The organism is Desulfosporosinus sp. OT, assembly GCF_000224515.1.
GTDB lineage: Bacteria > Bacillota > Desulfitobacteriia > Desulfitobacteriales > Desulfitobacteriaceae > Desulfosporosinus.
The window spans coordinates 1-57,671 of sequence record NZ_AGAF01000232.1 but is presented as its reverse complement, the minus strand read 5'-3'; the positions used below and the strand labels follow the sequence as shown (position 1 = coordinate 57,671).

Below are 57,671 nucleotides of genomic sequence, written 5' to 3'. Positions count from 1 at the left end.
ATCTTCAACGACCTGGCTTGTGGGATGATCCTGATCTAGCTCAGAAAATCATGCAAGAATTAGCATATCATCAGAATAAAGTAAAAACCTATGACGAACTAGAGGGGAAACTTGAGGAAACAGAGACCCTCTGGCTGTTAGCGATCGAGGAAGATGACCTGAGTTTAGAGTCTGAGATTGAGCAAGAAGTCAGGTCCCTTCGAGGACGGTTTGAGGCTTTAGAGTTAGAAATACTACTCAGTGGGCAGTATGACCGGAACAATGCTATCTTAACACTGCATGCAGGAGCCGGGGGCACGGAAGCACAAGATTGGGTACAAATGCTCTATCGGCTATATATACGTTGGGGAGAGCGGCACGGATATAAAGTGGAGACACTGGATTTTTTACCGGGAGAGGAAGCAGGCATCAAAAGTGCAACCCTGTCCTTCAGTGGAGAAAATGCGTATGGATACGCCAAGTCTGAAAAGGGTGTGCACCGGTTAGTTCGAATTTCGCCGTTTGATTCATCAGGACGTCGTCATACCTCGTTTGCTTCCGTGGATGTAATTCCGGAAGTGACGGAAGATAACGAGATAACAATTGATACCGAAGACTTGAGGGTTGATACCTACCGATCTGGCGGGGCTGGTGGGCAACATGTTAACAAGACAGATTCGGCTATCCGGATAACCCATTTGCCGTCAGGGGTCGTAGTTCAGTGTCAGAGCGAACGCTCGCAGATCCAGAATAAAGCTGCAGCCATGCGAGTTTTGCAGGCGAAGTTGCTGGAACTTAAACGCAAGGAGCAAGAAAGCGAAATTTCCGAAATTCGCGGCGAGCAACAAGAGATTGCTTGGGGAAGTCAGATCCGTTCTTATGTGTTTCATCCATACAGCCTGGTCAAGGACCACCGCACCAACGTAGAAACAGGGAATGTGTCGGCGGTTATGGATGGGGAAATCGATGCCTTCATTGCTGCATTTCTTCAGAAGACTAAGTCGGTGTAGTAGGAAATAGGCTAAGCTAATATCAATTGAAAAATAAAAAATCTAATTTAAACGAGGTAAAGGAGGGGATCACTTGACAACTATTGAACTAAAGCGAGTAGCCAATGTTCTTCGTCAAGACATAATTTCCATGCTGGTAACTTCAAAATCCGGGCACCCCGGTGGAAGTTTATCTGCCGCTGAAATTGTGACCACATTATTCTTTCGCGAAATGCGAATAAATCCGCAAGAACCACGGTGGGCAGACCGCGACCGCTTTGTCCTTTCTAAAGGGCATGCGGCCCCAGTACTTTATGCGGCTCTCGCCGAGAAGGGCTACTTCCCTAAGCAGGAGTTGCAAGGGTTACGCCAAGCCGGTCATATGCTTCAGGGACATCCCGATATGAAGAAGACTCCAGGCGTAGATATGTCCACAGGTTCCTTGGGACAAGGTCTTTCGGCCGCCAATGGTATGGCTCTAGCTGGTAAGTTGGATGGCAAAGATTATCGGGTTTTTGCGTTGCTGGGTGATGGCGAAATGGCGGAAGGACAGGTTTGGGAAGCTGCGATGGCGGCTGCCCACTACAAATTAGATAATGTAACAGCTATCTTAGATCTAAATGGATTGCAAATTGATGGAACGACAGATAGTGTCATGTGTTCTACTCCATTAACCGATAAGTGGCGCTCCTTCTGCTGGCAGGTAATCGAAGTCGATGGGCATGATGTGGATGCTTTGCTTGCGGCGTTTGCTGAGGCAAAACAGGTCAAAGGGAAGCCATCCATCATTATTGCGAAGACGGTGAAGGGCAAAGGTGTTTCCTTCATGGAAAATCAAGCAGGATGGCACGGCAATGCTCCTAGCGTTGAACAAGGGGAGCAGGCACTGAAAGAATTAAGGGAGGAGGCGTTAAACCTTGGCTGATAAAATAGCGACACGTGATGCTTATGGCAAGGCCCTTGTGAATTTAGGGTCTGAAAACCCTAATGTGGTTGTATTAGATGCAGATCTGTCGAAGTCGACCAAGACTGCCGACTTCGGTAAAAAGTATCCCGAACGGTTCTTCAATATGGGAATTGCTGAGTCAAATCTCTTAGGGACAGCAGCTGGGCTGGCTGCAGCAGGTAAAATTCCCTTTGCGAGTACCTTTGCAATTTTTGCTGTGGGACGTGCTTTTGAGCAAATCCGCAACTCGATTGCCTATCCAAAACTAAATGTTAAAATTGCAGCCACACACGCTGGAATTACTGTAGGGGAGGATGGCGGCTCACATCAGGCTATCGAAGACGTGGCCATCATGCGTGCTGTCCCAAACATGGTCGTTTTGGTCCCTGCAGATGGGGAAGAAACTCGTCAAGTGATTTTGGCTGCTGCTAAATACAACGGCCCTGTTTATATTCGGATGGGACGATTAGCCGTGCCACTTCTTTTTGGAGAAGATTACCGCTTTGAGATAGGGAAGGCGAATGTTCTTAAAGAGGGGAATGACGTGGCCATCATGGCTAATGGTGTTATGGTATCTATGGCTTTAGAAGCAGCTGCGGAGCTTGCTGCTGAGGGGATTAGTGTAAGCGTTGTTAATGTTGCTTCAGTGAAGCCACTAGATGAAGAAACTATTGTTCGGGTCGCCCAGCAGACAAAAGCCGTTGTGACTGCGGAAGAGCATAATATCATTGGTGGGTTGGGCAGCGCGGTTGCTGAGGTTCTGAGCGAGAAAATGCCTACACCGATGGTGCGTATTGGGCTCAAAGATACCTTTGGAGAATCGGGAGCTCCTCAGGAGCTTCTTGAAAAATATGGGTTGACGAAAGTGGACTTAGTCAAAGCAGTCCATGAGGTGCTTACCAAAAAGCAATGATAATTCTATTCAGAAACGATTAGCTTGGATGTAAAGAGTACGGAAGGGACAAGTATTCATTGAGAGTGCTTGTCTTTTCTTTCGTATACTAGTCAGAAAAGCATAACTTAACATACTTTATCTGCCAATCCAGTATAGCTAGAAGTGTTTGATTTAAAATTATTTAACCGTGTCCTTCATATTTCTAGGAGAGTAGGTAAACAAACATAGGATTGCTTAGATTTACAAACAGGATATCCGCGATGAGTGTCGAATGAATTAAGGGTTATGGGGAAAAAAGGGCTGGCGTGCGAAATCAAGGAGGACAGTATGATTCAGTTGAGAAATGTATCCAAGATTTATCAGAACGGTGCCAGAGCCCTAGTCGATGTCAATCTTAAAATTGGCAAAGGGGAATTTGTTTTTCTGGTGGGGCCAAGCGGGGCTGGTAAATCGACTCTAATTAAATTATTTTACAGGGATGAAACTCCGACGCGAGGGCAGGTTCAAATCAATAGTAAAAACCTGGTGCGTATGAAAGATTGGGAAGTGCCTTATTTGCGCCGGGGCATCGGGGTAATCTTTCAGGATTTTAAATTGTTGCCTAATAAAACGGTTTTTGAAAATGTAGCTTTTGCGCTTGAAGTAATCGGGGTATCTAAACGCGAGGTTATGACTCGTACGCGCGTGACGTTAGAACTTGTCGGACTTGCGAGCAAAGAAAAATCTTTTCCACATGAATTATCTGGAGGGGAACAACAGCGTGTTTGTGTGGCGCGGGCAATTATTAATAATCCAGCACTGTTGGTGGCCGATGAACCAACGGGCAACCTAGATCCAGAAACTGCATGGGGGATTATGGATTTACTTTACAATATCAACAAGCGAGGAACGACGATTGTCATGGCTACCCATGCTAGAAACATTGTAAATAAGATGCAGAAACGGGTAATTGCTATAGAAAATGGCCGGGTTGCGCGGGATGAAGAAGAGGGGGGATACGGCTATGACGCTTAATTCCACTCGCTACGTTCTGCGGGAGACGGCTAACTCTATGAAACGCAATCCTTGGCTTAGCATCGCCTCGGTATTAACCGTTATGGTCTCTCTGGTGATCTTAGGTTTCTCAGTGTTTTTTTTGGCCAATGCTTCCAACATGGCTAAATCCTTTGAATCCCAGTTGGAAATTGCCACATTTTTACAGAGCAGTGTAACCCCCGATCAGTTACAGACTTTGCAAAGCCAAATTCAAGGGATGCCAGGCGTTGCGTCTGTGACCGTCGTGACCAAGGACCAAGCCCTTATTGATTTCGGTAAAACGATGGGTGGTGCGCAAAGTAACCTCGTGACTGATCTGGGGGGAACCAATCCTTTCCCAGATAAGCTGACGGTTAAAGCAACCGATCCGCAAAATGTTAAGGCCCTTGCGGATGAAGTTTCCGCTTTAACGGGCGTAGACAAAGTGCGTTATGGACAGGGATATGTGGACAAGCTTCTGAAATTCACGCAGTGGTTAAGGTGGATTGGCCTTGGAGTAGTCGCCGCATTTGCAATAGCAGCTATTGTGTTGATCTCCATTAATGTAAAAATGAATGTCTTTTCCCGGCGTCGCGAAATTCAGATTATGAAGTTAGTTGGCGCAAGTAACAGCTTTATCCGTTGGCCCTTTCTTATCGAGGGGTTGGCACTAGGCCTTGTAGGAGGCGCCTTAGCTGCTAGTATTGTCGGTGTAGGATATAATTGGATAATCAACTATGTTCAATCGACATTAACCTTTCTGCCAGTCGTTCAAAATATTGTTCTCTTTCGCCAAGTGACTGGGGGTCTTTTGCTTGCAGGCATGGCAATGGGTGCCGTAGGAAGTGGGTTATCTTTGCAGAAGTTTCTCCGAGGTTAGAGAGAGGAGGAAGTTTCTTAGCATCCTACGGCGCGATAGTATTCGTTAAGGGCCGTGCGCTTTCGGCGATAGTCTCCACTGGAGACTATCGTCACTGGAGACTATCGTATTCGACACGCTGCATTGCTATTCGCTTGACGCAATTCCGCTAAAGTGCTCATTAAGCTAAGAAACTTCTTCTGGGCTTGAGGTCCACGGGAGTTAGGACGAAGCTGGGTAATCATGTGGAGCTGTTTGAGCACGCAAGCAGGGACGGTTCTTGACTTGCATGAAAACGCAGAACCGTCCTTACATAGAGATTTACAGTCCGTGTAAAACAGTCTTTTCTAACTATGAAGGTTGTCGCCATCCCGGTGAGCTCTAACTCAAACTTCCTGTTGGAGTCAAAGACAAGTCATTCCGGGAGTTGCGGAAAGAGTGACATTGGTTTACGTTCATCTTGTTCTACATCTGTACTACTCTATATGAGTTGCATAATAAATCTGCAGCTGAATCAAGGAACGATTGCGAGATTTTTAATTAAGGAGGAGAGGGCGTTTGTTCCGGAAAAAAGGTATGCTGACTGTGGTACTTAGTTTTCTTTTGCTTGGAACTTCGGCTTTGCCTTCTTGGGCCGATGAACTTGGAGATGCTGTTCAGCATAAGCAAAGTGTTAATGATCAAAAGAATCAAGCTCAGGGGAAGTTGAACCAACTAACTTTCACAGCCGATAAAATGAAGGCTCAATTGGCCGACCTAGAAACTCAAATCGCTACTGCTCAGACGCTTCTAAGTCAAAAGCAGGCTGCTTATACTCAAGCCCAAGCACAAGTCCTCTCCGCCCAAAAAGAATTGGATCAAAAGCAAAAAGAACTAGAAGACCGTCAAAGCGCCCTAGGGAAAAGAGCACGGGCAATTTATGAAAGTGGGCAGGTTAGCTATTTGGAACTGCTCTTTCAGGCTTCAGATCTCAGCGATTTCGTTACTCGGATGGAGTATTTTAACAAATTAGTGGACAATGATCGCCAAATATTGACCGATATCAAATCCCAAAAGGAACAAATTGCTCAAAAAACACTTGAATTGCAAAGTCGACGGGACCAAGCTGCCAAGCTCCAAGCCCAGGCTGCCTCTGTCCGCACCGGTCTTGACAAGACAAAGAATCAACAACGTATTGCCTTGGATCAGACTCTGAAAGCCCAACAAGTGGCAGCTGACAATATTGAGCGCTTGGAATCCGAGGCGAATGCCATGGCGGATAAGATCCGAAAACTTCAAGCCGCGCGCAAAGGAGGAGTAAGTGGATCAATCTCTACCTGGCCACTGCCGGGTTTTTACGAAATTAGTGACCCTTTTGGTTGGAGGACTCACCCGATTACACATAAACAAAGTTTGCACACCGGAACCGATATTATTGCTCCGTCTGGAACGAAGATTCATGCAGCTGGAGCAGGGGTCGTCATAATGGCTGGCTGGAATACAGCATATGGGAATATGATTATTATTGATCATGGTGGAGGGGTATCCTCGCTTTATGGTCATCAGTCGAGCTTGAATGTGACCGAAGGTCAATCGGTACAAGCTAACCAAGTCATTGGATATGTAGGTTCAACTGGGTGGAGTACAGGATCACATCTGCATTTCGAAGTCCGGGAAGGCGGGAACCCCACGGACCCTTTACGTTTTTCCCTAACTGATGGATAAGCAGTATTTCTACACTTGGATAAGCATATAATAGAGCTAGACTAGAGGGAAGGGGTTTGACTTGATTGCAGGAGTGGAACTGGAAGAGAATAGCTAAACACGTCGGAGTCGTCCTTCTGATTTTTTCGGTACTCGTAACCACAATGGTTGGAGGAATTATTCTTACCAACATAGATAATGTGGGGCGCTTAGTTCGCGTTGTGCAGTTGATTCACAGCGACTACTTAGAAAAAGTAACGACAGATCAGCTTGTTGAAGGTGCGACAAAAGGCATCGTGGAGGAGTTGGGAGATCCCTACTCGACGTATCTGAATGCCAAAGAGAACCAAGAACTTTTCCAAATGCTTGAAGGGAAGTTCGGTGGAGTAGGAATTGTCCTTAGTCTAAAGGATCCTAAAAAACTCGTGGTACTGCGCCCTATTAAGAATTCGCCAGCCAGTAAGGCAGGTATTCAGCCGGGAGATGTTGTCAGCAAGATTAATGATGCAGAAACTGCCGGCATGGATCAAGACAAAGCTGTGGGCCTGATGCGTGGAGATCCTGGAACAAAAGTAGTTTTGGCCCTTTATCGAGAAAGCGTGAATAAGACCTTCACTGTGAGTTTAACGAGGGAAAATATCACCGTTCCAACGGTCGATGGGGAAGCATTGCCAGGGCACTCGGATATCGCCTATATCAGTATTTCTCAGTTTGCTTCAGATACTGGCGATGAACTTAAGGATACCTTGACCAATATGAACATCACAAAATTCAAAGGACTTATTTTGGATATGAGGTATAACCACGGTGGAGAGCTCAATGCCGCTGTTCAGGTTGCAAGTTATTTTATCCCAGAAGGCCCCGTTGTTTATATTGTGGATAAGCAAGGCAATGTCGATACAAAAATGTCAACAGGAACGTATTTAGGAATGCCTTTGGTTGTGCTTGTTAACGAAGAAAGCGCTTCAGCGGCAGAAATTGTGGCGGGAGCAATCAAGGACAAAGGAACGGCAACCCTTGTCGGAGTAAAAACATTCGGCAAAGGGATTGTGCAAACGATTTTCCCCTTGGATGGGGGAACCAGTGTCAAATTAACAACGGCCAAATACCTAACTCCAAATAAGGTGGATATCCACAAAAAAGGAATTGAACCGGATGTGAAGATAGAGCTAGAAAAAGGGCAGCAAGCTACTATTTCTCCGACAGATACTAACTTTGATCCACAGCTTCAAAAAGCCCTACAGACGCTCCAAGGGAAACTTAAATAAGAATTTCGAAAGGCACGCTTTTAATCTAAAGCGTGCCTTTTCAATAATTAGGTAGTAGAAGTTTTGGGGTGCCGAAGGTACCCCAAAACTTATGAATTAATAATCATGGTATGAGTTTGAAGCACGAATCTCGAATCTCGAACAACGATTAGTGACCGTCGTTCATGTTGTTGCATAAACTACGCTGACATAAAAAACGACGGAGGTAACAAGCATGGGTAATAAGACGGGGGTGCGACATTACTTTGCCGAAGGTATGACTACTAGAGGCTACATATCTCTGTTGCCGAACATGATGCCGAGTTGGCAGCGGGCTTATGTCTTATTAGGAGGACCAGGGACAGGAAAGTCGACCTTGATAAAAGTCATTGGCTTGGAATTATTGGATCGGGGTTATGACATTGATTTCTTGCGTTCGGCCAGGGATCCAGATTCGATGGCGGGCTTTATTATGCCGCGTATGGGGTTGGCTATGTTGGACGCTATGGAGGTTTCTCCACTGCGTTGGCGGGCGCCAGGTGTTATCGAAAAGTTTATTGACTTTAGAATGTTCTGCGACGAACACATTTTAGAGAAGCAACGGGCCCAAATTTTGAAGATTGAGAATCGGCTTCAAGGGCTTCAAATGACCTTGGAGGAAGAGCTGGCTGCAAAACTTAGTTCGCTGATCGAGAATAGAGGACACAAACCACATATAGAAAAAGAAGATATTTCCTGGATATTAGGCAATTCTGCCCGTCTAAAAATTAAAAAAGAACACACTGGGCCTTGGCCACTCGCTGAAAATGCCATCAAGCTTTTGCAAAAAAGTGTCATTAATCCATATTTCCTACACGGCTTAACTGCGGAAGGATGGCTTAATCTTGCGCCTCATTTCCTCACCGATTTCGATCAAATCCGGCTTGAAGGAGATGAAACGTTGGATGCCTTAGATTGGGTCTTGCGCGAAGCACAGCAATTAGGCCAAATGATTGAGATTGTCTTGCACCCTCTCAATCCTGATGAAGTGATTGGAATTGTTTTCCCGGAAAGGCATTTAGCAATTTGGCAAGGTAATCCGGAAAATTTGGCTGACCAAGGGCTGGAAAGACCTTTCAACGAAAAATTAATTGAGACCCTTGCGTCTTGGCAAACACACAGGTCTCAACTAAAGGCACTGTATATGGAGGCTGTGAATTTTGAACAATTGGATGCTTATCGGGAAACCGTGCTCAACCAGATTTTGTGCGATTTGAAATAGGGGCACAACGCAGCGTTCCCTATGAACCGAATATAGCAGGATCCACAAGGAATTCCCCCAGGTCTGCCATAAGAGTTTCGAGATCGGACTCTTTAAGCTTTAGCAGGTCGAGAGCTGTTTGTTGTATGGGGTTTAAAAAACTATCAACGCCGCCGCCAATTCCTAGTAGGCTGGCAAGTCCATTAGCAACGTGAACGACACAGGCTAATTCTGTGTAAATTTGGGCGCTTAAAGGAATATGGTGGTAGGAAATAGCCTGAACGAGATCATCCGGCAAATTCCAGGTTTTTGCCAGATATCCACCAACAGTTGCATGGTTGTATCCTATGACCTTCTCTTCAAGCTCGACATAAGAAAATTTTGCCTCATTTACTTTATTTAACAGATAATCACCCACTTCTTGAACGTAAATGGAGATAATCAGTTTTCCGATGTCATGAAGTAAACCAGCGGTAAAAGCAATATCTCCGTAAGTGAGTTTTTGGTGTCGACATAAACGTTTTGCTGCCATGGCAGTCAGCAGAGAATGTTTCCAGAGTCCCTCTTGTTCAATCTCGTAACCGACAAGCTGCTCCTTAAGTAAGGGCGCTATCGCGGCGGACATCGCTAGCCCTTGTATCACCTGGAAGCCAAGCATGACGATAGCTTCTTGAAGGGAAGAGATTCGTCTCGCGTAGCCATAATAAGCGGAATTAGCTTGTCGAAGTATACCTGCAGTTAGAGCTGGGTCTTGTGCGATAACGGTTTCAAGTTCTTTAACAGAAGTCGCGGGATTTTTGGTTAAGGCGATCACGCGCATGGCGGACGTAGGTAAGGGGGGGAGAGCTTGTACTCGCTTTAAGATGTGTTCCAATTTGATGGCCAATTAAACCCCTCCTTCGCTTATTTAAAGATATGAGTCAGAATTAAACTTATAATGCTGAGTACCAGTGCACCGACTAACGCACTGGAAAAGCCTCGAATGAAAAATCCTGGGACAAGCTTGGCGGTCAAAGCGAGCATCGCGCCATTAATAACTAAAGTGAATAAGCCCAATGTCAAAAGTTGCAAAGGAAAGGTAAAAAATGAAAAGATTGGACGGACAAGGGTATTAACCAGACCCCAAACAAGTGCCGCCCAAATTGCGGTCGAGAAGCCAGCTAATCGAAAGCCCGGAACTATAAGGGTCATTAAAACTAGAGCAAATGCATTAATAAACAAACGAACAATTAGTCCAATCATAAAACTGATCTCCATTTCTACTGCATTTTTTTAGAGGACAAGGGAAAACTAACGAAAGAATTAAAGGATCAAGCTTCGAAAGGAGCGTGTCCCATGTCAAAAAGAAGACAATCCCTTTTAGTTATCCTTTCCTTAAGTCTTAGTTTAACAATAACTGGCTGTGGTCTACAAGCCCTTTTAGGAAACAAGAACAAAACTTCTTCGACCAAGGGAGGAACTGAGGCTTTTATCGCAGTTTCCTTAAATGAGGAAGATCCCAATAAATTGCTCATTACCAAAGGGATCGATGATCTAGCGAAGAAGGAAAACGTTCAAGTAAAGTATATGGACCAAAGTACAGCCGCCAAAGAGACACCCTTGAAAGGGGCAAAAGTCCTGATATATCAAGGGGGAAATGAGAGCCTTCTTAAGAGTGCGGAAACAGACAAAATTCCAGTGTTAGCCTTAAGTCAGCTTCCAGAAAACGTGAAGCTCGTGGGAATAATCACGCCGGATCAGGAGAAATCTGGAGAAATTATGGCGCAGACCATAGTAAGTAAGGTTGCTGAGGGTCAGGTCGTAATTTTGGGGGACCCAAATGAAACCGGATACCAGGAACGCTTAGCAGGAACTAAAGTAGTACTTAGCAAATATCCCAAAATCACAGTTCATAATATTGTAAGTTCTCCAGATTCTGAGTCGGGCGTCAAGCAGGGGTTAGTGGATTTTCTTCAGAAAAATCCCGGCAAGGTCCAGGGTATCTTAGCTTATACCGAGAAACTAGCAGCTATAGCAAACGAAGTTTTAAAGCAAGCGCAGCTAGATAAGAAGGTTATCTTAGTTGGGGGACAAGCCAGTGTTCCTTCTTTAGAACGAATGTCAAGCGGAGCGCAGGTTGGCGATGTTGATACTTCTCCTTATTTGCAGGGTGTTAATGCATATCAGTGGGCTCAAAAGATTGTAAAGAAAGAGTCCCTAGATGTCAATGACTCAATCACAAGTGATCAGGGAGAAATTCCGGCCAAGGTTATCCAGGTTAAAGCTGTAACGCCAGATAATCTCGCGGTAATTCAGAAGAGTTATACTAAAACGACAGAAAGTGCAGAACAAGACCAAAAGAAAAAACGGAGCCAGCAGGTCAAGATGCTAAATCAAAAGATCAATCAAAAGATCAATCACAAGATCAAGGGCAAGGGCAAGACAAGAAAGAGGATCAGAGTGGTGATAAGTCGGGAGCAAGCGGCGAAGGAGAGCAAGCTAAATCAAGTGCCATTCCTCCTGGAGTTCAAAAGGTTACGGAACGGATAAAGACTGAAACAACGCGCGAGTATCTTGATGCCCAAGGTAAGGTTATTGGCACTGAGAAAACTACCAATGAACAGGTAAAAACTGTGCCTCCCGAAATGTTAAAGCAACAGTCCGAACAACCCAAAGACGCATCGGAAGATAAGGGAGGTCAGTCATCAGAGGACAAACAATCAACAAAAGAATAAGAGGACAGAGAAATCTTGCATAAGCCGAAGGGAGTTCGGCTTTTTTCTTTTACCTAGAAACTCTATTGTCAGAAGCCCTGAGTAGAGTCTGCCTTATGTAATTGTATGACCAGTGGTATAATTATAGTTATGGGACTAATTTTTAATTGAATAAGTTGTTAATTAGATGTAAAATAAAATAGAAATAATTATAAATAACAATTGCGCATTCAGCTCGTGCGCGTTAATTATTTTATTATAGAAAAGGAGACCAGTGCATGGAATTCCATTTACGTGCCCCCTATAAAGCGTCGGGAGATCAGCCACAGGCGATAGACGCTCTGGTCGCTGGAGTGAATGAAGGTCGGCGGCACCAGACGTTACTGGGGGTAACAGGGTCTGGAAAGACCTTTACAATGGCTAATATAATTACAAAGGTACAGAGACCGACTCTCATACTCGCGCATAACAAAACATTGGCAGCTCAACTTTACAGCGAGTTTAAGGAGTACTTTCCTGAAAATGCAGTGGAGTACTTCGTGAGTTACTATGATTATTACCAACCTGAGGCTTATGTACCCTCGAGTGATACGTTCATTGAAAAAGACGCTTCTATTAACGATGAAATCGAGAAATTGCGTCACTCAGCGACCGCTTCACTGCTTGAGCGGCGCGATGTGATCGTGGTGGCTAGTGTTTCCTGCATTTACGGTTTAGGTTCACCGGAAGATTATCGTGAGCTTGTTCTTTCGTTACGGCAGGGACAAGTTATTGATCGTAACGAGATTTTGCGGAAGCTGATTTCGATACAATATGACCGTAATGATATAGCGTTTGCCCGAGGAACGTTTCGTGTTCGAGGAGATGTCGTAGAGATCTATCCCGCTGCGTCCAGTGAGCGGGTAGTTCGAGTGGAGATGTTCGGGGATGAAATCGAACACATTTATGAGATCGATGTTTTGACGGGAGAGATCTTAGGAGAACGGTATCATGTTTCAATTTTCCCGAACTCTCACTATGTAACGGCTCGTGAGAAAGTCATAGAGGCTGCGGATAATATTGAAAAGGAATTGGATGAACGGCTAAAGGTCTTAGAAACCGAAAATAAGCTGCTGGAAGCACAGCGACTTGAGCAGCGGACACGCTATGATTTGGAAATGCTTAGGGAAATGGGTTTCTGTAACGGAATTGAAAATTATTCGCGCCATTTGACGTTCCGAGAACCGGGAGAGACTCCGTACACCCTCTTGCATTACTTCCCTGAGGATTTTCTCCTTTTTGTGGATGAATCCCACGTTTCGCTACCTCAGGTACGAGGGATGTATGAAGGAGACCGTTCGCGTAAAACTACTCTAGTGAACTATGGCTTTCGTCTCCCGTCTGCCTTGGATAATCGACCTCTGACATTTACCGAGTTTGAACGGACAATAAAGCAAAGCGTCTTTGTAAGTGCTACGCCCGGCCCGTATGAAATTGCTCATTGCCCGACAGTTGTTGAGCAGATCATTCGTCCCACTGGGTTACTAGATCCGGAAGTTATTGTGCGCCAGACGAAAGGGCAGGTGGATGATTTACTTGGGGAGATTAGAGCGCGGATCAGTCACGATGAACGAGTCCTTGTTACGACGCTAACTAAGAAAATGGCTGAGGACCTTACAGATTACTTCAAAAACCTAGAAATTAAAGTGAAGTACCTCCATTCGGATATTAAGACACTTGAGCGTGTGGAAATCCTGCGGGAGCTTCGCTTAGGCGCGATCGACGTAGTGGTTGGGATTAACCTTTTGAGAGAGGGGCTGGACTTACCTGAAGTTTCCCTTGTTGCAATTCTTGACGCCGACAAAGAAGGATTTCTGAGGTCGGATCGTTCCCTTATTCAGACCATCGGCCGTGCAGCGCGCAACGCCCAAGGTAAGGTCATCATGTATGGTGATAAGATCACCCGATCAATGCAGCTAGCCCTGGATGAAACAAGTCGACGTCGAGCAATACAGCTGGCTTATAACGAAAAAATGGGGATTACTCCTCAAACGATTCATAAGGCTGTTCATGACGCGCCAGAGGCAACCAAAGTCGCTGAACTAAAGAAAACCTATGGAGCAAAACTACCACCCGAAGAGCTCGCCAATCTCATTAAGAATCTGGAACAAGAAATGCGCCTAGCAGCCCGAGACCTAGACTTCGAACGAGCTGCCGAAATCCGGGATGCGATGATTGAGTTAAGAGGGGAAGAAAACAGATATAAAGTGTCGAGCCAGAAACGGGTCACTACTCGGTATAAGAAAGAAAGCAAGAAAGAGACCAAGAAAGTAAGGAAGAAGTAAGCACCGCGGCATCAGTCCGTCTATGGACTATTCCCGTGGCGGGTCTTAGCGTAACCAACTATTACCTACGCTCCGCTAGCGGATTCTAATTAGCAATATAATTTTCTTCTTTCGCGTTATGTCGAGATAGGGTACAATGAATATAAAGCGAACACCAGTAAGGATAAACCCCAACTTGTGTTCTGGTGCGAGCAAGATAGTCTCCAGTGGAGAGTATCGCCAAAGCCGTGATCCCTAAAGGAATACCTACCGGCGTAGGATGCTAAGACACTACCGCCCCAAACAGCAACTTAGGAGGCAAATCATGACCCAAGACTACTTGCGCGTGCGTGGAGCACGTGCTCATAACTTAAAGAATATCGACATTGACATCCCAAGAGACAAACTGGTGGTAATCACCGGATTATCTGGCTCGGGAAAATCATCACTTGCGTTCGATACAATTTATGCTGAAGGACAGCGGCGTTATGTCGAGTCCCTATCAGCCTATGCCCGACAATTTTTAGGTCAAATGGACAAGCCCGATGTGGATTCCATCGAAGGACTTTCACCTGCGATTTCCATTGATCAAAAGACGACCAACCGCAACCCTCGCTCGACTGTGGGTACGGCGACAGAGGTTTCCGATTACTTGCGACTGCTTTATGCGCGGATCGGTCATCCTCATTGTCCGCAATGTGGTAGAGGGATTTCTCAGCAAACCGTTCAGCAGATGGTTGATCATGTGATGCGTTATCCTGAGCGGACTAAACTACAGATTTTAGCCCCGCTCGTTAAAGGGAAAAAAGGAGAACATCAAAAGGTCTTTGAGGATGCTCGTAAGGCTGGGTATGTTCGGGTGCGTGTGGATGGAGAGACAAGGGATCTTAGTGAAGAGATAGATTTGGTGAAGAACAAAAAACACTCAGTTGAGGTCGTAATTGACCGTATATCTCTAAAACCTGAGAGTGCTGAGCGTTTGGCAGATTCTTTAGAAACAGCCCTCAAACTCGGTGAAGGAAATGTCATTGTGGACATCACCGATGGAGAGGAGTTGCTTTTTAGCGAGAATTTCGCCTGCCCCGATTGTGGGATTGCTCTCGAAGAAATTTCGCCACGTCTATTTTCCTTTAACAGTCCCTATGGTGCTTGCCCTACGTGTACAGGACTAGGAGCAAATCTTGAAGTGGACATTGATCTGCTCCTCCCTGACCGTTCCCTGTCTTTGGCAACAGGGGCAATTGCGCCCTGGGCCAAATCAACCTCGAACTATTATCCCAAGATGATGGAGGCCGTCGCTATAAACCTAGGATTTGAGATGGATACTCCGTTGAAGGAACTCGATGAGAACCAATGGAAAGGGTTAGTGTATGGCACAGAGACCCCCATTCATTTTAAATACCAAAATATTTTTGATCAGCTAAAAATATTTAATGCCAAATTTGAAGGGTTAGTGCCTTTTTTTGGACGTCGTTATCGAGAGTCAACCTCCGATATGGTGCGCCTCGAAATCGAAGGGTATATGAGTGAACATCCTTGTCCTGCCTGTCAGGGAAAACGTCTGAAACCGGAAGCGTTAGCAGTGAAGGTGGGTGGGATCTCTATTGACGATTTGACTCGCCTTTCGATTACTGAAACCATTAGCTTCTTAAATAAATTAACGCTTACGCCGAAAGAAGAAACGATCGCCCATCAAATCTTAAAGGAAATTAGGGAAAGACTGGGTTTTTTGGTGAATGTAGGGTTGGATTACCTGACGCTGGCACGTTCCGCAGGTTCGCTTTCGGGGGGAGAAGCACAACGGATCCGCTTGGCGACACAGATTGGGTCAAGCCTGATGGGTGTCCTTTATGTTTTGGATGAACCGAGCATTGGGCTCCACCAGCGGGATAATGCTCGCCTTCTTTCAACACTTAAGCGTTTACGGGACCTTGGGAATACCCTAATTGTGGTCGAGCATGATGAAGATACGATGGTTGCTGCAGACCATATTATTGATATTGGTCCAGGCGCCGGGGCCCATGGCGGGCGAGTAGTAGCCGCGGGCACAATTGAGGAAATCAAAACTATCGAGGAATCGATCACGGGGCAATACCTATGTGGCCAAAAACAGATTTTGGTGCCCGAGAACCGCCGGCAACCTAACGGAAAGTGGCTTGAAGTTTTTGGAGCTCGAGAAAATAACTTAAAGGATATTCATGTGCGTATCCCCTTGGGTCTGTTTACCTGTGTAACAGGGGTCTCGGGGTCGGGTAAAAGTACCTTGGTCAATGAAATTATCTACAAAGGTTTAGCAACTAAGCTAGGCAGCGCGCGGCATCGTGCTGGAGCACACGAGCGCTTGGAGGGATTGGAGCATTTAGATAAGATCATTGATATTGATCAGTCTCCGATCGGACGGACTCCCCGTTCAAACCCCGCTACGTATACAGGTGTCTTTGATTTTATCCGAGAACTCTTTTCCATTACACCGGAAGCAAAGATGCGGGGATACAAACCAGGTAGGTTTAGCTTCAACGTCAAAGGTGGTCGTTGTGAGGCATGCCGTGGAGACGGAATTATTAAGATTGAAATGCATTTCCTTCCAGATGTCTACGTTCCCTGTGAAGTTTGCGAGGGAAAACGCTACAATAGGGAAACCTTGGAAGTTCGCTATAAAGGTAAAAGTATTGCTCAAGTCCTCGACATGACCGTGGATGAAGCAGTGGAGTTCTTCAAAGCGGTGCCGAAAATTTCCCGGAAATTTCAGACGATGCAAGATGTGGGCTTAGGGTACATTCGCTTAGGTCAACCGGCAACCACATTATCTGGGGGAGAAGCCCAACGGATTAAGCTGGCCACAGAATTGAGCCGACGCAGTACGGGAAAAACAATTTATATTCTCGATGAACCGACGACCGGTTTGCACACAGCGGATATCGACAAACTCCTCCAAGTGCTCCATCGTTTGGTCGATGCAGGGGATACAGTGCTCGTCATTGAGCATAATCTTGATGTTATTAAAACGGCAGACTGGCTCATTGATCTAGGACCTGAAGGGGGAAACCGCGGTGGAGAGGTGCTGATAGCAGGGAAGCCAGAGGATGTTGCCGCTTTGCCAGCATCATATACAGGACAGTATCTAAAGCGTTACCTAGGGCATATTAGATATTAGATATCAGAAATCGTAGTTCGTGGTTCGAACCACGAACTACAAATTTGTCACAAGGGGAAAGGAATGGCCTTTTCTATGTCGAATAATATAGAATAATGCTTAGAGACACAATGTGACATGGGATATTCGTAGTTCGAACCACGAACTACGAACTACGAACTAAGGAGTGGTAAGATCGTGGCGATTCGGTTAATAGCTATGGATCTGGATGATACGTTGCTTAGGGATGATTGGACAATTTCCCCTCGAGTTGTGAAGGCGATTCAAAGGGCTCAGGCCCAAGGCGTTAAAGTAACAATTGCTACCGGGCGTATGCCTATTTCTACCCGTCCTTATGCAAAACAACTAAAGCTGGACGTCCCGGTGATTACGTATCATGGGGCGATGGTCCAACAGGCTTTAAGCGGCGATATTCTTTTTCGACGAGTTATTCCCAGTGCTGTGGCAGCTGAAATTGTTCGGTATGTTTTAGAACAGGGGGTCTATACCCAGATTTATCTTAAAGACCGTGTCATTACGACAAAACGGAATGGATTTTCACGCGATTATGCGCAAATTTCCAGTGTCCGTATCGAGGAAGCAGATCTCTTAATCATCCTTTCCCAAGAACCCGAAGGAATCGAAAAAATTCTTCTGATGGGAGAGGAAGCGGAGCTAGACCAATTGGCTCCTTTGTTGAGACAACGTTATGGGGAAAAGGTGCATATTACTAAGTCCAAGCCTTGTTTTCTAGAAATGACGGATTGTACTGTCAACAAAGGGGTCGCTCTGGCCGCTTTAGCCGAACGTCTAGGAATTGTCCAAGAAGACGTGATGGCGATTGGAGACAGTTTCAATGATTTAGAAATGATTAAGTACGCGGGTCTAGGTGTGGCAATGGGAAATGCTCAATCGGCAATTAAGGAACAAGCGGATATTGTGACAGTAACGAATCAGGAAGATGGGGTGGCGGAAGCCATTGAACGCTATGTTCTGGATAGAACTCTTTGAGAAACAAATAATAGTAACAGTGCTCTTGATTAATAAGGTCGCTATAGGCACGATGCATCGTACCTATACAGAAGAATGGAGGAGTATGTAATGGATATGAAAACAGTTCGCCAAACTGCACGTGAAAAGCTTAAGGGATTTTGTAGGGTTTGTCCCGAGTGTAATGGCAAAGTCTGTGCAGGTGAAGTTCCAGGTATGGGAGGACTAGGAACTGGTGCATCTTTTAAAAGTAATGTGGAAATGCTGGCCGCATTTCGTCTTAATATGAGGACACTTCATGGTGCTAAAAATCCGGACACAACCTACAAACTTTTCGGACAAGATCTGGCTACGCCAATTCTGGGCGCACCGATTACCGGTAATGTTTATAACATGGGTGGGGCTTTGAACGAAGAAGAATGGGCAGAGGCAATAATTCAGGGTTGTCTAACTGCAGGGACTTTAGCGTGTACTGGGGATGGAGCGGACCCGGCAATGTATAATTCTGGGGTGGATGCTATAGTCAAGGTCCAAGGTCGAGGTATTCCGTTCATTAAACCTAGGGAGCAGGAAGAGGTCCTCAAATATCTGCGGCGCGCTGAGGAAGCGGGGGTCTTGGCGGTAGGTATGGACATAGACGGAGCAGGTCTAGTTACTATGGCTTTAAAGGGACAACCCGTTGGTCCTAAAACAAAAGAAGAAATGAAAGAAATCATTTCCGGCACATCTTTACCATTTATTATTAAAGGCATTATGACGGTGGACGAGGCGGAAGTGGCGATTGAAGTGGGGGCCGCAGCAATTGTCGTATCGAACCACGGCGGACGAGTGCTCGATCATACGCCCGGCACGGCTGAGATTCTGTCGGAAATTGCTGCCGCCGTTCATGGACGAATCCCAGTAATCGTTGATGGTGGAATTCGATCCGGTACAGATGTATTAAAAATGTTGGCACTCGGTGCGGATGCAGTCCTGATTGGAAGACCGCTTATTATCGCCGCTTACGGTGGAGGCGCCGAGGGGATCTCTTTAGCGCTTAAAACGATGACCAATGAATTAAAACAGGCTATGATTTTGACGGGTTGTGCAACACTTGAAGAGATCAACATGGATGTGTTGTTGTAAATATAGCTGAAGAAAATGAAGACAGGCAGTTATAAATAATAAGGGAATACAATTAAAGAAACTTACTAATGGAGTTTTGAATTCTATTATTCCTGTTCTAGTTAAACAAAGCTAAGAGTTTGTTCGTGGTCTGATATTCCAAGTACAATAAAATATTATATATCGAACTACGAACATCTAGATTGGGGGTGGGCATCATGGGGATAAAACATTGGCAGAGATGGCGCGTAACCGTTGTGATGTTGATGCTTCTGACAAGCGTATATCTAGGTGGATGTGTACCGGTGACGATTTCTACAGCAGATACTACAACTGGGCCTCTTCAGACTCCTACTTCTCCGGGGTCAGAAAGCCCGCAGGTTCCTACCCCAGAACCGATACCTGAACAAAGAACAGAACCTATACCCGAACAAAAGGCTGAACCGATACCTGAACAAGAAACTGAACCAACACCTGAAGCCACTGAAACGATACCCGAACAAGAGACAGAACTAACACCCGAACAACAGACTGATCCAATACCTGAACAAAAAGATGATATCCTTCCTCCGGTTCATGCGGACGAAAGTGATGATAATCCTGCGCCCACGCCCCCAGCGGCTCTGCCTCAGACCCCGATTCATCCCTATTATCTCTTAAGTGGTACTCCACCGAGTGCGCCGGGGCTGGCCATGCGGGTAAGAGCGTTTAATGTCGAACCGAAAAAAATTGCCTATTTGACATTTGATGATGGTCCCTACCCTCAAACTACGCCTCGTATCCTTAAGATCCTTCAGGATGAAGGTGTAAAAGCAACGTTTTTCGTATTGGGAAGGCAAGTGGAAAAGTATCCTGACCTCTTAAAAGCCGAATATGAGCAAGGGGAAGGGATAGGAAATCACAGTTATTCCCATGACTATAATTTGCTTTATCGCAGTCCAGAGACTTTTTTAGCGGAAATTAAACAGACAGAAGAACTTATTTTTAAAACCATTAAAGTCCGTCCCAAAATTGTTCGGGCACCAGGTGGAACTCAGGGCCATTTTCATGTCAACTATTATAATGCACTCGATGCTGCAGATTACTTGATCTATGATTGGAATGTCAGTAGCGGAGACGCTGACGCTTCTCTTGTTCCGGCAGAGCAACTCGTTCAAAACGTGGAAAATCAAGTACCAGGTAAAGCGAGGACCATTATTTTGATGCATGACGCTGGGGCTAAGGTCACAACGATTGATGCGCTCCCCCAGATTATTCAGTACCTCAAGCAACAAGGATATTCCTTCGGTGTAATTACGCCGAAAGTTGCTCCGATCCTTTTCCCGGGGGGGTTCCAGGGCTGAAATTCAGTGTCCATGACCAAAGGAGTCCAATGCCTGTTCAGGCATTGGACTCCTTTGGGGTGTCTCGTTTCCGTTATTTTGTTTGCCCTCGTGCATTCTGGCACAAGAATTGCAATAAGGGGCCTAAACCGCTATACTTAAAGCGAAGGGAAGTGGCAGAATTGCGTGTTCTTTTGGTTGCCCTCAATGCAAAATATGTACATACGAATCTAGCCCTTCGCTATTTGCGAGAAGAGGTTCGCGCAGTTTATCCGGATGTTTTGCTTCGGGAATTTAGCATTAACGAACACCTTGATCAAATTGCCGGAGAAATCTATGAAGCCAAGGCCGATGTCATTGGCTTTTCCTGTTATATTTGGAATATGAAAGAGATAGCAGCGCTGATCAGGCGTCTTCACCCAGTTTGTCCAGATACACGGTTCGTCATCGGAGGCCCAGAGGTATCGTTTGAGGCTGAGGAGTTCCTTCGCGAGCATCGAGAAGTAGATGCCCTTGTTATCGGTGAAGGGGAAAAAACATTTTTAGAGCTACTTACCGAATGGCAAAACGGTCGTGACCTTTCTCACGTAGCAGGTATAGCTTGGTCAGAAAACGGTAAAATCACGGTCAATCCTCCTAGACCAGCATCGCCTGATTTGAACGATCTCCCGCTTCCGTATACAGAGATTGAAGACTTCACAGGCCGTCTTGTCTATGTTGAAACAACTAGGGGATGTCCATTTAACTGTCAGTATTGCTTGTCCTCGACGTTTAAGGGTGTTCGATTTTTAGAGCCAGAGCGGTTTCGGAGAATGTTTCGTCACTTACTGGAAAGCGGTGTGGGAACGATAAAGTTTGTGGATCGCACATTTAATGCTAATAAGCGTCATGCGATGGAGATTTTGAATATAGTGCAGGAAGAGAGCGAGAAGCTCCCCGATGCCTACCGAATTCGTGTTCATTGTGAAATTGCAGGAGACCTATTAGATGATGAATGGATGGATTATTTTAGAAATTATCCACGTGGTTTAATCCAATTGGAAATTGGGGTACAATCGACTCATTTACCGACACTTAAGATTGTTGCGCGCCCGCAAAATTTTGAGGACTGGAAAAAATTCATACCAGAAATGCAAAGCTTCGAAATACCGCTGCACCTTGATCTGATTGCTGGATTACCGGAGGAAAACTGGTCTACTTTTCGGATCTCTTTTAACGATGTCTACCTAATAAAACCAGATATGCTCCAGCTCGGGTTTTTAAAAGTACTTAAAGGGTCGGGGCTTCGTCTGCAAAGCAAACGTTATGGTCTGCTATTCACCCCAGATCCGCCTTATACGATTTTAGAAACCCCGTTCTTGTCACATAGTGAAATACTTCAATTGCAACGCATGGAAGACTTAATCGATAAATACTATAATTCAAGGAAGTTTGCCCATGCCTTGCGTGAAATTCTTAAATTCTTTGTGACACCGTTTGATTTTTACGATCAATTTGCAGAGTTTTGGCAGCAAGAAGGTTGGTTTCACCGACAATGGTCAGGTAAAGCCCTGTTTGACAAACTCTGGGAATTCTTGGCGAGTACAGTACCTTATGACGCTGTTTTGTGGGATAAACTCCGCGATGCCTTGCGTTTTGATTATTACATGTGGGAACGTCCACGCAACGTTCCTGATTGGCTCGAGGTTGGCTCGGAGGCTGAGGAGGAAGCAGAGGAGTGGAGAACTAAGCAGGAGACTATTCGGCGAGCCAGTTATTGGGCAAATGTGATTCCAGAGTCAGTTGAAATGGACCGACGTCAGTGGAATCGCAACACGGCAGTGGCCCAGTTCACTTCTGATGTGTTAAAGGTTGGGGAATCCAACGGGTCATGCTGGTATCTTTTTCACTATCAACAGGGGAGCGTGAAGGCCTACAGGTATGACGAATGAATGGAGTGCAGTAACATGAATTCCCGAAATTTTCTGTGTAAAACCACATTGAGCTGGTTTTGCATACTTATATTGATATTCGTTTCCGGGTGTACGAAAACACCCCAGACAGGACAACCAGGAGGACCGGCCCCCGCTGTAGTCGAAGTCTGGCATACCCTACAAGGGGCTGAGGTAGCTGCTTTACAAGGACAGATTCAAACAATCATGAAGACCCATCCTGAGGTGATCATTAAGCTCAAATATGTGCCGGAACAAAACTTTGTAGCTTTTTCTTACCAAGCCGAAGCGGGAGGGAAAGGTCCGGAAATATTTATTGCTTCGAGAGAGATCCTTCGCCAACTTTACGGGCAGGGGGCATTAGCGCCTACAGCATATCTGGATCGGGATGCTTTTCCTGCAACGTTGGCTGGTTTCCGATTTGGGGGAGTGGAGTATGCTCTCCCTTGGTTGACAGATGTTCCTTTGCTTTATTTTAGAACGGATACAGCTACTGTCCCTGCCAATTTGGCTGACCTTTTTTCAACTAAAGGAGGGGTTTCCGTTACAGCTGCGGATACCGCCACACTTTCAGCATGGTGGAGGGGGCAAGGTGGGAAGTTGATGAATACGGGAAAGCCGGTTATCAACGATCCCAGCAACGTGGCGTTTCTTCAACAACTTTTGACTTGGCAGAGTAGTAAAGTCCTGCGTATTGATCCAAACACTTTAGCGGCCTTTGCGGGTGGGCAAACACCCTACATGATAGCGGGAGCGAGTCAAGCGAAACTCTTAAATGGGCAAAATGTGCCTTGGGGAAGTATGCCGTTGGTGGAATTGGTGAGTGGGCCAGGACAACCGCTTTTGGGATCGACACTGGGAATTGCAAATTCTGTGGTTGGGACAAATGAAGCAATGATGCCAGCGATTCAAACCGTGGAAAGCGCACTGCTTGCTGTGGGAGTTGAAGGAGCTCTGATGCAAGCTGGACGTCTTCTCCCAGCCAATATGGGATATTATCGTCTTCCCGAAGTCCAGAAAGGTGTCTTTCCCCAGGCAAATAGTGCTTTGACTAAGGCCTGGGCTTTGGAAGGAGATGCCCCTGAGTGGAAGTTGATTCCCCTTCAAGATGAAGCCTGGAGAAATTCGCTGGCTGGAAACGTCTCGCCGGAGGATGCACTGGCCAGTGCTCAGGGGAAAGCTGGAAAGGCTTTATCAGCTAAGTGACTAGCCGTAATTTAAAATCAGAGCAGGGGGTGAAAGTAGTGGATAAAAAAGGATTAGAGCTAGTGGTCATCACGGGTTTATCTGGTGCTGGAAGAACTCAGGCAATGCAAAGTCTTGAAGATCAAGGGTTTTTCTGTGTTGACAATTTGCCACCCACCTTTCTTGTGAAATTTGCGGAGCTTTGTGCCCAGTCCCGAGGCAAGGTTTCTAAAGCGGCGATTGTTTGTGATTTGCGCGGAGGAGAATTTTTTTCCTCACTGAGTGAAGCCTTAAGCAATTTGGAAAAGGAGGGCTTTCATCTGCGAGTCCTCTTTCTGGATTCATCGGATGAAACGTTGATCCGCCGTTACAAAGAATCGCGGCGTCGGCATCCTCTTTCTCCTCGTGGTCGAGTTCTAGATGGCATTCAGGCTGAACGTCTACAACTGGAGGAGCTAAGAATCCGGGCCGACAATATTATTGACACGTCCAAGTTAAGCTCTCAACAACTCCGTAGTCAAGTGGCTGAGTTATTTGGTAAAGCGCAAGGCCTGGAACAAATGGCTGTTTCCGTGATATCCTTCGGCTTTAAATATGGAATTCCTATGGACGGTGATCTTGTCATGGATGTGCGTTTTTTGCCGAATCCATTTTATGTTGAGACTTTACGTCCGCTGACTGGGGAGCATAACTTGGTCCAGGAATATGTCTTTGGCAATCCCATGGCTCAAGAGTTCATGGAGAAGTACCTATCCTTACTTGAATACATCCTCCCTAATTATGTTAAAGAGGGTAAAACACACTTGGTTATTGGGATCGGGTGTACCGGTGGACAACACCGCTCCGTAGCCATTGCGGAACGGGTTGGACAATTTTTAAAGGAACGTCATTACGCCATCAGTGTTAAACATCGGGACGCCTTGAAAAATCAGAAACATGGAACGGCGCGATGAAACCAAAGATGAGTGAGGGACTTTCACGCTATCTGAAGTGGCTTTACCCCAATCTGAAAGTGAAACGGTGGTTTCTCCTGGCCGTTCTCGGGATTTTCCTGTTCGCAACTGGGTTTTCAGTCATGAATGACGGAGTTGCACTTGGCTATGCTGAGTTACAGTTCAGAGAGGTTATCTATCGAGTGACGGGCAGTACACCGCTCACAGCTGTGCCGGCCGGTGTGGTCATCAGTGCTTTAGGGATCTTTGCTATCATTCTAGGTTTTAAACGCATGCTCTACTCTATTATTTCATCAGTACTCCCAGATAACGAAGGAAGAATCGTGGATGTGATTTACGCCCGTCATCATTTGCGCAGAGGGCCTAAGATTGTCGTTGTCGGTGGGGGGACCGGACTTTCTGCTCTCCTGCGCGGACTTAAACAGTACAGTTGTAATCTTACGGCGATTGTTACGGTTGCGGATGATGGTGGAAGCTCGGGGAAATTACGACTTGAAATGGGTATCCAACCCCCAGGGGATGTGCGAAATTGCTTAGTCGCTTTGGCAGATACAGAGGAGATTATGGACACGCTCTTCTCATATCGTTTTGAAAGCGGAACAATGGAAGGACATAGTTTAGGAAACCTGCTTCTGGCAGGGCTAACCGATACGTTTGGTGATTTTCAAAAAGGAATTGAAAAAATTAGTAAAGTGTTTGCTATCCGCGGCAAGGTATTCCCTTCCACTTTGGAACAAATTGTGCTTAAGGCGGAATTTGAAGATGGCTCCCAGGTTGAAGGGGAAACAGCGGTCCGTGACACCGAAGGAAAGATTCACCGGGTTTGCCTGGAACCAAGTGATTGTCACCCTTTGCCTGAAGCCTTGCAGGCCCTTGAGGAGGCAGATCTTATTGTTCTGGGTCCAGGGAGTCTATATACAAGTGTATTACCCAATTTATTGGTAGGAGGCCTCAGAGATAAAATCCGGGAAGTAAAGGCACCTTGTGTCTATGTATGTAATGTTATGACGGAAAAAGGGGAGACAGACGGTTACCGTGTGTCCGACCACCTTAGGGCCATTCTGGACCATTGCGGTCCAAACTTTGTTGATGCGGTACTGGCCAATAAGGGGGAAGTAACAGCGACGAGTTTAATGAGGTATGTCAAGGAAGAAGCCGTACCTGTCGTTACTGATCCTAAAGACGTCGAAAATCTTGGTGCCAAGTATTTCGAGGCGCATTTAGTGCAAGAAGGGGACGTCATTCGTCATGATTCAGATCGGTTGGCAAAGGAACTAGTGCGGTTACTTTTTCGTTTAAAACCTATGGGAGAGAGAATTGCTTTAGTTGATGCGTATTTGCTCTCTCAGAAGCTCCGGGAATAGCGAAGCACGAAGTACGATGCACGACGCACGAATGGAGATGTTCGATAGCGAACCTTCAACGTTCCCAGTCGAACCTCGTGCCTCGATATAAGGGGGGTTGGAAAATTGTCCTTTAGTGCTGTCACCAAAGAAGAGCTTGCACGTTTAGGCGGTCAGAAATCTTGTTGCGAGTTAGCAGAACTAGCGGCTTTGGTCCGCATGGACGGAACATTCCAAATTAGTGCAAATCAACAGTATGCCTTGAATGTGATTACAGAGAGTGCTCCAGTTGCACGTAAGATCTTTCGCTTGGCTAAGGATGTGTTAAAGCGTCCGGTGGATATCGTAGTTCGCCGTAAACTTAGGCTTCGCAAAAATAATTCATATTTAGTCAAAATCTATCTTCGGGGCTTAGAAGACTTACAAAACTTGGGCCTGGTTGATGAAGCAGGACAAATTTATCCTGGAATCTCTCCTAACCTTATAAAAAAGCGCTGTGATCAAAAAGCTTATTTGCGAGGAGCTTTTTTGGCGGGAGGTTCGATCAATAACCCTGAAGGCGAATATCACCTGGAAATTGTCAGTAATGATGCGCAACATGCTAAAGCATTATGTCAGTTGGTTAACCGATTTAAATTAGGGGCCAAAGTTAGCATGCGCAAGCATTGGTATGTAGTATATATCAAAGAGAGTGAACACATTGTAGAGTTTATTGGCTTTATAGGAGCTCACCGTGCCCTTTTGGAATTTGAAAACGTTCGAGTGCTTAAAGGGGTCCGGAATCAAGTGAATCGTTTAGTGAATTGTGAGACTGCTAATTTGGATAAAATTGTCGACGCCGCAGTGCGCCAGCTGGAAAATATTCAACTTATTGTGGATACGATTGGATTACAGTCTTTGCCGCCCGCACTTAGGGACATGGCGGAGCTTCGGTTGGAATATCCAGATGCCAGTTTAAAAGAACTTGGAGAAATGCTGCGGCCAAAAGTCGGTAAATCAGGAGTCAATCACCGGATGAGGAAGATTGATGAATTGGCGGAACGAGTCAGGAACAAAAAATAGAACCCTAAAGTTAGGCACATGGGAAGATAACCTAAAATCAGAGATGGTGGGGGGAAATAAGGTGCGGCTAGGGTATGGACTAAGTATAGAGCAAACTCAAAAACTTATTATGACTCCGGAATTGCGTCAGGCAATTACTATTTTACAGTTGTCCGCTCTTGACCTTGCCACGTATGTTGAGGATCAGCTATTGGAAAATCCTTTGCTGGAAACTCAAGAAGAAATTATGAACAGTAAAGAGGATGCAGAGCCCCCTGTGGCTGAAGAAAGTATCGCCGATGAGAAATGGGATGTAGACTGGCAGGATTATTTTCAGGATCAGGACGAAAATCGTGTTCGTCAGGAACGGGTGGTGGTGGAGGACAAACAACGATTTGATCCCTTTATAGCTTCAGCGCCAACTTTATTGGAGCACTTGCTCGAACAACTACATGTTCAGAAAGTCTCTGCTTCTTTATCCGTAGCGGAGTACATTGTTGGGAATTTGGATGACAATGGGTGTCTAACTCTGTCATTAGAAGATATTGCTCGTGAAACAAATGTCTCACTCGAAACAGCCGAAGAAGCGCTAGCCTTGGTGCAAACCCTGGACCCGTTAGGGGTGGGAGCACGAAATCTAGAGGAATGTCTTCGGTTACAATTACCGCTCCTGGGCAACTATCCGCCGGAGTTCCCGGAGTTTTTAAAGCATCTTGAAGATTTGGCGGCAGGACGTTTGCAAAGAATTGCTCATGCTTTGAAAATTTCGCTGTGCCAAGTCCAGGAAATGGCCGATCTGGTCCGCAAACTGGACCCTAAACCAGGTCTCAGATTTTCCACTCCCGGAGAGGTGCGCTATGTCGTCCCGGATGTCGTGATTGAAGAAATAGGTGGAGAGTTTATTATCCTGGTTAATGACATCACAGTACCCCGCTTAGGGATAAACAAGGCCTACCGTGATGTCTTAAGCCATGAGGAGGGTACAGACACCCGCAAATTTGTAGAACAGAAATTGAACGCGGCGGCCTGGCTTATTCGCAGCATTGAGCAACGACGTCTAACCCTTTATAAAGTAGCAAATGCCATCGTGAAGTGGCAAACAGAATTTCTTCGGTATGGGACCCGTCATTTGAGACCGCTTACGTTAAGAGATATTGCAGAGGAAATTGGAGTTCATGAATCGACCGTTAGTCGAGCCACATCCCATAAATATGTACAAACACCCCGGGGTATTTACGAATTTAAATTCTTTTTTGCAAATAGCATGGGGCGAGGTCATAATAACGATTCTAGTATAACGACCGAGGAAATCAAACTGGCCTTGCGTGATATCATTACGTCAGAAAATCCTAAAAACCCTTACTCTGATCAAAAGATAGCTGAACTTCTAAAGGCTAAAGATATGGGGATCTCCAGGCGCACGGTTGCTAAGTACCGTGATGAGTTGGGGATTGGGGCGACAACGGTTAGGAAACGATATTAATTGGGTGAGCAGTCGCGAAACACTCGGTCAGCCACTACGGTCGTGGGCCAAATCACGGCTCAAGTGCTTGATGAGAGCGGGCGAGGTTCCCGCCAGATGCGGCGTCCGACGGCCATGACTCAAACAGGACGTTTGAGATTAGAGCACCGCCCGAAGACACTGTCTTCGCAAGTATTAGCCCTTCTTGCAGGATGGCAAGGTGCCGTGATGGCCTAGTATCCCTGTAGCCCACGAAAACACTGTTTTCGCACGGATTACCCCTCTAACAGACACTGTCTTTGCACGTATTAACCTTCATGCAGGATGGCGGGAGGGGGACCGTGCCGCACTGGCGGCTGAGAACGGTGAAAGATGAGTATATTGGGGTTAGGAAGTATGAAGCTTAGGATAGAGAGATGAGAAGTCACTGGAGAAAGCGTTGTTTGCGGTTTCTCCAGTGACTTTTATGTTTTAGAACAAGTCATATCATTTTATGAGCTTTCTGGTGAATAGAAGTGAGTCATAAATTTAATAAAGCACGCTGTCTTGAATATGAATTATCAGAATATTTGATCGATACCTTGGGATGGCGTTACGAAACTTCAGGTTCCACAATATAATAAGTTAACTTTATTCGATGGCTAATCGCAGTTCAAGTAGCACTATCAAGGATCGAATATAGAGTATCAAATTTGCCCTCTGGAATTTGCACGCAGATAATTTTGCTTTATTCATTGAATCTAAAGGAAAGAGGTGTGATGTATGGGAATGTTTCGTACATCAGGTTATGACCGGGTCTTGTTAAATTTGCGTGTGATGACGGTGGAGCTGGCGGAAGCTGTGCGGAGTCAAATAAGTGCGGTGCTGGAAGCGTTTGAGCATGGTAAAGCAGTTCAAGATTGTGAACAACGTGACGATGTGATCGATCAAATACGAGACAGCATCGTCAATCGTAGTTTCGATATTATGAGTTTACAACAACTGCGGAGTCAGGATTTGCGTTGGATTCTCGGATTTCAAAGAATGGCCCAAGAGCTCGAACGGGTCGCCGATTACGCATGCGATATTGCTGAGCTGAGTGAGCTCAAGCCGGAGGGGAATTGGCCGCCAGATATTCAACGGATGGCCAAACAATTGCTCGTAATGACGAATTACACCCTGGCCATATTGAAAGAGGAGGCAGAGATCACCATAGATTTGGCAGACCAGGATGATCTCTTGGACCATGTGTATGCCAATTTAAAAGTAGCTTTGCTAGAAGGCAGTCAAACTAAAAGCAATAACGGCCAATTAGGGTTAGGACTGGTGGTGGCTAGGACGCTGGAGCGTATGGGGGACCATATCGTTAATGTAGCGGAGACACTTTTATTTATTCGAACAGGAAATAGACGATTGGCGAACGAGTTTCCTGTTACAACTCCAGACGGAGCAAACATTCGGTAGGTTGTAGGAAAAAAGGGGAGATTCAAGAAGCCTGTAGAGGAGTTGATGAACTATCAGCATGCTGGGGCCTGTTTTTATATTTCTGGGTGGTTTGGGGCTTTTTATGTATGGAGTTCACACAACATCAGACGGCTTGCAAAAGTTTGCTGCCAACCGTCTGAAACAAATTCTCAACTCCTTGACGGAAAATACCTTTCTTGCAGTTTTGCTGGGTATGGTTGTGACTGTGGCTCTTCAAAGCTCTGCTGCAACAACTGTTTTAGTCGTTGAGTTTGTCAATGCAGGTATGATGAGTCTAGCCCAGGCTTTGGGAATCGTCTTGGGATCTGCAGTAGGAACCTCTATTGTAATTCAGCTGATTGCCTTTAAGATGCTCAACATTGCCCTAGGTGCAATCTTTTTAGGATTTATATTGCATGTTTTCGGTTGTGGTCAGTGGAAACATCTGGGTCAGGCCTTGATTGGGTTTGGGATTATCTTCGTTGGGATGGCCAATATGTCGGAGGCTTCAGCGCCCCTTAAAAGTATTCCGGAGGTTTACACATTCCTTACCCGGATAGGGGCTCAACCACTCTTGGCCCTTTTGGTTGGGGTTCTCTTAACGACGGTAATTCAGAGCAGCACAGCGTTATTTGCGATTATGATGTCTCTAGCCGGCCAACAACTATTGCATTTGAATGTCATGGTTCCTTTAGTGCTTGGCGCGCACATTGGGGGGACAATGACTACCTTGCTCTCTAGTTTTACAGCTCAGCAAAGGGATGCTCGACGGGCGGCGCTGGCTAATACAGGTTATAAAGTTGTAGCCGCTATCGTAGTATTCCCCTTTCTCTCTGAATTCGCTCGACTGATCACTTGGACAACTAGCGACTTGCAGCGCCAAGTAGCCAATGCCCATTTGCTGTTTGCCCTCTTTATGGTTTTCATCTTTCTCCCTTTCAACACGTGGATCGCCAAGGCCTTAAAGTGGGGCATACCAGATAATTCGGAGCAAGACCTTAACCCGAAGTTCAAAGTGCTCGATAAATCCTCGCTAGAAGTACCGACTGTTGCTCTAAATCAAGTGGAGGTTGAAATTATCGCTCTTGGGGACCTTATTCTAGAAAAAATGATGCAAGAAGTTCCAACTGTAGTCCTGGCGCTGGATGAGGAGCGTGCAGTTGTATTAGCAGCTACTGAAGAAAAAGTCGCTTGGTATTACAAGCATATAACACGGTTTCTTACAGCTTTATCTCATAAAGGGTTAACGGAGGAGCAGGCGGAAGAATGTCTAAATGCTCAATTTATCCTGAAGGAAATGGACTACATCGAGGATATCTTTATCTCCATTAGGCAGCTGATTCAAAAACTGCATCGAGATAAAATAACTCTTCCATTCGAAGAATGGGAACAGTTGCAGGAGCTTCATAATTCGATCACAAAAAACTTCGCCAGGATGATTCAAGCACTCCATAGATGGGATGTCGACTTGGCTGCCGAGGTAATCCGTGAGCATCCGGAAATCATGCGTCTTCAACGTAGTCTGCAGTTTAGTGCCTTAGCTCAAACTCCGCACTGTGATCTGGACGAAGATAATTGTCTTATCCAGGAAAAATTATGTTACGCGGTGGTAGATTTAATTAATCTTTTATATACGATTGATGATCATGTAGTCAATATTGCACAGGTAGTTATGGGAATTGCTTAATGCCTTGAATTTAATCAAAATATTGGGAGAATATATAGGAAATTTTCTTGAAATAGGGTATTGATTATACTGCAAAAAGAGAATATACTGATAATAGATCAAGTCGAGCAGATAAATGTCGACATATGTATAATAATTGAATAAATAAGGCTAGAGTAATAGAGAAGCCGAAGTAAGCTGATATTCTAAGTTGAATATTAGCCAACTTCGGCTTCTTTTTTTGACCAAATTAATATTTAGAAAATTTTTAACATTTGATTTTAGGGGGGTGAGGCTTGTTATGTTGATATTAAATACCCCGGAGAGAGAGGAGGTACTAAAGAACTTAAAAGTTATTGTGAATACAGAGGTCTGAAAAATACATTCTAAAAGAAGAAATATCAGTTTTTAAATTAATTGTAGGAGGTTTTGGCATGCAAGCTTTTCTAGGTGAAGTACTAGGTACAATGATAATTCTTTTATTTGGAACGGGCGTCGTAGCTAACGTTCTCTTGGGTAAAACGAAGGGGAATAACGGCGGTCTTATTGTTATAGCTTCAGGTTGGGCATTTGGTGTTGCTTTAGCAATTTATGCGACGGGTCCATTAAGTGGGGCACACTTAAATCCTGCAGTAACGATTGCCTTAGCAGCCACAGGGCAATTTCCCTGGGACAAGGTGCCAATGTATATTGCTGCTCAATTTTTGGGAGCCTTTCTTGGTGCAGTGATTACTTATTTAGCTTATCTTCCGCACTGGGGGGCCACTGAAGATCCGGAACTCAAATTAGCTGTTTTCAGTACTGGTCCTGCAATCCGTAATTATCCTGCTAACTTATTGACGGAAATCATTGGAACCTTTATCTTAGTTTTTGTAGGCCTTTCCATTGGAATCACAAAATCAGCAACGACAACAGGACTTAATCCGCTTTTATGGGGTTTCTTGGTTTGGGGGCTCGGTGTATCTTTCGGTGGACCTACTGGCTATGCGATCAACCCAGCTCGTGATTTAGGACCTAGAATTGCACACTTTCTGCTGCCTATTCCGGGGAAAGGATCGTCAGATTGGGGATACTCATGGGTACCTGTCCTAGGTCCAATTATTGGCGGTCTTTTAGGAGCTTTCCTTTACAAAATAGTCTATATGGGATAGTCAATGGCTGATTCTGCTGCAATAACCTCGAATTGAGGATCAGGCACTTGGCAATAGTGCATTTCGCAGTGAAATCATGGATTATACAAGAATAAATTATAAGGTGGAGTGATTTATGAAAAAATACGTTATGGCTCTTGATCAAGGCACGACAAGTTGCCGCGCAATCCTATTTGATCAAGAAAGTAAGATTGTTGGAGTTACCCAAAAAGAATTTGCCCAAATCTATCCAAAGGCGGGTTGGGTTGAGCATGATGCCGAAGAAATTTGGAGTACCCAATATGGTGTGATTGCAGAGCTCATAGCTAAGACCGGAATTAAAGTCGATGAAATCGCAGCCATCGGGATTACCAATCAGCGGGAGACGACGGTAGTTTGGGATAAAAACACTGGTAAACCTGTGTACAATGCCATTGTCTGGCAGTGTCGGAGAACAACGGCTATTTGCGACGACCTCAAGGCCCAGGGTTATGAAGAAATGGTTCGAGAAAAAACGGGTCTCGTGGTTGACGCTTATTTTTCGGGAACGAAAGTAAAATGGATTTTAGATAATGTCGAAGGAGCCCGTGCCAAAGCTGAAAAGGGTGAATTGCTGTTTGGAACGACGGATACCTGGCTTATCTGGAAGCTCACTGGCGGAAAAGTACATGTCACGGATTATTCCAATGCTTCCCGAACAATGATGTTTAATATTCGTGAATTGCATTGGGATAATGAATTGTTAAAAATGCTGGACGTACCACAAGGAATGCTGCCTGAGGTCCACAATTCCAGTGAAGTCTATGGTAATACCGATGCAGGAGTATTCTTAGGCTATGAGATTCCTATTGCCGGCGTTGCTGGTGACCAGCAAGCAGCTTTGTTTGGCCAAGCATGCTACGAGCCTGGGGATGCCAAAAACACCTACGGTACAGGTTGTTTTATGCTGATGAATACAGGAAGCAAAATACACGCTTCGAAACATGGCTTGTTGACAACCATTGCGTGGGGTATCGATGGTAAGGTAGAATATGCTTTAGAAGGCAGCATCTTTATTGCGGGGGCAGCAATTCAGTGGTTGCGAGACGGTTTAAAAATGATTGATGTAGCCCCAGATTCCGAGTATTTTGCTAAAAAAGTCAAAGATACCGATGGCGTTTACTTTGTGCCCGCTTTTGTCGGCTTGGGCGCTCCGTATTGGGATATGCGCGCTAGGGGAGGAATTTTTGGTCTGACTCGAGGAACAACAAAATCCCATATTATTCGGGCGGCTTTGGACTCCTTGGCTTATCAAACTAAAGATGTTTTAGGTTCTATGGAGGCCGATTCGGGAATCGCGTTAAAGTCCCTGAAAGTTGATGGCGGTGCGGTAGCGAATAATTTACTGATGCAGTTCCAAGCAGATATTTTGGGAACTCAGGTTGATCGACCCGAAATCATTGAGACGACAGCCTTAGGCGCTGCTTATTTAGCAGGTCTAGCAGTCGGCTTCTGGGCCAGCAAAGAAGAATTGGCAAGTCGTTGGTTGCTTGATCGGCGTTTTGAGCCTGATATGGCCGAAGAGAAGAGAGCAAAACTCTATAAGGGTTGGTTGAAAGCAGTCGAGCGGAGCAAAGATTGGGAAGAAGATTAAGAGTCAAGACGCTGCTTGAGATATTTAGAAAGTGTTCAAGCGATGATGAGATTGTATAGCAGGGTAAAAGCATATAAGGCGGCTTGAGAATAAGTGAAGCCACCAAAGAGGCCATTGTGAAACAACGGTTTCTTTGGTGGTTCTTAATTTCAGGCAAGGAGGTAATACGGATGCGTGAAATCGATACCCAGGTTGTAGTAATTGGAGGAGGAGCAACAGGGGTTGGCATATTGAGAGACCTTAGTCTGCGTGGAATACCAGCGCTCTTGTTAGAACAAGGAGATTTAGCACATGGGACAAGTTCACGCTTTCATGGCCTTTTGCATAGTGGCGGTCGTTATGTGGTCAAAGATGATAAAGCTGCGCAGGAGTGTATCGAGGAAAACAGAATTTTGAAACGCATTGCTGCGCATTGCATTGAAGATACTTCAGGGTGGTTTGTATATCTAAATGGGGATGATCCAAACTATCTGGAGTTGTGGATCAAAGGGTGTGCACAAGCAGGAATACCGGTTAAAGAGGTTCCACTGGAAGAGGCTTTCCGGCTCGAGCCCTTATTGACACGCAAGGCGGCAAGGGTCTTTGAAGTTCCTGATGCTACCGTCGATGGTTTTAAATTGCTTTGGGCGAACGTGAAGTCCGCAGAAAAATACGGAGGAAATTATCAAACGTATTGTAAAGTCCAGTCGCTTTGGCTAGAACAGGGACAAGTAGTAGGAGCCTATGCCGAAGACCTGATCACAGGTGAGACGATCCAAGTGCGAAGTAAGATTGTCGTGAATGCTGCAGGGCCTTGGTCTTCTGAGATTGCGGCAATGTCTGGCTTTGACGTGCACATCCAAAAAGACAAGGGGGCTCTCCTTGTATTCAACCAACGGATGTTTAAGCGAGTAATAAATCGTTTGCGGACACCGGGTGATGGCGATATTTTTGTACCGCATGAGACCGTAACTATTTTTGGGACCACATCCCAAACAGTGGACTTGCCCGACGATCATCAGGTTAATGAACAAGATGTAACGGATTTAATAGAGATCGGTCACAACTTGGCAGAAGAGATTGAACAGCAGAGAGTTGTCCGAGCGTTTGCTGGAATTCGCCCTTTGTATGAAAGCGTTGATGCCTCAGATCATGAAGGGCGTGGAGTTAGCCGGAATTTCTCGCTTATCGATCATGAAAAGAAGGACGGAGTTCGTGGGCTTGTTAGTATTGTAGGTGGCAAGTTAACGACTTACCGCTTGATGGCCGAGAAAGTAACCGATTGGGTTGCTGCGAAATTAGGGGTGCAAACGGTATGCCGTACTGCGGAAGAACCCTTGCAAAATGAACTAGCAACAGAAGTTTGGGATAAGGCTCGCCAGTTATTAGGTGTCGCGGCTGCAGACAAGATGATGGAACGATTAAACGAACAAGCCGAATCCGTCGTTGAGGCTATAGCTTGTCAACCGCTGCTGGGACAGTATGTTTGCGAATGTGAAATGGTCACGCAAGCAGAAGTGCTGCATGCTCTGCAAGATCCCTCGATTCACTCGCTTGATGATCTCCGTCGGCAGACTCGACTGGGAATGGGGACTTGTCAAGGTACCTATTGTACCTATCGGGCGACCCCTATGATTCAAGAGAGGTTTGGTGGTTGGGAGAGAACTGTCCAAGAATATCAAATCCTCTTAAGCGAACGTTGGCGAGGGATAACGCCAGTTCTTTGGGGTGAGCAACTTCGGGAAAGTGAATTAGCACGGGCTTTGTTTTTGAACGTTCTAAATTTCAAAGTCGAAGAAAGTGAGGGATGAACGAGATGTGGGATGCCATAGTGGTGGGGGGAGGTCTAGCTGGTTGGATAGCAGGAATTCGAGCCGCCCAACGAGGCAAAAAAGTCCTTTTAGTCACGGAAGGGGTCGGAACACTCTTTTATTTCTCCGGGATTTTTGATTATGGAGACGTTGAGGGTCTGCGCCATTTGCCGAAACACCCCTATACTTTATTCGATTCACAGGCCATACTTCAAGGCCAACACTTTGTTCAGGAGATCTGTCCGGAGTATGTTGTGAGTGATCAGCCACAGACTGCTTTTACTGTCTTAGGTTCTGTGCGTCAAGGCGACCTCATGCCGCGCAGCATGGTTCTTCCCAATCGTCAGGCGCAGGGAAGGTTCGTTCTTTTAGTGCCTGAAGGATTGAAAGATTTTTTTCCAGAGATCGTGGCAGCTAACATGACACGCGAATTTCCAGGTTGGCAGGTGAGCGTCAAAAAGATGCAGGTGGAGGCTCTTGCAGAATGGACCAGACTGGGTAAAAGTGTGTCGAGTATTGATTATGCAGCCATCTGGAGGAGTGAAGCTGGGCAAAGAGCTCTCGCTCAGGAGATCGAAGGGATCAAAAGACAGTACCAGGAGGCGGGTAAGTCCTCAAGCCAGGTTGTCGTAGTTCTGCCCAGTTTGGTCAGGGGATACTTTGACTCTTCGCGCACGAAGCCCTTTAGGAACGAATTCTCTCTGCCTGTAATGGAAATGAGTTCTTTTGTACCCAGCCCACATGGTCGTTATTTTGCAGAATATCTCAAGCATACCTTTACCGATCTAGGCGGTGAGCTGATGATCGGGGCTCGTGCGGTATCTATAAACGGCGAAGCGACGGTTGAAGGTCAGGCTAAAACCTGTCAAGAACTAATAGTCCACAGTATGGGCAAGTCGTTGCGGTTGAAAGGTAAGAAGTTCATCTTAGCGACAGGCGGACTGTTGGGTGGGGGAATCAAAGTGAGTATGGCGAGAAAATCAATTACTGAAGGCGTTTTTGATCTACCTCTCTATGTGCCAAATGAGTGGAGTGGGCCCAAGTTTTTTGCTCCTCAACCGTTTACTCAGGCCGGCGTAGAAACCGATGAATTCCAGCGGCCCCTCGATCCTACAAGTGGACAAGTAGTTTGGGATAACGTCCATGTTGTGGGAAGAATGCTTGCTCACTGGGATCCTTGGACTCAAAGGTGTGGGGGAGGGGTTTCGCTTACATCTGGTTATGTTGCAGCTGAATTGATTTAGTGAGCGGAGCATTTTAGAAAGGAAGGGGGATCCTTGACTGTGGATTCAAGAGATGAATTGGCAGCTCGATTGGATGCTTGTCAAAAATGTAGTGTGTGTACAGCTCAGTGCCCGGTGGCTAAAGTTAACCCGCATTTTATTGGTCCAAAAGGGTTAGGACCAGATATGGAGCGGTTTCGTATGGGCCAGATCATTCAAGGTGAAACAACCTTAGATGATTGCTCTAATTGCAAGACCTGTGAACTGACTTGCCCATCCGGCGTTAAAATAACGGAGATGATTCTTAATGCCCGGAGAGCCGCTCGTCAAGCGCCGAACAGTAACCCATTGAGTCTAAAATTACGTTTGAGGGGTTATGTTTTGGGTCGGGCAGAATATCTGGGCAAGCTCGGGGTCATATGGCCGTCTCTGACAAATCAAGTCTTAAAGATTAAACTTGTCCGCGTGGCCCTTGATAGAGCACTGTCAATTAGCGAGAGTGGCCCCTTGCCAGCCTATGCCAAACCTTTGAAACTGCAGGGTGACAAAGGTGAAAAGCTTGGAGCAAGTGCTCGTAAACAGGTTGTTTATTTCCCAGGTTGTTATACACGCTATAACGAAGCTGATACAGGTCGGATTATGATTAAAGTCTTAGAGCATCTGGGTTATAAGACCATAGTACCTAATTTCCATTGCTGCGGCTTACCATTAGAGGCGAACGGTCAGTTTGAGCAGGCTCATAAGAACGGCCTTTATAATTTGGAATTAATGCGACCTTATCTGGAAGCGGGGCTGCCGATTATTACATCTTGTACGAGCTGCGGTTTGACAATGAAAGAAGATTATCCAAAATTGCAGACGACATCGGCTCAGCTCATCGGAACCCAGACGTATGATTTGTTCGAGTTTCTATGGCAACTATATGAAAAAGGAGAATTACCCCTTGATTTTCAGGAAGTTAAGGCATCCTACGGTTATCATCCTCCCTGCCACTTAAAGGCCCAAGGAATTGGAACGCCGGCTCTGCGTATCTTGGGATTAATTCCCGGAGTAAAAATCCGCAATCTTGATGCTGGTTGTTGTGGCTTATCGGGTAGTTATGGCTTTAAGGCTGAGAAATATGATAAAGCAATGAAAATTGGCAGTACACTTTTTGAAGCCATTAATGTGGGGGCAGGTCGCGGTGATTTTCAAGGTATGACGACTGAATGTGGAGTGTGTAAAGTGCAAATTCAGCACGGCACGGGCCTGCTGACGGAGCATCCTGTGTGCATCCTGGCCAAAGCATATGGTCTGATAAACTAAATCAGGCAATATTTCTAAACCTCAAAACTCTAATGTTGTATCCAACCGATGACTGCTCTAGCCTCAACCCGAGGTATACTTCGGAAAATATTTAAAGTAGGAACTTGCTGAATTGATTTTCCGCTAAGATCTGATAAACTAACAAGCAAACCATGGTAGGTGTAGTTATAAGGAAGTTTCCTTCTCAGCCCAGAGTAACGCGCAAGACGAGATAGGATACTAGAGAAACTTGGCGCTTAAAAGAGGAGGTCAGAAGGGCATGTTAAAGTATTTGGCATTACTTTGTGCTTATTTCCTAGGGGCCATACCATTTGCTTATTTAGCTGGGCGTATCAGACACGTGGATATTCGCTCACAAGGAAGTGGCAACATTGGCTCAACGAATGCTTTTCGATTGTTAGGTGCGAAGTATGGCTTAGCTGTGTTTGCGGGGGACGCTTTGAAGGGTGTCTTAGCAACAGCGCTTTGTCTTAATTTGTGGGGTCCTTGGGGTGGTGTAGGCGGTGGGATCCTGGCAATAATAGGACACAGTTGGAATCCCTTTTTTAAATTTAAGCCGACGGGCAAAGGTGTTGCAACAGGATTTGGCGTTATTACGGTACTAGTACCTGGGATATCCCTGATTGCTATAGGTGTTTTTATTTTAGTTACGTTGATTACTCGTTATGTTTCGCTGGGGTCTACCCTAGGTGCTGCAACAGCTGTTTTATTGACCCTTTTTTCACCAGCTCCTCTCGCTTATAAAGCGTTCGTTTTCGTGGCAGGCATGTTGGTTTTCGTACGTCATCGCGCTAATTATCAGCGCTTATTGAAAGGGACAGAATCTAAGCTTAAGTATTAAGGCCCACTCCTAAACAGGAAAGACGTGAATATATTTGAAAAGAGAAATTAAGGTACTCTGTCTTATTGATCATAATTTTGAAGATCTAGAACTTTGGTATCCCATTCTACGGTTGATGGAGGAAGAGATAGTTACTCACTTAGCCGGAGAAAAAGCAAATGAAACGTATACCGGCAAATATGGCATTCCGGCTAAATCTGAGTATTCTTTTATGGATATAAATTATAAGGACTATGATGCGTTGCTTGTTCCGGGGGGATGGGCGCCAGATAAATTGAGACGATTTCCGGAAGTCATTGAGATTGTAAGATACATGAATGAGAAGGGTAGACCGATCGGTCATATCTGTCATGCAGGTTGGGTGCTGGCTTCGGCGGGTATCTTAAAGGACAAACAGGTAACGAGTACGCCAGGAATAAAGGATGATATGATCAATGCTGGTGGAATATGGCGTGATGAACCAGTTGTTGTGGATGGGAATATCGTATCCAGCAGAAAACCGTTAGATTTACCTTTTTACATGAAGGAATTTATCAGGGTTTTGCGGAACAGCTAACTTATTTGGGGAAATATATTTATTGAGTACTTGAGAAAGTCACCATAATAATTAAGGTTAAAATTTGAAAGTGGGTTAGGAGTAAAGGAGATAACCTCTGATAAGTGGTTCCAATCGGAAGTACTTTATTAGAGGTTGTATTTTTCATAGGAAATGGTCGAAGGCGGTAATTGAGGAACAATTTCTCTTGAAAAGTGGAAACATTGTTATTATTGATACGATTTTATTCTATATAAGTTAGTGATCACAGACTATATCCAGATAAATAAGAGGAGGTTATTTTAATGAGTATTCGTGTAGCAATTAATGGTTTTGGTAGAATTGGTCGGCTTACCTTACGAGCCGCTCTGAAGCAATCCCTTCCGTTTGAAGTGGTAGCCATCAATGATCTAGGAAGCCCAGATCTATTAGCACATTTGTTCAAGTATGATTCGGTTCATGGAATTCTTTCTAATTCAGTTGAGATTGATGGGAAAACGATGGTCGTTGATGGCAAACCCATTGAAATTTTGGCCGAGAGAAGTCCATCGGATTTGCCTTGGAGTAAAATGGGTGTAGATATTGTCATCGAGTCCACTGGACGCTTCACAAAGCGTGATGCCGCCGCTCAACACCTAACGGCTGGGGCCAAAAAAGTCGTCATTTCTGCACCGGCCAAGAACGAAGATATTACGATCGTCATGGGAGTTAATGATGATAAATATGATCCGTTGCAGCACCATGTTATTTCGAACGCTTCTTGTACAACCAACTGTCTTGCTCCCGTAGCCAAAGTTTTATTGGATGCTTTTGGGATTGAGCAAGGGATGATGACTACGACTCATTCGGTTACGAATGATCAACGTATTTTAGATCTGGAGCATTCGGATTGGCGGAGATCTCGAGCAGCCTATCAATCGATGATTCCGACGACCACGGGTGCAGCCAAAGCAGTTACCTTGGTCATACCTGAATTAGCAGGTAGAATGAATGGATTGGCCGTTAGGGTCCCGACACCGAATGTTTCTTTGGTTGATTTTGTAGCTAATCTAAGCAAGCCAACTAGTAAGGAAGAAATAAACGCGACTTTACGCCAAGCGGCAGAAGGTAAATTAAAGGGTTATCTGGAGTACACAGAATTACCTTTCGTTTCCCATGACTTAAATGGTAATCCAGCCAGCTCCATCGTCGATGGATTGTCAACAATGATGATGGGCGAGCGCATGGTTAAAGTGCTGACTTGGTACGATAATGAATGGGGTTATTCCAACCGTATTTTAGATTTAATCAAGTTGATAGTCAGGAGTGGCTTGTAGGCTGCCGACCTATTTAATAGAGGCCAGGGAGATAGTCTGTGAGAAGTTTTTCTAACAAAAGTATTCGCATATGGCTGATAGTTCTTAATGGTTTCTAGCATAATAAGGACAATGAGAAAAATGGATATTTAGGCGTTTTATACGGGGAGTAGGGGGATGGGAAAATGGATTTTTTGAAATCTGTTATGTTGGACAAGAAAATTGGGGCAACGATTCGTAGGGTAGAGGATCTAAATGAAGCAATCCACCATCCCAATATTGGTACTATCTTTCTATTAGGTGCAGACATTAATGTACTACCCTCCATCATAAAAAAGATTCACGCTGATAATAAGGTTTTACTTGTCCACTTGGATATGCTGGAAGGAGCGGGCAAGGATAGAGCGGGGATACACCTCCTGGCCAGAATGGGTCTACGTGGTCTGGTGACGACCAAACCGAACTTAGTCAAATATGCCAGCGGAGAAGGTATGGTGGTTATTCAGCGCTTGTTTGTCTTAGATTCAGAGTCAGTCAAAACAGGCATTAAGATGGCATCTGCGGTAAAGCCCGATGCAGTTGAAATCTTACCCGCGACCGTTCCTCAGTTTGTAATTCAGGAAATGAAGGATGCTCTGGGCGTGCCGGTTCTCGGTGGCGGTCTCTTGAGAACCGAAGAGGACGTAAGGCTTGCTGTTTCCAAGGGGATCGATGCTGTATCTACAAGCTTGCGGCATTTATGGAATATGAACTTCTAAGCAAACTCAAAACTCAGTTTATAGGGACGGATAAGGAAGGTTACTGAAATGAGAAGGACAAAAATTATTTGTACGATTGGTCCTGCAAGCGAATCCAGAGAAAAAATCCAACAGCTGTTGACGGCAGGGATGAATGTTGCCCGGTTGAATTTCTCCCACGGAACCCATGAAGAACATGGCGTGCGAATTTCCGCCTTAAAAGAAGAAGCTGCGCAGGCGGGAAAATATCTAGGCATCCTACTTGATACTAAAGGGCCAGAAATCCGTACAGGTATGGTGCCAGAGACGGGAATTATACTTACTAATGCTGCGGAGTTTATTTTAGATACGAAATCTGCAATGGGCTCCTCTGAAAGAGTAGGAATAACCTATCCAGAATTATGGCAAGACGTTGTTCCCGGGACACATATTTTAATTGATGACGGGCAGCTGGATCTGGAAGTTATCTCGGTACAGCAAGAAGAGATTAAGACGCGGGTGTGTAATGGTGGTATCTTAAAATCACAAAAGGGAGTCAATGTCCCTGGGGTTTCGATTAGATTACCTGGAGTGACTGAAAAGGATATTGAAGACATACGTTTCGGTGTTACCCAGGGGATCGATTTTATTGCCGCCTCGTTTACTCGCAAAGCGTCTGATATCTTGGCGGTGCGGAGAATTGTCGAGGAAATGGGAGCAACGGCTCAGATTATTGCTAAAATAGAAAGTCAAGAAGGAATTAACAATCTGGATTCTATTTTAGAAGTTGTCGATGGATTAATGGTTGCGCGCGGAGACTTGGGAGTTGAAGTCCCGGTTGAAGAAGTCCCAGTTTATCAAAAGGAAATGATTCAAAAATGTAACTTACTCGGGAAGCCGGTTATTGTGGCAACCCAAATGCTTGATTCTATGATCCGGCAACCTCGGCCTACTCGGGCGGAAACCAGTGATGTTGCGAATGCCATCTTAGATGGAGCGGATGCCATTATGCTGTCTGGCGAAACAGCAGCCGGACAATTCCCCATTGAAGCAGTGCGCATGATGGATAAAATCGCTAAACGAACAGAAACAACACTTTTAGAAACTAAGGCAACACGCCATCCCCATCTTAATGTCGCGGAGTCCATTAGCTATGCCAGCTACAGTATCGCTGGTGACCTCAACGCGACGGCTATTTTAACTCCCACTCAATCCGGTATCACTGCGCGGATGATTTCTAAATATCGTCCTCAAGCTCTTATAGTAGCTGCTACACCTTTTCCGGAAGTTGCTCGAAAGCTCGCGTTACAATGGGGGATAGAACCGCTTGTGGTTCCGGAAAGCCCGGGAACCGATCAGTTATTGTCAGTAGCAGTAACGGCAGCATTAGATAAAGGATACATTCGAACAGGGGATATTGTGGTAATTACGGCAGGGGTTCCTGTTGGTAAGGTTGGCACGACGAATATGATTAAAGTCCAAGTGGTAGGAGGGATACTAGCCAAGGGGAAGGGTATTGGGAGAAAATCATATATGGGGACCGCCCGGATGGTCCATCAAGCTGAGCATGATACGTTTAACAAGGGTGACATTCTTGTTGCTAGCGCCACCGATGCTCGGTATGTTCCGCTCATAGCGTTGGCTGGGGCATTAGTCATTCAAGAATCTGGTTTAACATCTCATGCCGCCATTGCGGCTTTAGAATATGGCATCCCGGCGATTATAGGTTTGCCGGAAATTATGACTACAATTTCCGAGGGACAGAGGATAACGGTAGATGCTCTTGCTGGAGTTATTTATGAGGGAACCGTGAGTATTTTGTAATATAGGCTGGAATAAGCCTTGTCCGGCAGGAAACCGCAGGTTAATGGAGAAGTAGTGAATAAAGCGTTCTCAACTAGAGAATTGCTCCGATCAATTGATTGAAAGTTCGGGAGAGTAGGAAGTTTCTTTTCTCGGTATACTAAGGTATATTTATAGAAATAGTAAAACAAACTGAGTGCAATCCGAACCCTAGCTAACGGGAAAGGGGATTTTGGTATGAACAAAAAGAGTGTAAATGATGTCGAGGTGCAGGGAAAACGCGTTCTTGTTCGAGCGGACTTTAACGTACCTCTGGACGAGCAGCGACAGATAACGGATGATACGCGCATACGAGCCTCTCTGCCTACAATAGAATATCTCGTCCAACAAGGTGCTCGTGTGATTTTGGCATCTCACCTGGGCCGTCCTAAAGGCCAGGTCAATCCGAAGTATTCTTTAGATTCAGTAGCTCAACGTTTGAGCGAAAAGTTGGGACAAAACGTGAGTCTTGTTGGAGACTGTGTCGGGACAGTGGCTGCAGAAGCCGTTAGCAAGCTGCAAGATGGGCAGGTTCTATTGTTGGAAAATGTCCGTTTCCATGCGGAGGAAGAGAAAAACGACCCTGCGTTTGCCCGTGACATGTCTGCACTCGCCGACCTGTTTGTCAATGATGCTTTCGGAACTGCCCATCGTGCTCATGCGTCAACTGAAGGGGTTACCCATTATATACCAGCCGTGGCGGGTTTACTTATGCAAAAAGAAGTTGAATTTATGGGTAATGCTTTGGAAAGGCCGGAACGTCCCTTTGTGGCCATTATCGGCGGTGCCAAAGTGAGCGATAAGATTGGCGTGATTGAAAACCTCCTGGCAAAGGTCGATGCATTAATCATAGGCGGAGGCATGGCGAATACGTTTCTGAAAGCTCAAGGTTATAATGTGGGAAAATCTCTTCTCGAAGAGGATAAAGTGGATTTGGCAAAACAACTTATCGAAAAAGCCAAAGCAAAAGGCGTGGAATTAGAATTGCCAATCGATGTGGTGGTGGCCAAAGCCTTTGCGGCCGATGCCCCACACCGTACGGTAAGTGTGTCAGAGATTCTAGACGATGAAATGGCTTTAGATATAGGTCAGGCGAGCGCCGCGAAGTTTGAGGCTCGTATTTCGACGGCTCGGACGGTGATCTGGAACGGCCCGATGGGCGTTTTTGAAATGGATGCTTTTGCTAAAGGAACAGAGGGCGTTGCGCAGGCAGTTGCCTCCTGTGGGGGGATCACGATTGTTGGTGGCGGGGATTCTGTGGCAGCCGTAGAAAAAATGGGCGTTGCGGACCGAATGACCCATATTTCAACAGGGGGTGGTGCCTCACTTGAATTTCTGGAAGGGAAAGTATTGCCTGGCGTTGCTGCCCTTCAGGATAAAGCATAAGTCAAGGCAGGATACTCGTAAATTGAAGGTTAAAGTTACATTTTGAAGGTAGATTCTAGAGGTGAAGTATAGTTTGGAGGTCAGGGAGGTCTGAAGATCAGATATTGCGCCTCGAACCTTGTAATGACCTCGGATTATGAAGTGGAGGAATAAAAAGTGGCAACTCGTCGACCGATCATCGCTGGCAATTGGAAAATGTATAAGACTGTCAGCGAGGCAGAGGACTATGCAGTAAAATTTTTGGAAGAGGTTAAGGATGTTACAGATCTTGACATTATCCTGTGTGCACCCTTTACAGCACTTTATCCCTTGAAAAATGAATTAGAAGAAAGTATTGTGCACCTGGGGGCCCAAAACATGTCCTGGGCAGACCAAGGGGCCTACACTGGAGAGATATCTGCTCAAATGCTGCTGGATGTCGCCTGCACATATGTCATACTTGGCCACTCTGAACGGCGCGAGCTGTTCGGAGAAACAGATGAAGCGATTGCGAAGAAGTTGCAGAAAGCGTTGGCTGTAGGACTTAAGCCGATCCTTTGTGTCGGGGAAAATCTGAACATCCGTGAAGAAGGAAAAGCAGCTGAGAAGGTCCAGGGTCAGGTATCTCGTGCTCTTGCTGGCTTACCTCCAGAGGAGCTAAACCGAATAGTCGTGGCTTATGAGCCGATCTGGGCGATTGGCACTGGGAAAACAGCTTCTAGTAAAGATGCCCAAGAAATGTGTGCAGCAATCCGGACCACCTTGACTGGTCTCATGGGGTCTGCCGCCGAAAAAGTACCCATTCTCTACGGTGGAAGTGTCAAAGCGGAAAACATAGCCGAGCTAATGACCGAGTCGGATGTTGACGGTGCTTTGGTAGGTGGAGCAAGCCTTGATCCTCAAAGTTTTGCTAAACTAATATTTAACGCGGGTTCTCCTGTAGCGCGCGTGGAAGGGATATAATGATGGAGGTTGCCAAACCAGTTCTGCTGATGATTTTGGATGGGTGGGGTCATCGCGAGGTCACCGAAGGAAACGCCATTGCCCAGGCGAATTTGCCCAACTTTCAGCGCTTGGAAAATGCATACCCCCACACCACCCTGAAGGCATCAGGGGAGGCCGTGGGGCTACCAAAGGGCCAAATGGGAAATTCTGAAGTTGGACACTTGAATATGGGGGCAGGCCGGGTCGTCTATCAAGAGTTAACCCGGATCTTTAAAGCGATTGAAGATGGAACGTTACTTAAGAATCCCGTCCTAGTCGAAGCTATGAATCATGCCCGTCTCGATAATAAGGCCTTCCACCTTTTAGGCTTACTCTCTGACGGAGGAGTCCATTCTCATATAGAGCACCTATTTGCCCTTTTAGAGATGGCAAAGGAACAGGGGTTAGAGAAAGTATATGTCCATGCTATTCTCGATGGCCGCGATGTTCTACCGCAGAGTGCCAAACTTTATATCGCTCAACTCGAACAGAAACTTAGTGATCTGGGGATTGGCAAACTCGCTTCGGTAAGTGGCCGTTATTATGTGATGGATCGAGACCATCGCTGGGAACGTTTAGAGAAAGGCTACCGAGCCTTGGCTTTGGGCGAAGGAAAATGCGCCGCTAGTGCTTTAGCTGCGGTAGAGAGTTCCTATGATGTGCGCGTGACGGATGAATTCGTGCTCCCAACGGTGATTGTCGATGAAGAGGGGAAACCAGTGGGCACTATTCAAGAGGGGGACAGTGTACTCTTCTTTAACTTCCGCTCAGATCGGGCGCGGGAAATTGCTCATGCCTTCGTAGACGATGAAGTTACAGGGTTTGAATGCCCAGTTCACCCGCGTGTCCACTTTGTGTGTATGACTTCATATGAGGACACAATCTGCGCACCGATTGCGTTCCCGCAACAGAACTTGAAAAATACGTTGGGAGAAGTTCTTTCACAACATGGATTAAAGCAATTACGGATTGCAGAAACTGAAAAGTATGCGCATGTGACGTTCTTTTTTAATGGCGGAATTGAAGAATCTGATCCGGGCGAAGAACGAATTCTCATTCCTTCACCCAAAGTTTCGACATATAACCTCCAGCCTGAGATGAGTGCCCCAGAATTAACGCGAACACTCCTAGAGCAACTGAGGAAAACTACATATGATGTGATCATTCTTAACTTTGCCAACCCGGATATGGTTGGACATACTGGCGTATTCGAGGCAACAGTTAAAGCCGTGGAGGCGGTCGACAAATGTTTAGGCGAGATTTGTGATGAGTTGCAAAAAGTGGGCGGGACCCTCCTTATAACAGCTGATCATGGGAATGCTGAAGAAAAAGTGGATCCCCAGACGAAGCTTCCGTTGACGGCCCACTCCACAAATTTAGTACCGTTCATTTTGGTTAATGATACGTTCAAAGGGCAACTGCTACGAGAAGGCGGCGCTTTGTGTGATGTTGCGTCCACCATTCTCGAATTGCTCAATATTCCCGTACCGAAGGAAATGACGGGGAAATCGTTACTTAAATCGTAAATTAAAGCAGTCCAGACCAGCTTAAACTCTTTGAACCATTTAAAGGGTTAAAGGGCACTTGAGGAAGTAAGGACTCCAAAATTCGGGGTTTTTCTAAAAATGAAAGGGGATATACAAATGAATTTCATTACAGATGTTTATGCACGCGAGATATTGGATTCTCGAGGAAACCCAACGATAGAAGTAGATGTTGTCCTCACCGATGGGATTATAGGTCGTGCCGCTGTTCCTTCAGGCGCTTCTACGGGGGCTTTTGAGGCAGTCGAGCTTAGGGATGGCGATAAAACCCGTTATATGGGCAAAGGCGTACTGAAAGCACTTGAGAATGTCAACTCGTTAATTGCTCCAGAAGTAGAGGGGCTGAATCCATTCGACCAACCAGGATTAGACCGGACCTTAATTGAACTTGATGGAACTGAAAATAAAGGGAAACTGGGTGCGAACGCGATCCTTGGAGTGTCTTTAGCAGCAGCTAAAGCGGCTGCGGAGTCGTTAGGGTTACCGCTTTATCAATATTTAGGCGGGGTAAATGCCAAAGAGCTTCCGGTACCGATGATGAATATTTTGAATGGTGGCAGTCATGCCGATAACAATGTGGACATTCAGGAATTTATGGTTATGCCAGTCGGAGCGTCGAGCTTTGCTGAGGCCTTGCGCATGGGGACAGAAGTATACCACAGTCTGAAAGCCGTTTTAAAAGAAAAAGCCCTTGCAACAGCAGTCGGGGATGAAGGTGGTTTTGCGCCTAACCTTGAATCCAACGAAGATGCGCTACTCTGCATTGTCGACGCTATTCAAAGGGCAGGATATGTTCCAGGAGAAGATGTGGCGTTGGCTCTTGATGTCGCAGCCTCAGAAATTTACGAAAATGGAATCTATGACTTAGCTGGTGAGGGGGTCAAGAAGACTTCGGATGAGATGATTGATTTCTATGAGGGACTGATCAAACGGTATCCGATTGTTTCTATAGAAGATGGACTGCATGAAGACGATTGGGAAGGCTGGCGTAAGTTGACCGAGCGCTTAGGAGATCGTGTTCAGCTCGTTGGGGACGATTTATTCGTAACCAACCCGGAGCGCTTGGCTCGTGGAATTAAGGAGAAATGTGCCAACTCGATTCTCATTAAGCTCAACCAAATCGGAACTTTAACTGAAACCTTGGATGCCATTGAGATGGCCAAACGGGCAGGATATACAGCAGTGGTTTCGCATCGTTCAGGCGAAACGGAAGACGTCACTCTCGCTCATGTGGCTGTTGCCGTCAATGCAGGTATGATAAAAACAGGAGCTCCGGCACGGACAGAACGGGTGGCCAAGTACAATGAACTACTCCGAATTGAGGAAGAACTTGGGGAGAGCGCAGTTTATCGCGGCAGGAAAGCGTTAGCTAGGTAGAACAGAGATAGTTCACTTAACCTGAAGTTTCTTGAGTTTTGCTGAAGCATGTGCTAGAATAGTTCTATTACTTAATAAGTAGTAGTTTGATCGAATGGTGACCTAGGGTTGCCTTAGGGAGTGAGTAAATTGGTAATTGCTTTGGTTATACTTTTGGTCCTTAGCTCTATAGGACTCATTGCGACGGTATTGCTTCAGTCTGGAAGGAGTGCTGGGTTGTCAGGTGCGATTGCAGGGGCTGGCGAATCAGTGTTTGGGAAAAAGAAAGGTATGGATGAATTGTTCGCGAAACTTACGGCCGTTTTAGCGGGTGTATTTTTGCTGAGTTCTTTAGGTCTAGCTATCCTTAAATAGTAAAACCTGATCAATGCTCTATTTTTCCAGTTATAATGTCAATCAAGAGGGGCACTTCAAATGAGGTGCCCCTTTCGTGCTATTATCCAAGACTTTTCGAAGACAGGCTTCGAAAAGGAAAGCAGGGATGGTTTTGGTTGAACCAACAAAACGCTTACTTGAGCCCTTTAATTTCCCAGGAAACCATGTTGGGTGCTTACTAATTCATGGGTTTTCAGGATCTCCTTCGGAAATGCGCTTGATCGGTGAACGGTTAGCTAAATTTGGGTGGTCGGTTCTGGGGATACGACTTTCAGGGCATGGAACGACTCCGGAAGAGATGGCCAAAACACAGTGGGAGGACTGGGTTAAAGATGCGGAAGCTGGGGTAAGGGAACTGAGAAAGTCTTGTCAGACAGTGATTGTCGTTGGTCTTTCTATGGGGGGATTGTTAGCACTTCATCTGGCTACTCTGGGTTTGACCGAGGGGATTGTTTCCATGAACGCACCGATGGTGCTGGTTAACCAGCGAACCAGATATGTCCGACTTATTCGGCCTTTCAAAACGTTTGTAAGAAAGCCGAAGAAGCATTACTTAGGATTAGCCTCTCAGCTGGAAAATGAACGTTTTGTCTATGAGAGGATCCCAGTGGATGCTCTGATTTCTCTGAACAGGGCAATTCGCAAGGTGCGACGTAATCTAAAGGAGATTACGTGCCCAACATTATTGATGCAAAGCGATAAGGATCTTACAGTTAACCCCATCAGCGTCCAAATTATTAAGAATGAAATGCAGCAGATAAAGCCGGAGGTTCTTAATTGGGGAAAATCTGGACATATTTTAACGCTCGGGCCGGAACGGGAAGAGGTTGCTCTAAAAGTTCATGAATTTCTCCAAGGATTGGATTCGATAAAGCTTTAACCTTTACAGTTTAGGGCGAAAGAGTAAAATCATTGGCAAGTTAAAAGCATTTCGGAAGCATTATAATAATATTGGAATACAATTATTTGATTAGCTTTTGGAGAAAGGTACTAAGAAAAAAGGATTAGAAAAAGTTCTATTATAAAAAGAGATGGATTGAAATGTGTATGAGTAGAAATCCACAAGGTTATTTTGGATATATAAGGTAATTTGTGGTATACTAAAATTCTAAGGAGAGGAGGAATACTATGTCTCACGAGGGGATTAAAATTGTCTCAGAAAATCGCAAAGCCTTCCATGATTATTTTATTGAAGATAGAGTTGAGGCAGGAATCATCCTTACCGGGACAGAAATAAAATCCATCCGTAACGGGAAAGTGAATTTGAAAGACAGTTATGCTCGTTTGAACGATGGCGAAGTCTGGGTTCATCAGATGCATATCAGCCCTTACGAACAAGGAAATCGCTTTAACCATGATCCCTTGCGACCGCGTAAATTATTACTGCACCGTGCTGAAATTAATAAATTAGTCGGAAAAATTCAGTTGCAAGGCTTAACTCTCATACCAATTAAAATTTATTTAAAGAAAGGCTTGGCTAAAGTTGAATTGGCGGTTGGGCAAGGAAAGAAAAATTACGACAAGCGGCAATCTCTTGCCGAACGTGAAGGTAAACGTGATATTGAGCGAGCTTTAAGAGATCGTAATAAAGCATATTAAGTTTAATACAAGTTTTAATTCAAATATCTAATGGTTTTATTGCTCAGAAGACTATAAAAAGATATTGATTTAATATTTTCCACTAAAATGCAGCGATTCCATAGATATTTAGCTATTCTTTACACGAAAATGTGTTATACTAAGCATGTTAGAACTTTACATGGGGGCGTTCTAGACTCGCTCGGGGAAGCGGTGGCAAGAGTTGCGCGTCGAGATTCCACCTGGTCTCGTTAAACGGTGGACCTAATAGTTAACGAAAATAATTACGCCCTAGCTGCTTAAGTGCCGCTAGCATCCTGCCTTCTGTAACCTACGGTGAAGGGCCAGGGTGTCAAATAAGTAGGTTGCTCTAATGTCAATGCTCGGAGACGTTAGCTAAGATTATCGAGCTAGCCTGAACTGAATCCTCTCCTTTAGGAGTCAAGACTGGCGAAACTTAAAATAAAGGATACACGCGTAGACGCTTTTGTGGCAGCTCTTCGATACAGGGGTGCAAATCCCCTCGCCTCCACCATTGGTACACCTAACATATTGAATTTAACAGTGATCTCTATATCAAGTTTTTTATCACCAGTAAAGAAAACATTTATAGTGTCAACATATTCCTGAATGACCGCCTTTTGATCCGTTGGATTATCGGATAAAAGGGCGGCTTTTCTGTTGTTTAATACTTTTATGATTGCCGCGTCATCAATTTCCGGCGTTTTCTGAATAATTTCAACCTGAGCCAACTGAGAAGTAAGAAAAACTTTCTTTTCATTGGCTTCTTTAATTTTTGTGGCCAGAATATTTCTGTCAAGCACACCGTCTCCAATGGCATCAATCCAATTGTTTATTTTGGCCTCTAAAGAAGCGATTTCTTCTTTAAGTGGTTTGGCATCATTGGTAACCGTACCTTGTTTTTCTTTGTACAGTTTTTGGACTTTTTCCACTATCCTTTGAATAGCTTCAGGCGAAAAACAAATTTCTATCAATTTATCTATAACGACGTTCTCAAGGAGTCCTTTTGGAATCCCCTTATTTTCGCACTTGCTGGAACATTTATAATAGGCGTATTTTCGGCCACGGCTGGTGTAAGACTCACCTGAAATTTGGTTACCACACTGAAAGCAGAAAACCTTACCGCTAAGTAGATAAACTGCTTTTGCTTTCAATCGAACTTTTTCACTGTTGCTTTCTCTTTTTTTCAATTTAGCATTCACCCTTTCCCAGAGATCCTCCGGAACAATGGCCGGAATTGCCCCTTTAAGAATAATTTGCTCTTCAATAGGTTTTTTGAGATGGCTGTTTCGTTTACCCGATTCATCTTTTGATGAGCTGGCATTCCATACATAATCACCTTTGTATTTGGGGTTTGTTGCCCAGGTATCAAAACTTGTAATCTTAAATTCATCTCCGGTGTAAGTTCTGAATCCAGCACGATTTATTAATCGGGCAATCTCGGCTCTTGTTAAATCAGCATCAAGTCCTTCGAAATACATTTGAACGGCTTTGTATCTTTTTACGTCAATTTCATACATTTGAGTTTTAGGATTAACTTTGAGGCCATATGGTGGACGGCCCCCGTTGTGGGTGGCTTTCATCGCATTTTCATTAAGCCCTTTACGTACCTCACGAGCAAGGTTCTTGCTATAATATTCAGCCATGCCCTCTAGAACTGATTCAAGAATAACAGACTCGGGAGAATTATCCAATTGCTCTAAAACACTTTCTACCTTGATCAGGTTAAGTTTTAGCTTTCGTTTATAAAAAGCTGAGTCATAGCGGTTCCGTGCAAAACGGTCAAATTTATGCACAACCACCACCTCGAACACCCCTAACGCACTTTCCTCGATCATGCGTTGGAAGTCAGATCTATTATCCGTTGTAGCGCTCTTAGCCTCATCTGCGTACCTTTTAACTAGTGCATAGCCTTTTCTCTTGCAGTATTCCTCAATGGCTCTATTTTGGGCTGTAATGGATTCCTCGCGTTGATTGTCACTACTATATCTAGCATAGGATGCTGCACGGATAATTCTGCTCATTTTGTGTATATTCCTCCCTTCTATATTCTGTCACTCACAGTCTAGGATAGGTCCAATAAATAAGCCCCCACGCATAGGATTTCTATGTGGGGGCGAGTCTTATGTTAAAACTGGTCTGTAAATAACTTAATTGCATTATTTTTACAAACCATATCGATAGTTTTGATTTGTTTCCGGGTTAGCTTATTACGATACATTTCTATCAAATTATCTTTCTCTGACGAAAAGCATTCAAAAGTATCTAAAAGATTTTCTATTGCACGCATATCCTTTTCTTGTTTAGCTCCGCGTGTTGGCCATATCAATAGTTTATGCAATACATAGGCATGTGGGGTAGGGACATTAATTAAATATCCGTAAATTTCTAATTTCATCTGAGAATCAATTAACATATCCATGTGACGTAACCCTTCAACTTTAACCCCCAGGGACCGTGAAACATAAGGTTCCGTTTGTCCTGCACCAATTTCCCGCGCTAAGAATTCTAATTCTAGTGTTCCCTGAAAAAACTTTGTGACGCCAGTTAATCTATCTACCTCGTAAATAAAGCCATGTTCTTCCAACGCTCTTTTAATATTAATTTTTTCTCTCGGACGCCCCAAATTCATAATTAACATATCCACATCTCGGGTCCGTAGATTGGCTTGAAAGTCTTCGAAATAGGTAATCTCATACAAATATTCAGCCCAACTGCCAATTAAAAGCAAGTGTTCTAGAATGCCTAAGTCTCCAAGTATACAAATAATATTCCTAAAAATATCCTTTTCGTTGCTCATCAGTGAATTGCCTTTGAAATTATCTTATAATCTTTATTTATATCTATTAGAACTTTTTCGTACTTCCTTCTCTGTTCAATCTGAAACTGAAATTCACTAAGTGCTTTCTCATCAAGTTTTAAATATTGACTTTTAACTTGTTTCCCCTCTCGAACAAAAAGATACGGATATTTACGGCCATTTATATACTTATATTGGATACTACCCTTCGGAAGCATAGCAATCTTTTCACGGTAGACTTTTTCCATACGCTGGAGCCTATCAAGTTCTTCCCTTAAAACATTTTTTATCATTCGACTATCCCTCCTAACTATATTTTAACCAACAAACCAAGAAAATGCTATAGTTTGTTAGTTAAATGTCATTACTATATTTTAGCTTTAAAATTTGAAAGTGTTACAAATCATCCATTTTTAACCACTACATAATATAACCTAATAGTCTTTTAGTTAAATATAGTTTAACCAACATTCAACGCAAATACAACATGTGTTGGTTAAAAGATGAGGTATATTTAACCATTTTATTCATTACCTAAACCTGAATTTCGTCGGACCTAGGCCTAATCCAGCTAGGGTTTTCCTTTTCCGAAGGCTCTAAAAGCCTCAAGCCCTTATTCAAACTAAAGCCCTATATCTGCATAGGATGCTGCACGGATAATTCTGCTCATTGTGTATATTCCTCTTTTTTACAAGGAAAAGAACACGTGTTCATCAAGATGGCAAAAAAGATATGGGCAGAGGATTTCTATAAATTCGTTCTTAAAAGTTCTTATAAAAATATTTAATCATTTCGGTCGGCACGCCATTTCTAAGAAAGAAATGTTCAATGGTCTCACCAGTATGTATATTTGTAGTGGATAGGAGCAATTGAACTGCGAATTCATTAGCTTGTCTTTCGTACCTATTTGTGTTTAAAAAGGAATATTGATCCATAAAGAAACGATTTAAACCTCTATGGAGCCTGTCGTGTGCCAGCTCGTGAGCGCATATAAAACGTTGCCAGTGGGAATCTAGCCTAGAGTTAATTACGATAAATCTACGCCTGAGTTTACTATAATAAATACCACGGGTGTATTTACCAAGATCAGCAAAACGGATATGGATATTAAGGTGTTCAGCAATAGTGAAGGGGCAATTGGTATTATACTTACGTCTTAAGGTATGTATAAGCTTGTCCATATTTTAATATGCACCCCTTTATAAAAAAACGGCACCATGGATTATTTTTTGGTGTCGTTCGTGCTGTCGGGTTTCTTTTTGCGTTTGTTCATCTGTTTCGCTTCCCAGAAAAGGCCAGTAAGGACATCTTTGATTCGTTGTCGATCATCACCTTCGATGGGAACGCCGTCAAACATTAGGTCATCATCCTCTTCAAGCATTTTTTTGAAATCGCGCTTATCCTTGGCTGTGGCCCAAGAAGGAGTATCAGATTTAGTTTTATACTGTAATAAGTAGTCAGGAGTTACCCCGAAGAAGTCGGCTAAAGTATTAATCATATCCAGTTTTGGTTCGGCGCGTTCGTTTTCCCAAGCATTATAGCGTGATCGCTGAATTCCTAATTTATCTGCAACGTCATATTGACTCATACCTTTTTGTGTCCTTAACTTGGTAAGTACTTTACCGATGGACATAATATATTCCTCCATTTAAAAAAAATGTAATATTTTTACCCAAAACTACTTGACGGGTAAAAATATTGCCCATATAATTGATCTAACAGAAAGAGGTGACATTGAAAATGAATAATGCGCGTTTGACTTTTAAAGCTATGCGAAAGTTAAAAGGCACACAGGCTAAAGTAGCGAAAGATGTTGGTATTTCGGAAATATACGTTAGAAAGATTGAAGGTGGGGCTTTTACCCCAGGCCGGGACCTAATGTTTAAACTCGCACAATATTTTGATATTGATGAAAAAGTTTTATTTCCAGATTACTTTGAATCAATGAAAAGGAGGCTTATCAACAGGTAATTTTATTATCTTTAATCCATTATAGGTAATAAAATTATCCGGGTCAATACTATTTTAAAAAGCAATATTATTTTTTTGTCATCGTGGGTAATAAAAATATCCACAGATAATTAAATTGCCCAAAATAAAGCCCGAAAATGGGGGAAGGAGAGAAGCAAGTAATAGCCCCTAGTATGTTAACGAAAGGAGGGGAAGATAGTGTCACGTAAACCGCAAGAGATCACAGTCAATCTTACTGTTAAATTTGTACCACATCCTAATCCTGAAAGAGGGATTGATTTGTTGGCACGTTTGGTTCTTAAGCAGATACTTAAGGAGGAGGCGGAGAACGGGCGGCTGCATAAGCAAGCAATTGTATAAAGGGGGCATCTTAAAGTAGTTTCGACGTAATTGTGGAAGATCCTGTATGGAAACAGGCGAAATAAACTGAGAAGTCAAAAAGAAAATGCCGCCCAATGTGAGTAAATCAAGACGTTTCCTCTTTTTAGGCGGAAAGACTAAGGGGTTGAAGTAAATTGAAATACGACTTTAACGTTGTAATTAACGGTTATAAGCTGGGCGTTACCGTTGAGAAATCAAGTTACTGGGGGATATACAAAATGTCCTTGAAGCCTTTTCAGGTTGAAACTGTTAATGCGCGAGAAGATTTATCCTACGCTTATAATGCCTTAACTCATAATGGGTGGATTCAAAATCAATTCCTCAAGGGTAGATCCGTAAGGTTGTGAGGAAAGAAAGGGGGTTAACCACAATGTCAGTACACATAAAGGACGCTGTGACTCAATTAGAAAAAATGTTCATCGGACTCAGTGAACGGGGATTCGGAGGCAAATCAAGAGCCACATGGCCCGTGATTATTAACCGATCTATTCATCGTCAATCTGTGAGCTACGAATACCAATATTCAAAGTCATTCTTCACGAATCTTCAACTTCAGCATAGAATCCTTATCTCCTATGAACTTATAAAGTCGAAATCAAATCGGCTTACCTTCGTAAAGCTAATTATCGACAAACATATGAGTGGTGAAATCGATATCTTTATGTACCATTTTGGAATGTTCCTAGTGTATAGAGATTTATGCCATAGAGAGAAAGAAGATTTCGCTGAAACGTCTATCGGTAAAAAGCGGGCTCAATTTGTCCAAACGTTGCCAATTTCCCGTTTTATGAGTACGGATGATTTTATTTCAGCAATATGGTCTCAACAAATCGAATATCGAGAGACGGATACTGAAGAATACCAACGGAATCCCTTTATGGAAAATGTACGGATTCTATTTACTAATGAACAGTTTTCTGCTTGGACAGGAAGACAATATTCAGAGGATGTTACTTGGGTAGAACCCATTTCATACAAACTTAATTTGGAATGCCGTAAATGGTCTGAGGAAAAAGACCCTATGGCTCCGAATAAGATTCCAGAGGGCTGGGTTCAAGGTGCGATTATCCTTCATGAAGAGTCAAGTGGTTTGCGTCATTATGTAAACGGTGTGCCCGTCCATGCCGGAAGTGCTCTGCAAGTGAAATTCGGTAACGGGTGGATTAGTGGCCGATATGAATGGAGCTTCGATGGAAAAAGTAAAATCCAGGTCCATTGTAATGATGATGTAATTTATATTTCGGAAGGACATCAAGTTAGGGTAAGAGGGTAGGAGTTGAATGATGCATGATGTCGTTTAAAAAGGAAAAGCCCACGACGGCGGCAACCGAAGTGGGCGAACACGAAGGAGTACTTAATATTTTCACTTCTCATATTAAACGAAATTGTGAGTTAAGACAAGTCGCTTGTAATGTTTGTGGATTTCATCCAAGTAACGATTATGATCGTTTTAGGGTTTGGCGTGCAAGGTCCTTAATGTCTCATTGTAGCGATTTAGCATCTTGATAAGCTGATCACGACCCACCAGCTCCACCCGGTTCAAT

Annotated in this window: 50 protein-coding genes and 1 other RNA gene (1 of these 51 running past the window's edge); 45 read left to right on the top strand and 6 right to left on the bottom strand. The window is 44.7% G+C overall.

Going from position 1 to position 57,671, the window contains the following annotated elements:
* The 8 genes from prfB to DOT_RS21885 all read left to right on the top strand — a co-directional run.
* The gene (gene prfB, locus DOT_RS21920) for a peptide chain release factor 2 (RefSeq protein WP_139024275.1) occupies positions 1–989 on the top strand (it extends 113 nt beyond the left edge of the window). Within the gene, positions 1–989 belong to an annotated coding region that runs on past the window's edge; the region does not span the whole gene.
* A 73-nt stretch (positions 990–1,062) separates the two neighbouring features.
* Positions 1,063–1,893 (top strand): transketolase, encoded by an 831-nt coding sequence (locus DOT_RS21915; RefSeq protein WP_009623673.1) that lies wholly within the window; start codon positions 1,063–1,065, stop codon positions 1,891–1,893.
* Positions 1,886–2,827, top strand: coding sequence for a transketolase family protein (locus DOT_RS21910; RefSeq protein ID WP_009623672.1), 942 nt, complete (start codon positions 1,886–1,888; stop codon positions 2,825–2,827). The genes DOT_RS21915 and DOT_RS21910 overlap by 8 nt, the downstream gene beginning before the upstream one ends.
* Positions 2,828–3,136: 309 nt before the next feature.
* Positions 3,137–3,823: a cell division ATP-binding protein FtsE gene (ftsE, locus tag DOT_RS21905; RefSeq protein WP_009623671.1), complete on the top strand. Its 687-nt coding sequence runs from the start codon at positions 3,137–3,139 to the stop codon at positions 3,821–3,823.
* Positions 3,813–4,703, top strand: coding sequence for a permease-like cell division protein FtsX (gene ftsX / locus DOT_RS21900; RefSeq protein WP_040413155.1), 891 nt, complete (start codon positions 3,813–3,815; stop codon positions 4,701–4,703). Before ftsE ends, ftsX begins: the two co-directional genes overlap by 11 nt.
* 537 nt (positions 4,704–5,240) lie before the next feature.
* Complete coding sequence (locus DOT_RS21895) at positions 5,241–6,386, top strand: M23 family metallopeptidase (protein WP_009623668.1); 1,146 nt, start codon at positions 5,241–5,243, stop codon at positions 6,384–6,386.
* 65 nt (positions 6,387–6,451) lie between these two features.
* Positions 6,452–7,633: a S41 family peptidase gene (locus DOT_RS21890; protein WP_009623667.1), complete on the top strand. Its 1,182-nt coding sequence runs from the start codon at positions 6,452–6,454 to the stop codon at positions 7,631–7,633.
* 214 nt (positions 7,634–7,847) lie between these two features.
* Entirely contained in the window at positions 7,848–8,873 is a 1,026-nt protein-coding gene (locus tag DOT_RS21885) for a hypothetical protein (protein WP_009623666.1), read from the top strand.
* A gap of 19 nt (positions 8,874–8,892) precedes the next feature.
* On the opposite strand, the gene DOT_RS21880 is transcribed toward DOT_RS21885, so the two are convergent.
* Together DOT_RS21880 and DOT_RS21875 are read right to left on the bottom strand one after the other, a co-directional pair.
* Positions 8,893–9,738 (bottom strand): HDOD domain-containing protein, encoded by an 846-nt coding sequence (locus DOT_RS21880; RefSeq protein ID WP_009623665.1) that lies wholly within the window; start codon positions 9,736–9,738, stop codon positions 8,893–8,895.
* 17 nt (positions 9,739–9,755) lie between these two features.
* Positions 9,756–10,094, bottom strand: a complete 339-nt coding sequence (locus tag DOT_RS21875; protein WP_009623664.1) for a phage holin family protein — start codon at positions 10,092–10,094, stop codon at positions 9,756–9,758.
* A 93-nt stretch (positions 10,095–10,187) separates the two neighbouring features.
* Here DOT_RS21875 and DOT_RS21870 point away from each other — a divergent pair, with 93 nt between their 5' ends.
* The 33 genes from DOT_RS21870 (at position 10,188) to ssrA (ending at position 51,489) form a co-directional block, all read left to right on the top strand.
* A complete protein-coding gene (locus tag DOT_RS21870; RefSeq protein WP_009623663.1) occupies positions 10,188–11,381 on the top strand; it encodes a substrate-binding domain-containing protein in 1,194 nt (397 codons plus the stop codon).
* A 442-nt stretch (positions 11,382–11,823) separates the two neighbouring features.
* Positions 11,824–13,869, top strand: coding sequence for an excinuclease ABC subunit UvrB (gene uvrB / locus DOT_RS21865; RefSeq protein WP_009623662.1), 2,046 nt, complete (start codon positions 11,824–11,826; stop codon positions 13,867–13,869).
* A gap of 304 nt (positions 13,870–14,173) precedes the next feature.
* On the top strand, positions 14,174–17,002 hold the full coding sequence (uvrA, locus tag DOT_RS21860; RefSeq protein WP_009623661.1) for an excinuclease ABC subunit UvrA: 2,829 nt from the start codon (positions 14,174–14,176) through the stop codon (positions 17,000–17,002).
* A 177-nt stretch (positions 17,003–17,179) separates the two neighbouring features.
* Entirely contained in the window at positions 17,180–17,992 is an 813-nt protein-coding gene (locus tag DOT_RS21855) for a Cof-type HAD-IIB family hydrolase (RefSeq protein WP_009623660.1), read from the top strand.
* 90 nt (positions 17,993–18,082) lie between these two features.
* The gene (locus tag DOT_RS21850; RefSeq protein WP_009623658.1) at positions 18,083–19,096 is read left to right on the top strand and encodes an alpha-hydroxy-acid oxidizing protein; all 1,014 of its coding nucleotides are present in this window, start codon (positions 18,083–18,085) and stop codon (positions 19,094–19,096) included.
* 197 nt (positions 19,097–19,293) lie between these two features.
* On the top strand, positions 19,294–20,418 hold the full coding sequence (locus DOT_RS21845) for a polysaccharide deacetylase family protein (protein WP_009623657.1): 1,125 nt from the start codon (positions 19,294–19,296) through the stop codon (positions 20,416–20,418).
* A gap of 152 nt (positions 20,419–20,570) precedes the next feature.
* Positions 20,571–22,328 (top strand): B12-binding domain-containing radical SAM protein, encoded by a 1,758-nt coding sequence (locus tag DOT_RS21840; protein WP_242833891.1) that lies wholly within the window; start codon positions 20,571–20,573, stop codon positions 22,326–22,328.
* 15 nt (positions 22,329–22,343) lie between these two features.
* Positions 22,344–23,534, top strand: a complete 1,191-nt coding sequence (locus DOT_RS21835; protein WP_040413153.1) for an extracellular solute-binding protein — start codon at positions 22,344–22,346, stop codon at positions 23,532–23,534.
* 38 nt (positions 23,535–23,572) lie between these two features.
* On the top strand, positions 23,573–24,466 hold the full coding sequence (rapZ, locus tag DOT_RS21830) for an RNase adapter RapZ (RefSeq protein WP_009623654.1): 894 nt from the start codon (positions 23,573–23,575) through the stop codon (positions 24,464–24,466).
* Positions 24,463–25,830: a gluconeogenesis factor YvcK family protein gene (locus tag DOT_RS21825; RefSeq protein ID WP_009623653.1), complete on the top strand. Its 1,368-nt coding sequence runs from the start codon at positions 24,463–24,465 to the stop codon at positions 25,828–25,830. Before rapZ ends, DOT_RS21825 begins: the two co-directional genes overlap by 4 nt.
* A 105-nt stretch (positions 25,831–25,935) precedes the next feature.
* Complete coding sequence (gene whiA, locus DOT_RS21820) at positions 25,936–26,871, top strand: DNA-binding protein WhiA (RefSeq protein WP_009623652.1); 936 nt, start codon at positions 25,936–25,938, stop codon at positions 26,869–26,871.
* Between the two features lie 61 nt (positions 26,872–26,932).
* Positions 26,933–28,333, top strand: a complete 1,401-nt coding sequence (gene rpoN / locus DOT_RS21815) for an RNA polymerase factor sigma-54 (protein ID WP_009623651.1) — start codon at positions 26,933–26,935, stop codon at positions 28,331–28,333.
* Positions 28,334–28,549 carry a hypothetical protein gene (locus tag DOT_RS21810; RefSeq protein WP_040413151.1) on the top strand — a complete coding sequence of 72 codons (216 nt, stop codon included), beginning with the start codon at positions 28,334–28,336 and terminating at the stop codon, positions 28,547–28,549.
* Positions 28,550–29,074: 525 nt separating this feature from the next.
* Positions 29,075–29,755, top strand: coding sequence for a PhoU domain-containing protein (locus tag DOT_RS21805; protein WP_009623649.1), 681 nt, complete (start codon positions 29,075–29,077; stop codon positions 29,753–29,755).
* Between the two features lie 103 nt (positions 29,756–29,858).
* On the top strand, positions 29,859–31,442 hold the full coding sequence (locus tag DOT_RS21800) for a Na/Pi cotransporter family protein (protein WP_242833890.1): 1,584 nt from the start codon (positions 29,859–29,861) through the stop codon (positions 31,440–31,442).
* A 413-nt stretch (positions 31,443–31,855) separates the two neighbouring features.
* Complete coding sequence (locus tag DOT_RS21795; RefSeq protein ID WP_009623646.1) at positions 31,856–32,572, top strand: MIP/aquaporin family protein; 717 nt, start codon at positions 31,856–31,858, stop codon at positions 32,570–32,572.
* A 115-nt stretch (positions 32,573–32,687) separates the two neighbouring features.
* Positions 32,688–34,184 (top strand): glycerol kinase GlpK, encoded by a 1,497-nt coding sequence (gene glpK / locus DOT_RS21790; protein WP_009623644.1) that lies wholly within the window; start codon positions 32,688–32,690, stop codon positions 34,182–34,184.
* A gap of 170 nt (positions 34,185–34,354) precedes the next feature.
* The gene (gene glpA / locus DOT_RS21785) at positions 34,355–35,974 is read left to right on the top strand and encodes an anaerobic glycerol-3-phosphate dehydrogenase subunit GlpA (protein WP_009623642.1); all 1,620 of its coding nucleotides are present in this window, start codon (positions 34,355–34,357) and stop codon (positions 35,972–35,974) included.
* Positions 35,971–37,218 (top strand): FAD-binding protein, encoded by a 1,248-nt coding sequence (locus DOT_RS21780; protein ID WP_242833889.1) that lies wholly within the window; start codon positions 35,971–35,973, stop codon positions 37,216–37,218. Before glpA ends, DOT_RS21780 begins: the two co-directional genes overlap by 4 nt.
* 39 nt (positions 37,219–37,257) lie before the next feature.
* On the top strand, positions 37,258–38,502 hold the full coding sequence (locus tag DOT_RS21775; RefSeq protein WP_009623638.1) for an anaerobic glycerol-3-phosphate dehydrogenase subunit C: 1,245 nt from the start codon (positions 37,258–37,260) through the stop codon (positions 38,500–38,502).
* A gap of 259 nt (positions 38,503–38,761) precedes the next feature.
* Positions 38,762–39,343, top strand: a complete 582-nt coding sequence (gene plsY, locus DOT_RS21770; RefSeq protein ID WP_009623636.1) for a glycerol-3-phosphate 1-O-acyltransferase PlsY — start codon at positions 38,762–38,764, stop codon at positions 39,341–39,343.
* A 34-nt stretch (positions 39,344–39,377) separates the two neighbouring features.
* On the top strand, positions 39,378–39,899 hold the full coding sequence (locus DOT_RS21765; RefSeq protein WP_009623632.1) for a type 1 glutamine amidotransferase domain-containing protein: 522 nt from the start codon (positions 39,378–39,380) through the stop codon (positions 39,897–39,899).
* 284 nt (positions 39,900–40,183) lie between these two features.
* Positions 40,184–41,194 (top strand): type I glyceraldehyde-3-phosphate dehydrogenase, encoded by a 1,011-nt coding sequence (gene gap, locus DOT_RS21760; protein WP_009623628.1) that lies wholly within the window; start codon positions 40,184–40,186, stop codon positions 41,192–41,194.
* 164 nt (positions 41,195–41,358) lie between these two features.
* Positions 41,359–41,931 carry a glycerol-3-phosphate responsive antiterminator gene (locus DOT_RS21755; protein WP_009623627.1) on the top strand — a complete coding sequence of 191 codons (573 nt, stop codon included), beginning with the start codon at positions 41,359–41,361 and terminating at the stop codon, positions 41,929–41,931.
* Positions 41,932–41,979: 48 nt separating this feature from the next.
* Positions 41,980–43,713, top strand: coding sequence for a pyruvate kinase (pyk, locus tag DOT_RS21750; RefSeq protein ID WP_009623625.1), 1,734 nt, complete (start codon positions 41,980–41,982; stop codon positions 43,711–43,713).
* A gap of 216 nt (positions 43,714–43,929) precedes the next feature.
* Entirely contained in the window at positions 43,930–45,117 is a 1,188-nt protein-coding gene (locus DOT_RS21745) for a phosphoglycerate kinase (protein ID WP_009623623.1), read from the top strand.
* Between the two features lie 156 nt (positions 45,118–45,273).
* Positions 45,274–46,059: a triose-phosphate isomerase gene (gene tpiA / locus DOT_RS21740; protein ID WP_009623621.1), complete on the top strand. Its 786-nt coding sequence runs from the start codon at positions 45,274–45,276 to the stop codon at positions 46,057–46,059.
* A gap of 2 nt (positions 46,060–46,061) precedes the next feature.
* Positions 46,062–47,606 (top strand): 2,3-bisphosphoglycerate-independent phosphoglycerate mutase, encoded by a 1,545-nt coding sequence (gene gpmI / locus DOT_RS21735; protein WP_009623619.1) that lies wholly within the window; start codon positions 46,062–46,064, stop codon positions 47,604–47,606.
* A 117-nt stretch (positions 47,607–47,723) separates the two neighbouring features.
* The gene (gene eno, locus DOT_RS21730; protein ID WP_009623617.1) at positions 47,724–49,001 is read left to right on the top strand and encodes a phosphopyruvate hydratase; all 1,278 of its coding nucleotides are present in this window, start codon (positions 47,724–47,726) and stop codon (positions 48,999–49,001) included.
* Positions 49,002–49,130: 129 nt separating this feature from the next.
* The gene (gene secG / locus DOT_RS21725) at positions 49,131–49,355 is read left to right on the top strand and encodes a preprotein translocase subunit SecG (protein WP_040413146.1); all 225 of its coding nucleotides are present in this window, start codon (positions 49,131–49,133) and stop codon (positions 49,353–49,355) included.
* Between the two features lie 133 nt (positions 49,356–49,488).
* Entirely contained in the window at positions 49,489–50,256 is a 768-nt protein-coding gene (locus DOT_RS21720; RefSeq protein ID WP_009623614.1) for an alpha/beta fold hydrolase, read from the top strand.
* 248 nt (positions 50,257–50,504) lie between these two features.
* A complete protein-coding gene (gene smpB, locus DOT_RS21715) occupies positions 50,505–50,975 on the top strand; it encodes an SsrA-binding protein SmpB (protein ID WP_009623612.1) in 471 nt (156 codons plus the stop codon).
* 162 nt (positions 50,976–51,137) lie between these two features.
* Positions 51,138–51,489: a transfer-messenger RNA gene (gene ssrA / locus DOT_RS29065) on the top strand.
* 1,614 nt (positions 51,490–53,103) lie between these two features.
* Here the strand turns inward: ssrA and DOT_RS21705 are convergent.
* The 4 genes from DOT_RS21705 to DOT_RS21690 all read right to left on the bottom strand — a co-directional run bounded on the left by DOT_RS21705 (position 53,104) and on the right by DOT_RS21690 (position 55,408).
* Positions 53,104–53,775, bottom strand: a complete 672-nt coding sequence (locus DOT_RS21705) for a GSU2403 family nucleotidyltransferase fold protein (RefSeq protein ID WP_009623608.1) — start codon at positions 53,773–53,775, stop codon at positions 53,104–53,106.
* A complete protein-coding gene (locus DOT_RS21700; RefSeq protein WP_009623607.1) occupies positions 53,775–54,068 on the bottom strand; it encodes a hypothetical protein in 294 nt (97 codons plus the stop codon). The genes DOT_RS21705 and DOT_RS21700 overlap by 1 nt, the downstream gene beginning before the upstream one ends.
* A 468-nt stretch (positions 54,069–54,536) precedes the next feature.
* On the bottom strand, positions 54,537–54,956 hold the full coding sequence (locus tag DOT_RS21695; RefSeq protein ID WP_040413145.1) for an ImmA/IrrE family metallo-endopeptidase: 420 nt from the start codon (positions 54,954–54,956) through the stop codon (positions 54,537–54,539).
* 41 nt (positions 54,957–54,997) lie between these two features.
* Positions 54,998–55,408 carry a helix-turn-helix transcriptional regulator gene (locus tag DOT_RS21690; RefSeq protein WP_009623603.1) on the bottom strand — a complete coding sequence of 137 codons (411 nt, stop codon included), beginning with the start codon at positions 55,406–55,408 and terminating at the stop codon, positions 54,998–55,000.
* Positions 55,409–55,515: 107 nt separating this feature from the next.
* Here DOT_RS21690 and DOT_RS21685 point away from each other — a divergent pair, with 107 nt between their 5' ends.
* The 4 genes from DOT_RS21685 (at position 55,516) to DOT_RS27965 (ending at position 57,400) form a co-directional block, all read left to right on the top strand.
* On the top strand, positions 55,516–55,746 hold the full coding sequence (locus DOT_RS21685; protein WP_009623601.1) for a helix-turn-helix transcriptional regulator: 231 nt from the start codon (positions 55,516–55,518) through the stop codon (positions 55,744–55,746).
* Positions 55,747–55,944: 198 nt separating this feature from the next.
* Positions 55,945–56,106 (top strand): hypothetical protein, encoded by a 162-nt coding sequence (locus tag DOT_RS31150; RefSeq protein WP_009623599.1) that lies wholly within the window; start codon positions 55,945–55,947, stop codon positions 56,104–56,106.
* A gap of 155 nt (positions 56,107–56,261) precedes the next feature.
* Positions 56,262–56,474, top strand: a complete 213-nt coding sequence (locus DOT_RS21680) for a hypothetical protein (RefSeq protein WP_040413143.1) — start codon at positions 56,262–56,264, stop codon at positions 56,472–56,474.
* Positions 56,475–56,497: 23 nt separating this feature from the next.
* The gene (locus tag DOT_RS27965; protein ID WP_009623595.1) at positions 56,498–57,400 is read left to right on the top strand and encodes a hypothetical protein; all 903 of its coding nucleotides are present in this window, start codon (positions 56,498–56,500) and stop codon (positions 57,398–57,400) included.
* The last annotated feature ends 271 nt before the right edge of the window (positions 57,401–57,671 follow it).

Bases quoted from the DNA above. Each gene is read 5' to 3' on its own strand.
- pyk (WP_009623625.1), top strand. From the start codon at position 41,980: ATGAGAAGGACAAAAATTATTTGTACGATTGGTCCTGCAAGCGAATCC.
- smpB (WP_009623612.1), top strand. From the start codon at position 50,505: ATGTCTCACGAGGGGATTAAAATTGTCTCAGAAAATCGCAAAGCCTTC.
- uvrA (WP_009623661.1), top strand. From the start codon at position 14,174: ATGACCCAAGACTACTTGCGCGTGCGTGGAGCACGTGCTCATAACTTA.
- DOT_RS21850 (WP_009623658.1), top strand. From the start codon at position 18,083: ATGGATATGAAAACAGTTCGCCAAACTGCACGTGAAAAGCTTAAGGGA.
- glpK (WP_009623644.1), top strand. From the start codon at position 32,688: ATGAAAAAATACGTTATGGCTCTTGATCAAGGCACGACAAGTTGCCGC.
- DOT_RS21695 (WP_040413145.1), bottom strand. From the start codon at position 54,956: ATGGACAAGCTTATACATACCTTAAGACGTAAGTATAATACCAATTGC.
- DOT_RS21795 (WP_009623646.1), top strand. From the start codon at position 31,856: ATGCAAGCTTTTCTAGGTGAAGTACTAGGTACAATGATAATTCTTTTA.
- DOT_RS21690 (WP_009623603.1), bottom strand. From the start codon at position 55,408: ATGTCCATCGGTAAAGTACTTACCAAGTTAAGGACACAAAAAGGTATG.
- DOT_RS21755 (WP_009623627.1), top strand. From the start codon at position 41,359: ATGGATTTTTTGAAATCTGTTATGTTGGACAAGAAAATTGGGGCAACG.
- plsY (WP_009623636.1), top strand. From the start codon at position 38,762: ATGTTAAAGTATTTGGCATTACTTTGTGCTTATTTCCTAGGGGCCATA.
- gpmI (WP_009623619.1), top strand. From the start codon at position 46,062: ATGGAGGTTGCCAAACCAGTTCTGCTGATGATTTTGGATGGGTGGGGT.
- DOT_RS27965 (WP_009623595.1), top strand. From the start codon at position 56,498: ATGTCAGTACACATAAAGGACGCTGTGACTCAATTAGAAAAAATGTTC.
- DOT_RS21885 (WP_009623666.1), top strand. From the start codon at position 7,848: ATGGGTAATAAGACGGGGGTGCGACATTACTTTGCCGAAGGTATGACT.
- DOT_RS21705 (WP_009623608.1), bottom strand. From the start codon at position 53,775: ATGAGCAACGAAAAGGATATTTTTAGGAATATTATTTGTATACTTGGA.
- DOT_RS21700 (WP_009623607.1), bottom strand. From the start codon at position 54,068: ATGATAAAAAATGTTTTAAGGGAAGAACTTGATAGGCTCCAGCGTATG.
- DOT_RS21805 (WP_009623649.1), top strand. From the start codon at position 29,075: ATGGGAATGTTTCGTACATCAGGTTATGACCGGGTCTTGTTAAATTTG.
- DOT_RS21780 (WP_242833889.1), top strand. From the start codon at position 35,971: ATGAACGAGATGTGGGATGCCATAGTGGTGGGGGGAGGTCTAGCTGGT.
- DOT_RS21685 (WP_009623601.1), top strand. From the start codon at position 55,516: ATGAATAATGCGCGTTTGACTTTTAAAGCTATGCGAAAGTTAAAAGGC.
- uvrB (WP_009623662.1), top strand. From the start codon at position 11,824: ATGGAATTCCATTTACGTGCCCCCTATAAAGCGTCGGGAGATCAGCCA.
- eno (WP_009623617.1), top strand. From the start codon at position 47,724: ATGAATTTCATTACAGATGTTTATGCACGCGAGATATTGGATTCTCGA.
- DOT_RS21745 (WP_009623623.1), top strand. From the start codon at position 43,930: ATGAACAAAAAGAGTGTAAATGATGTCGAGGTGCAGGGAAAACGCGTT.
- DOT_RS21825 (WP_009623653.1), top strand. From the start codon at position 24,463: ATGAAACCAAAGATGAGTGAGGGACTTTCACGCTATCTGAAGTGGCTT.
- DOT_RS21870 (WP_009623663.1), top strand. From the start codon at position 10,188: ATGTCAAAAAGAAGACAATCCCTTTTAGTTATCCTTTCCTTAAGTCTT.
- ftsE (WP_009623671.1), top strand. From the start codon at position 3,137: ATGATTCAGTTGAGAAATGTATCCAAGATTTATCAGAACGGTGCCAGA.
- glpA (WP_009623642.1), top strand. From the start codon at position 34,355: ATGCGTGAAATCGATACCCAGGTTGTAGTAATTGGAGGAGGAGCAACA.
- DOT_RS21835 (WP_040413153.1), top strand. From the start codon at position 22,344: ATGAATTCCCGAAATTTTCTGTGTAAAACCACATTGAGCTGGTTTTGC.
- ftsX (WP_040413155.1), top strand. From the start codon at position 3,813: ATGACGCTTAATTCCACTCGCTACGTTCTGCGGGAGACGGCTAACTCT.
- DOT_RS21845 (WP_009623657.1), top strand. From the start codon at position 19,294: ATGGGGATAAAACATTGGCAGAGATGGCGCGTAACCGTTGTGATGTTG.
- DOT_RS21875 (WP_009623664.1), bottom strand. From the start codon at position 10,094: ATGATTGGACTAATTGTTCGTTTGTTTATTAATGCATTTGCTCTAGTT.
- gap (WP_009623628.1), top strand. From the start codon at position 40,184: ATGAGTATTCGTGTAGCAATTAATGGTTTTGGTAGAATTGGTCGGCTT.
- DOT_RS21800 (WP_242833890.1), top strand. From the start codon at position 29,859: ATGTATGGAGTTCACACAACATCAGACGGCTTGCAAAAGTTTGCTGCC.